Origin of the sequence: Treponema saccharophilum DSM 2985 (genome assembly GCF_000255555.1) — a bacterium.
GTDB classification, from domain to species: domain Bacteria; phylum Spirochaetota; class Spirochaetia; order Treponematales; family Treponemataceae; genus Treponema_D; species Treponema_D saccharophilum.
In genome coordinates this window covers 1-57,671 of sequence record NZ_AGRW01000037.1, presented here as the reverse complement: position 1 = coordinate 57,671, position 57,671 = coordinate 1, and the positions used below count along the sequence as shown (strand labels likewise).

The 57,671-nt window shown below is 55.4% G+C and carries 42 protein-coding genes, 3 tRNA genes and 3 pseudogenes (1 of these 48 running past the window's edge); 20 read left to right on the top strand and 28 right to left on the bottom strand.

What is annotated here, in order from left to right; all coding sequences use genetic code 11:
- From TRESADRAFT_RS14920 to TRESADRAFT_RS03490, 3 genes are all read left to right on the top strand, one after another.
- On the top strand, positions 1-323 hold the 3' end of the coding sequence (locus TRESADRAFT_RS14920) for a GGDEF domain-containing protein (RefSeq protein ID WP_002702930.1). It extends 2,341 nt beyond the left edge of the window; the window shows 323 of its 2,664 coding nt (coding positions 2,342-2,664); its start codon lies off the left edge, out of view; the stop codon is at positions 321-323.
- Positions 324-433: 110 nt separating this feature from the next.
- The gene (locus TRESADRAFT_RS03495) at positions 434-1,384 is read left to right on the top strand and encodes an undecaprenyl-diphosphate phosphatase (protein WP_002702923.1); all 951 of its coding nucleotides are present in this window, start codon (positions 434-436) and stop codon (positions 1,382-1,384) included.
- A gap of 87 nt (positions 1,385-1,471) precedes the next feature.
- Positions 1,472-1,553, top strand: a tRNA-Tyr gene (locus tag TRESADRAFT_RS03490).
- Between the two features lie 51 nt (positions 1,554-1,604).
- On the opposite strand, the gene TRESADRAFT_RS03485 is transcribed toward TRESADRAFT_RS03490, so the two are convergent.
- Together TRESADRAFT_RS03485 and TRESADRAFT_RS03480 are read right to left on the bottom strand one after the other, a co-directional pair.
- Entirely contained in the window at positions 1,605-3,680 is a 2,076-nt protein-coding gene (locus TRESADRAFT_RS03485) for a methyl-accepting chemotaxis protein (protein WP_002702921.1), read from the bottom strand.
- Positions 3,681-3,926: 246 nt separating this feature from the next.
- Positions 3,927-5,771, bottom strand: coding sequence for a M3 family oligoendopeptidase (locus TRESADRAFT_RS03480; protein WP_040842221.1), 1,845 nt, complete (start codon positions 5,769-5,771; stop codon positions 3,927-3,929).
- A 136-nt stretch (positions 5,772-5,907) separates the two neighbouring features.
- Here TRESADRAFT_RS03480 and TRESADRAFT_RS03475 point away from each other — a divergent pair, with 136 nt between their 5' ends.
- Together TRESADRAFT_RS03475 and TRESADRAFT_RS03470 are read left to right on the top strand one after the other, a co-directional pair.
- Positions 5,908-6,249 (top strand): ArsR/SmtB family transcription factor, encoded by a 342-nt coding sequence (locus TRESADRAFT_RS03475; RefSeq protein ID WP_002702918.1) that lies wholly within the window; start codon positions 5,908-5,910, stop codon positions 6,247-6,249.
- A gap of 13 nt (positions 6,250-6,262) precedes the next feature.
- Positions 6,263-8,311, top strand: a complete 2,049-nt coding sequence (locus tag TRESADRAFT_RS03470) for a heavy metal translocating P-type ATPase (protein ID WP_002702916.1) — start codon at positions 6,263-6,265, stop codon at positions 8,309-8,311.
- A 163-nt stretch (positions 8,312-8,474) separates the two neighbouring features.
- On the opposite strand, the gene TRESADRAFT_RS03465 is transcribed toward TRESADRAFT_RS03470, so the two are convergent.
- The 17 genes and pseudogenes from TRESADRAFT_RS03465 to TRESADRAFT_RS03390 form a co-directional block, all read right to left on the bottom strand.
- Positions 8,475-8,547 (bottom strand) — tRNA-Ala (locus TRESADRAFT_RS03465).
- A gap of 126 nt (positions 8,548-8,673) precedes the next feature.
- A complete protein-coding gene (recR, locus tag TRESADRAFT_RS03460; RefSeq protein WP_002702914.1) occupies positions 8,674-9,261 on the bottom strand; it encodes a recombination mediator RecR in 588 nt (195 codons plus the stop codon).
- 1 nt (position 9,262) lies between these two features.
- Positions 9,263-9,586 (bottom strand): annotated as a pseudogene (locus tag TRESADRAFT_RS03455) (YbaB/EbfC family nucleoid-associated protein); the annotation flags it as partial.
- Positions 9,587-9,684: 98 nt separating this feature from the next.
- Entirely contained in the window at positions 9,685-11,832 is a 2,148-nt protein-coding gene (gene dnaX / locus TRESADRAFT_RS15585; protein ID WP_002702911.1) for a DNA polymerase III subunit gamma/tau, read from the bottom strand.
- A gap of 60 nt (positions 11,833-11,892) precedes the next feature.
- Positions 11,893-13,812, bottom strand: a complete 1,920-nt coding sequence (locus TRESADRAFT_RS03445; protein ID WP_002702910.1) for an ABC-F family ATP-binding cassette domain-containing protein — start codon at positions 13,810-13,812, stop codon at positions 11,893-11,895.
- Positions 13,809-14,201, bottom strand: a complete 393-nt coding sequence (locus TRESADRAFT_RS03440) for a metal-dependent transcriptional regulator (protein ID WP_002702909.1) — start codon at positions 14,199-14,201, stop codon at positions 13,809-13,811. The genes TRESADRAFT_RS03445 and TRESADRAFT_RS03440 overlap by 4 nt, the downstream gene beginning before the upstream one ends.
- A 328-nt stretch (positions 14,202-14,529) precedes the next feature.
- Positions 14,530-14,697, bottom strand: a pseudogene (locus TRESADRAFT_RS16790) (YcxB family protein); the annotation flags it as partial.
- A 135-nt stretch (positions 14,698-14,832) separates the two neighbouring features.
- Positions 14,833-16,509, bottom strand: a complete 1,677-nt coding sequence (locus TRESADRAFT_RS03435; protein WP_002702908.1) for a Na/Pi cotransporter family protein — start codon at positions 16,507-16,509, stop codon at positions 14,833-14,835.
- A 145-nt stretch (positions 16,510-16,654) separates the two neighbouring features.
- The gene (locus TRESADRAFT_RS03430) at positions 16,655-18,028 is read right to left on the bottom strand and encodes a sodium-dependent transporter (RefSeq protein ID WP_002702905.1); all 1,374 of its coding nucleotides are present in this window, start codon (positions 18,026-18,028) and stop codon (positions 16,655-16,657) included.
- Positions 18,029-18,157: 129 nt separating this feature from the next.
- Positions 18,158-19,195 (bottom strand): PASTA domain-containing protein, encoded by a 1,038-nt coding sequence (locus TRESADRAFT_RS03425; RefSeq protein ID WP_002702903.1) that lies wholly within the window; start codon positions 19,193-19,195, stop codon positions 18,158-18,160.
- 110 nt (positions 19,196-19,305) lie between these two features.
- Positions 19,306-20,313: a methionyl-tRNA formyltransferase gene (gene fmt, locus TRESADRAFT_RS03420; protein ID WP_002702896.1), complete on the bottom strand. Its 1,008-nt coding sequence runs from the start codon at positions 20,311-20,313 to the stop codon at positions 19,306-19,308.
- Entirely contained in the window at positions 20,310-20,891 is a 582-nt protein-coding gene (def, locus tag TRESADRAFT_RS03415; protein WP_002702894.1) for a peptide deformylase, read from the bottom strand. Before def ends, fmt begins: the two co-directional genes overlap by 4 nt.
- A gap of 217 nt (positions 20,892-21,108) precedes the next feature.
- The gene (locus TRESADRAFT_RS03410; protein ID WP_002702891.1) at positions 21,109-21,579 is read right to left on the bottom strand and encodes a hypothetical protein; all 471 of its coding nucleotides are present in this window, start codon (positions 21,577-21,579) and stop codon (positions 21,109-21,111) included.
- A gap of 212 nt (positions 21,580-21,791) precedes the next feature.
- Positions 21,792-23,159, bottom strand: coding sequence for a histidinol dehydrogenase (hisD, locus tag TRESADRAFT_RS03405; protein ID WP_002702889.1), 1,368 nt, complete (start codon positions 23,157-23,159; stop codon positions 21,792-21,794).
- Between the two features lie 67 nt (positions 23,160-23,226).
- Complete coding sequence (locus TRESADRAFT_RS03400; protein ID WP_002702887.1) at positions 23,227-24,666, bottom strand: sensor histidine kinase; 1,440 nt, start codon at positions 24,664-24,666, stop codon at positions 23,227-23,229.
- A 6-nt stretch (positions 24,667-24,672) separates the two neighbouring features.
- Positions 24,673-25,335, bottom strand: coding sequence for a response regulator transcription factor (locus tag TRESADRAFT_RS03395; protein ID WP_002702885.1), 663 nt, complete (start codon positions 25,333-25,335; stop codon positions 24,673-24,675).
- 112 nt (positions 25,336-25,447) lie between these two features.
- Positions 25,448-25,864: a hypothetical protein gene (locus tag TRESADRAFT_RS03390; protein ID WP_002702883.1), complete on the bottom strand. Its 417-nt coding sequence runs from the start codon at positions 25,862-25,864 to the stop codon at positions 25,448-25,450.
- A gap of 269 nt (positions 25,865-26,133) precedes the next feature.
- Here TRESADRAFT_RS03390 and TRESADRAFT_RS03385 point away from each other — a divergent pair, with 269 nt between their 5' ends.
- A complete protein-coding gene (locus tag TRESADRAFT_RS03385; protein WP_002702881.1) occupies positions 26,134-26,667 on the top strand; it encodes a hypothetical protein in 534 nt (177 codons plus the stop codon).
- An 84-nt stretch (positions 26,668-26,751) separates the two neighbouring features.
- Here TRESADRAFT_RS03385 and hisIE read toward each other — a convergent pair whose 3' ends face one another.
- The 5 genes from hisIE to TRESADRAFT_RS03360 form a co-directional block, all read right to left on the bottom strand.
- A complete protein-coding gene (gene hisIE / locus TRESADRAFT_RS03380) occupies positions 26,752-28,050 on the bottom strand; it encodes a bifunctional phosphoribosyl-AMP cyclohydrolase/phosphoribosyl-ATP diphosphatase HisIE (protein ID WP_002702879.1) in 1,299 nt (432 codons plus the stop codon).
- Positions 28,051-28,644: 594 nt separating this feature from the next.
- Positions 28,645-30,393: an ammonium transporter gene (locus tag TRESADRAFT_RS16675; protein WP_002702877.1), complete on the bottom strand. Its 1,749-nt coding sequence runs from the start codon at positions 30,391-30,393 to the stop codon at positions 28,645-28,647.
- Positions 30,394-30,669: 276 nt separating this feature from the next.
- Positions 30,670-32,760, bottom strand: coding sequence for a glutamine synthetase III family protein (locus TRESADRAFT_RS03370; protein WP_002702875.1), 2,091 nt, complete (start codon positions 32,758-32,760; stop codon positions 30,670-30,672).
- A 154-nt stretch (positions 32,761-32,914) separates the two neighbouring features.
- The gene (locus TRESADRAFT_RS14915; protein WP_002702874.1) at positions 32,915-34,282 is read right to left on the bottom strand and encodes a GGDEF domain-containing protein; all 1,368 of its coding nucleotides are present in this window, start codon (positions 34,280-34,282) and stop codon (positions 32,915-32,917) included.
- Between the two features lie 43 nt (positions 34,283-34,325).
- Positions 34,326-35,231: a 1-acyl-sn-glycerol-3-phosphate acyltransferase gene (locus TRESADRAFT_RS03360; RefSeq protein WP_002702872.1), complete on the bottom strand. Its 906-nt coding sequence runs from the start codon at positions 35,229-35,231 to the stop codon at positions 34,326-34,328.
- 770 nt (positions 35,232-36,001) lie between these two features.
- Between TRESADRAFT_RS03360 and TRESADRAFT_RS03350 the strand changes: the two genes are divergently transcribed.
- The 8 genes from TRESADRAFT_RS03350 (at position 36,002) to TRESADRAFT_RS03315 (ending at position 43,693) form a co-directional block, all read left to right on the top strand.
- Positions 36,002-36,310, top strand: coding sequence for a hypothetical protein (locus TRESADRAFT_RS03350; RefSeq protein WP_002702869.1), 309 nt, complete (start codon positions 36,002-36,004; stop codon positions 36,308-36,310).
- Between the two features lie 119 nt (positions 36,311-36,429).
- Positions 36,430-36,741, top strand: a complete 312-nt coding sequence (gene trxA, locus TRESADRAFT_RS03345; RefSeq protein ID WP_002702867.1) for a thioredoxin — start codon at positions 36,430-36,432, stop codon at positions 36,739-36,741.
- A 255-nt stretch (positions 36,742-36,996) separates the two neighbouring features.
- Positions 36,997-37,488: a hypothetical protein gene (locus TRESADRAFT_RS03340; RefSeq protein ID WP_002702865.1), complete on the top strand. Its 492-nt coding sequence runs from the start codon at positions 36,997-36,999 to the stop codon at positions 37,486-37,488.
- A 407-nt stretch (positions 37,489-37,895) separates the two neighbouring features.
- Complete coding sequence (locus tag TRESADRAFT_RS16410) at positions 37,896-38,537, top strand: hypothetical protein (RefSeq protein ID WP_002702864.1); 642 nt, start codon at positions 37,896-37,898, stop codon at positions 38,535-38,537.
- A 156-nt stretch (positions 38,538-38,693) separates the two neighbouring features.
- Positions 38,694-41,822 carry a right-handed parallel beta-helix repeat-containing protein gene (locus TRESADRAFT_RS03330; protein ID WP_002702862.1) on the top strand — a complete coding sequence of 1,043 codons (3,129 nt, stop codon included), beginning with the start codon at positions 38,694-38,696 and terminating at the stop codon, positions 41,820-41,822.
- Between the two features lie 95 nt (positions 41,823-41,917).
- Complete coding sequence (locus TRESADRAFT_RS03325; RefSeq protein WP_002702860.1) at positions 41,918-42,595, top strand: tRNA-uridine aminocarboxypropyltransferase; 678 nt, start codon at positions 41,918-41,920, stop codon at positions 42,593-42,595.
- A 21-nt stretch (positions 42,596-42,616) separates the two neighbouring features.
- The gene (locus TRESADRAFT_RS03320; RefSeq protein ID WP_002702859.1) at positions 42,617-43,150 is read left to right on the top strand and encodes an NUDIX hydrolase; all 534 of its coding nucleotides are present in this window, start codon (positions 42,617-42,619) and stop codon (positions 43,148-43,150) included.
- Positions 43,151-43,693, top strand: coding sequence for a hypothetical protein (locus TRESADRAFT_RS03315; protein WP_002702857.1), 543 nt, complete (start codon positions 43,151-43,153; stop codon positions 43,691-43,693).
- 407 nt (positions 43,694-44,100) lie between these two features.
- Here TRESADRAFT_RS03315 and TRESADRAFT_RS03310 read toward each other — a convergent pair.
- A tRNA-Cys gene (locus TRESADRAFT_RS03310) sits at positions 44,101-44,172 on the bottom strand.
- A 147-nt stretch (positions 44,173-44,319) separates the two neighbouring features.
- Here TRESADRAFT_RS03310 and TRESADRAFT_RS03305 point away from each other — a divergent pair.
- Positions 44,320-45,963 (top strand): glycoside hydrolase family 3 protein, encoded by a 1,644-nt coding sequence (locus TRESADRAFT_RS03305; protein WP_141607089.1) that lies wholly within the window; start codon positions 44,320-44,322, stop codon positions 45,961-45,963.
- Positions 45,964-46,247: 284 nt separating this feature from the next.
- Complete coding sequence (locus TRESADRAFT_RS03300; protein WP_002702853.1) at positions 46,248-48,548, top strand: Ig-like domain-containing protein; 2,301 nt, start codon at positions 46,248-46,250, stop codon at positions 48,546-48,548.
- A gap of 1,311 nt (positions 48,549-49,859) precedes the next feature.
- Here the strand turns inward: TRESADRAFT_RS03300 and TRESADRAFT_RS03295 are convergent.
- Positions 49,860-50,735 (bottom strand): GNAT family N-acetyltransferase, encoded by an 876-nt coding sequence (locus TRESADRAFT_RS03295; protein WP_002702851.1) that lies wholly within the window; start codon positions 50,733-50,735, stop codon positions 49,860-49,862.
- A gap of 107 nt (positions 50,736-50,842) precedes the next feature.
- Complete coding sequence (locus tag TRESADRAFT_RS03290; protein WP_002702849.1) at positions 50,843-52,204, bottom strand: PFL family protein; 1,362 nt, start codon at positions 52,202-52,204, stop codon at positions 50,843-50,845.
- Between the two features lie 264 nt (positions 52,205-52,468).
- Here TRESADRAFT_RS03290 and TRESADRAFT_RS03285 point away from each other — a divergent pair, with 264 nt between their 5' ends.
- Entirely contained in the window at positions 52,469-52,666 is a 198-nt protein-coding gene (locus TRESADRAFT_RS03285; protein WP_002702847.1) for a hypothetical protein, read from the top strand.
- A gap of 112 nt (positions 52,667-52,778) precedes the next feature.
- On the opposite strand, the gene TRESADRAFT_RS03280 is transcribed toward TRESADRAFT_RS03285, so the two are convergent.
- Positions 52,779-54,365, bottom strand: coding sequence for an ATP-binding cassette domain-containing protein (locus TRESADRAFT_RS03280; protein ID WP_002702845.1), 1,587 nt, complete (start codon positions 54,363-54,365; stop codon positions 52,779-52,781).
- Positions 54,366-54,570: 205 nt separating this feature from the next.
- Between TRESADRAFT_RS03280 and TRESADRAFT_RS03275 the strand changes: the two genes are divergently transcribed.
- From TRESADRAFT_RS03275 to TRESADRAFT_RS14910, 3 genes and pseudogenes are all read left to right on the top strand, one after another.
- On the top strand, positions 54,571-55,797 hold the full coding sequence (locus TRESADRAFT_RS03275; protein WP_002702843.1) for a dienelactone hydrolase family protein: 1,227 nt from the start codon (positions 54,571-54,573) through the stop codon (positions 55,795-55,797).
- Between the two features lie 290 nt (positions 55,798-56,087).
- On the top strand, positions 56,088-57,008 hold the full coding sequence (locus TRESADRAFT_RS03270; protein WP_002702841.1) for a hypothetical protein: 921 nt from the start codon (positions 56,088-56,090) through the stop codon (positions 57,006-57,008).
- Between the two features lie 65 nt (positions 57,009-57,073).
- Positions 57,074-57,671: pseudogene (locus tag TRESADRAFT_RS14910) on the top strand (hypothetical protein); the annotation flags it as partial.

Here is a 57,671-nt window from a genome sequence, read left to right as displayed (position 1 = left end):
AATGCAATGCCGCGTTCGGATACAAATTCGGCGACGAGATACTTGAGGAAACGGCGCACAGGATAAAGGATTTCTTCAAAAAATCGATAACGGCGCGCGTCGGAAGCGACAAATTCATGATTCTGCTCGACGAGGAGGAATCCGACTCGAAGCCTATCAAAATGCTCACGGAGGAATTCAAGAAAAGAATCGGGCGGACGTTCTACAAAAACGGCGAGACCGTCAAAATAACGGTAACGGTCGCCGCCCGGTACGTCCCCGACGAGAAAAAAAGCATCGAGGCGATTCTTTCAGACCTCAATCTCAGCACGTTCGCCCGCTGACCCGAAACCGATGGGGGTTTTGGATTTTTTTGCGTTTTATACTAAAATCATCCGGACTAAAAGCACCGCCCTACGACGAGGGGACGGTGGAAAATCATCAGGAGGAACCTTTGACAGTTCTACAGGGTTTTTTGCTCGGAATTCTGCAGGGAATAGCGGAATTTCTCCCCATCTCATCAAGCGGGCACCTAAAAGTCGCGCAGCACCTTCTCGGGCTTGAGGACGTGCCGCTGTTCTTCGACGTTCTGCTGCACATCGCGACGCTCGGAGCAGTTGTCATCTATTTCAGGAAGGTGATAGCGAAACTGTTCGCAATCCTGTTCAGGTGGATTTTCAGGAAATCGGAAAAGCAGGCCTACAACGTCTGCAACGTCGCCCCCGCGAAAGACACCGACGCGAGAATCGCCGCGCTCGCCCCCACGGAAGAAATCGGGCGCAACACCATAATCATGGTCATCATAACGACGCTCGTCACGGGCGTTCTCGGAATCGCAAGCAAGAAGCTGCTTCCGGAACTTCCGCTCAAAGCAGTTGCCGCGGGATTCGTCGTCACCGCGCTGCTCCTCATCGCCTCGAAGCTGTTCTCGCGCAAGCACGTCGCGCTTTTCGAGCCGGAAACGGAAATAAAGGACGATTTCTACGCCGTACAGGACACGGCGATGACGCCGATACAGGCAATCATCATCGGCGTCGCGCAGGGAATCGGAACGCTGCCGGGAATTTCGCGGAGCGGCTCGACGATTGCGGGCGCGCTTCTGTGCAAAGTCGACAGAAGGACGGCGGGCGACTACTCGTTCCTCGTGTCCATCCCGGCGATTTTGGGAGCGTTCGCGCTCACGCTCAAGGATGTCATGTCGGACGCGGCGGCGGCGGGGCTTTCCGCGATGCAGTATTTTTCGGAGACGGTCGGAATCGCGCCGGCGGCGGCAGGCTTTGTGACGGCGCTCGTTTTCGGGTACGCGGCGCTCGCAATCCTCATGAAGATTATACAGAAAGGAAAAATCGAATGGTTCGCCGCGTACCTTATCCCGCTCGGCATTCTCGGGCTGATTTTCTTCTGAGCAGAATCGGATGACAAGATTCTGACATTTTTACCGATAGGGCTAGGCACGGAACGTTTTTTACTGTATAGTTTAGCCCTCATTTACGGGGAGTTCGCATAGCGGCAATTGCGGCGGACTGTAAATCCGCTCCCTTTCGGGTTCGGGGGTCCGAGTCCCTCACTCCCCAAAAAACGGAAACTGAAAAGTTTCCGTTTTTTTTTGCCCTGAACAGTTTGCCCTACGCCCTGAACTGGTCAACCTGCTCGCCGATTTTCGAGATTGAGAATTTTATGTGCGCGGAGACGCTGCTCAGCGCGGAGCCCGTCTCGCGGATTTTCTGCGCGTTTGCCGACATTTCCTCCATGCTGCTGCACATTTCGAGGGCAGCTTTCTGAAGAAGCCCCATTTCGCCGAAAATCGTCCTGTTTCCCTGCGCCATCTCCGACGAAGACGTCCTCACCTCCTCCGCGCTGTCGTTCATCGCGTGGAGCGCGCCCGTAATCTGCCGGGAACCTTCGTTCTGCTCCTCCATCGCCGACTGAATCTGCGTGACGAGGGCGTCCGTCTCCTCGAGTTTTTTCGACACGGACTCGAACGAGATGTTCGACTCGGAGGACGCGGCGACAGCATCGCTTATCGATTTCCTGATGTTCGCAAGCTGCATTCCTATCGTCTTCGACTGCGCCGACGACGTTTCCGAAAGTTTTCTGATTTCCTCCGCGACGACGGCAAAACCGCTGCCCGCCTTTCCCGCGTGCGCAGCCTCAATCGAGGCGTTCATCGCAAGAAGATTCGTCTGGCTCGCGAGAAGCGAAATCGTCTTGTTCGCCTCATGGAGCATCTTCGACTGGATTTCGATTTCCGTGATTTTGTCGTTCACCGCCTTCTGCTTCGATATTCCGACATGGGAATCGGCGCGGAGAGAGCTGAACGAGGCGGTCATCTTTTCCACCGACTCGTTCACGGACGAGATGCTTCCAATCATCTGCTCGACAGCCGCCGACGCCTGCGAGACGCTTGACGACTCGCTTTCAACGATGCCCTCGAACGAATCGAACGTCCGCGCAATCTGGTTCACCGCAGCGTATACCTGAAGGACGGATTCCTTCTGGTTGTCGATTTTCTCGTGCATTCCCTTTATGCTCTGCAGAATCGCGCCAATCGAATTCGCCGTGTCGCTCGTCGCGCTCGACAAATCCTCGCCCGCGCGCGCCAGCTCGTTCTTCGACGATTTCACGTCGCCGATTATTCCCTGCATTTTCTCCATGAACCTGTTGAAACCGTTTCCAAGATTCGAGATTTCGTCGTTTCCGGAAACGGTGAGCCGCTTCGTCAGGTCGGCGTTCCCGGCGGCGATTCTGTCCACGGCACCCACGACGGATTTTATCGGGGTCACGATTTTCGAGGAAAGGAAAAATGCCGCGAAAAGCGAGATGCCGAGGCTCGCCACGCCCATCAGCACGACAAAAAGGATTTCCCGCTCGAAATGCAGGTATATCTCGCCCGAATTTCCGACGGTCGCCAGAATCCATCCCGATTTCTCGTCGATTACCTGCGCGGCGATGTATTTTCCCCCGACGCGCGGCTCAAAAAACACGTCGCTGCCGATTTTTCCCTTGAATTTCGCGAACGCCGGATACTCGTCGAAAAAATTCGCCGTCTGGATTTTTCCCATATAGTCGTTCGTCAGATACAGCCCGTTCCTGTCGAGGATGAACGATTTTCCGCTTTCCGAAAGCTTCAGGCTGCCGATCGCGTCGCTCAGCGTCTTGAGCGAGATGTCAAGCCCGCACACGCCGGTGAACGCCCCCGAATCGTCGTACGTCGCAAGAACGACAGACGCCACGAGCGATTTTGTCGGGACGTCCAGATACGGCTCCGTGACGACAATACCGCTGGCTTTCTGCGCGTCCGTGAACCAGGAACGCTGGTACTGGTCGTAGTCGCCTGAAGGAACCCACCCGCCGGAATAGTAAAAAAGCCCGCCCTCATTCACTTTCCGAGCCTCGCAGAAATAGGCGGCGGAAATCGTCGTGTCGTTCTTTATAAGCTCCGCAAAATCGTCCTGCGCGGTTTTCAGGTCGAGAACATCCTGCTTGCAATAAAGCGCGAGCGTCTTCACCACAGCCTGCGGCTTCTCGAAAAGGGCGGTCACGGAATCGTGCTCGATATTCATGTTCAGGGCGGCCTCTTTCCGTATGTTGCGCTCAAGCCCCCTTATCTCGTTGAAAAGAAACGGCGCGGAAACGATTGACACCGAAAAAAGAACAATCGCCGCATACCCGAACCACAGTTTCAGCTTAATGCTTTTCATAAAACTCCCCCGCTTTTGTTTTTTAAATGAAAACAAAAAAGGCGCAATTCCCTTTTCAGGAATTACGCCTTCGTATGCGCAGATTTATAGCACATCCGGCAGTTTTGTGAAATCACTTTTCGCGTATGAACGGCATTGTTTCCGAAAAAAATTCGCGGGCCTGCGTTTTTCCGCGCAAGAAACGTCAATTTTTTGTCATGGCGGAAAAAACGCGGGGCACGGCGCATCTTTCCGCGCCCCGAATCATCACCGCGCGAGTTTTTTCAGCTCGACGATTTCCTTGACGTACATGTCGATTCCGCTCCGCCAGAATTCCTTTGACTCGATGTCGAACCCCGCCTCGCGGCACAGTTCCTCGCAGCTCATGGAACCCGTGCGCGAAAGAAGCTCCGCGTACCGTCCGGCGAAGGATTTTCCCTCCTTCTTGTAGAGCGCGTACAGCCCCGCGCCAAAAAGCTGCCCGAACGCATACGGGAAGTTGTAGAAATCGAGCCCCGTCGAATAATAGTGCGACTTCACCGCCCACATGTATTCGTGGCGCTCGTCGCGGCACAGCCCGTCGCCGTACGATTTTTCCTGGGCGTCGCGCATAAGACGGCAGAAATCGGCTGAATTCAACTCGCTCTTCGACCTTTCCTCAAAAACGCTGCGCTCGAAATAGAAGCGGCTCAGGATGTCGACGAGAACCTGGCTCGCATCCTGAAGATCCAGGTCGAGAATCTGCATTCTGTCGGCGCCGGAGCAGCGGGCAATCATGTCCTGCTTTACGATTGTCTCCGCGAACGTCGAGGCAGTCTCCGCGAGCGTCATCGGATACGAGAAGAACGCGCACGGTTTTCCCTTCATGCAAGAAAAATGGTACGCGTGCCCCAATTCATGCGCGAGCGTTATCACGTCGGAGAACGCGCCCGTGAAGTTCGTCATGATGCGGCTCTCGTGGTTGACGGCGAAATCCTCGTCGTACGCGCCGCCGACCTTCCCTTCCCTGCACTCCGCGTCAATCCACCCGGAATCGAACGCCTTTTTCGCGAAAGCCCCCATCTCCTCCGAGAACGAGCTGTAGCGCTCGATGATGTAGTCGCGCGCCTCGGCGAACGTCCATTTCCGCGAAAGCACTGAATCGTTTTTTTCCGACGCAGTCATCGGCGCGAACAAATCGTAGAACGCGATTCCGCCGTCGCTTTCCGTGCCGGCTTTCTCGCTTGCCGTCATCCCGTTCTTCCTGAGGAACGAAGCCTTCGCGCGGAAATAATCGCGCCACGACGGAAGGGAATCCTCTATCGCGCCGACAAGGGCTTCGAGCGTCTTCCTTCCCATGCGGCTCGAAAAAAGCGCGCGGTCGAGCGCGTCGCCCCACTTCCTGCGCTTGTTCAGCGCGACGGTCTCGCCCTTGAGGTTGTTCAGGCACGCGGCGAACGCAATCTCGTTGCGCTTGAGAAGGGAAATCTCCTTTTCGTATGAACTGCGGCGCACGTTCTTGTCGGCAGAATAGGCATCGTTTCGGATTTCGTTGAACGTCTTCCCGTTCCCGTCAGAAAGGTTCGAGATAATCTGCTCGTGCAGGCGGTCCCACGCATTCCCGCCCGTCCGCTGCATGTCGGAGGCGAGGTTCTCCTCCGCCGCCGTCATTTTGTGCCTCGCATCGGCAATTTCCTCGCCGAGGATGAATTCGTACTGGGCGAATTCGGGGAAGCGCTCGAAAAATTGCGGAAGGCGCGCTTCGTTCATGACGAGGATGCTCTGGAAATCGAGCCCGATTTTCTCAAGGCGCAGCCCCAATTCGTCAATGCGCGATATGTTGTTCAGGAAATCGGTGTTCGTCGTGTCCACCGAATACACAATGTACGCGAATGCGTTCAGCGACGAGGAAAGGCGCAGCGTCGCGTCCTCCGCCTCGAGGAATCCTTTCAGCCACATCGGAAAATCGAAGTTTGCGGGCGCATTCTTCATCAGCTTTTTCGCGGAAGTGACGAGGTTCTCCAGATTGTCCATTCCGGAGACGTATTCCGCGATGACTTTGTCGTATCCGGCAGATTGTACCGGCGGAAAGATGGAATCGAGATTCCATCGGGGAATCATATTATTGCTCATGGCGCGAATTATACCACAACAGCCCGGCATCGTAACCGAATTCGCAGGGCGCCCTCTGGACAAACGAGGCGGCGCGGATTAATATATGAACAATTGAACATATGAACATTCATTCATATAAAAACAGGAGGCGCACATGGCGGAAGAAGAAAAGAAAACGGCGGGAATCCCCGAGGAGAACACGGTTTTCGACCTTTCCGATTTGTTCAAAGTGTTCGGGGATTCGACCCGGCTGAAGATATTGTTCTCGCTGCAGGAGCGTCCGCTCTACGTCGGAGAGATGGCTTCCCTTCTGGGTATGTCGGCATCCGCTGTAAGCCACCAGCTTCAGGTTCTGCGGGTGAACAGGCTCGTCCGGACGCAGAAGGAAGGGAAATCGATACTCTACGCGCTCGACGACCACCACATCGCGGAAATCCTCAGGACGGGGCTTGAGCACGTCACGGAAATGCGCGAGCAGAAAGAGACGCGGGAATAAGAGGAGGCAGATTATGAAGGAAACCGAGAAAAAAGAAACGGAAGAAGGATGCTGCGCGTGCTGTCACGTTCATGATGAGCGACACCACGCCCATCACGAGCACCACTACGATTCGCTCAGCTGCGGATGCTGCCACGACGACGATGATGATGGCGACGAGGAGGACAAAGGGAAAACTGTGCGGAAGATGGTCGTCTCCGCGCTCCTTCTCGTGGCGGGAATCGTAATCGCGCACGCGGACATTCCCGGCGCGGCAGGCGCGCAGCCGTTCGCCAGAACAATCCCGCTCGCGATGTTCCTCGTCTCGTATCTCATCATCGGAAAGGACATCATCCGCAGCGCAATCTCGAACATACGGCGCGGGAACATTTTCGGGGAGCAGTTTCTCATGACAATCGCGTCTGTCGGCGCGGTGCTCATCGGGGAGCCTGCCGAGGGCGTCGCAATCCTGCTCCTCTACACGGTCGGGGAATTCTTCCAGGATTACGCCGTCGACAAATCGCGCGCGTCGATTTCGTCGCTGATGGACATCCGCCCGGAAACAGCGCGCGCAATCAGGAACGGGACGGAGCAAACCGTAAGCCCCGAGACAATCGCGGTCGGGGAGACAATCGAGGTGCGCCCCGGCGAGCGGATTGCCCTCGACGGCAGAATCATCTCCGGCGAGTCGTTCGCGGACACGTCCGCGCTGACAGGCGAGAGCGTCCCGCGGAGAATCGCGGCGGGGGACGAAGTTCTCGCGGGATTCATCAACACGGAGGGCGTCATCAGAATCGAGACGACGAAGGAATTTTCCAAAAGCGCCGTCTCAAGAATCCTCCATCTGACGAAGGAAGCGAGCGAGGTGAAGGCGAAATCGGAGAAATTCATCACGCGGTTCGCGAAAGTCTACACGCCGGCCGTCTGCATTGCCGCGCTCGCGGTCGCGCTGATTCCTCCGGCGCTTCTGAAACTCGCGGGCAATGACGTTTCCTTCCGGATTTGGTTCTACCGCGCGCTGATGTTCCTCGTCGTCTCCTGCCCGTGCGCGCTGGCAATTTCGATTCCGCTGTCGTTCTATTCTGGAATCGGCGCGGCATCGAAGAACGGAATCCTCGTAAAAGGCTCGAATTTCATCGAATCGCTCGCAAAGGCGCGCACGTTCGTTTTCGACAAGACGGGAACTCTCACGAAAGGCGTCTTCAAAGTCTCAAAAGTCGTCTGCAGCGGCGGTTTTTCGCCCGAGGAACTGGTCGCGCTCGCGAACAGCGCGGAATCGAAGTCGAACCACCCGATAGCGCGCTCGATTGCTGAGCACACGGCGGAGAATCTTCCGGAAAAAGAAATCCCCGGGGCAGATGATATAACGGAAATCGCGGGGCTCGGCGTCGTCGCCCATATCGGCGGGCAAAAAGTCGCCGTCGGGAACGCACGCCTGATGGAAAAGGAATGCGCGCGCGGGTTCAAAAAAGAAAACGCGGACGATTCCTGCGGAACGGTCGTCCACGTGGCTGTCGGCGGAACATACGCGGGCGCGATTCACATTTCCGACGAGCTGAAGGAAAACGCGGCGCAGGCGATTTCGGGCATACGGAAAAGCGGCGCGCGGAAAATCGCGATGCTGACGGGCGACTCGGAAAACGCGGCACGGAAAATCGCGGGCGCGCTCGGGCTTGACGATTTCCACGCAGCCCTCCTTCCCGAGCAGAAGGTCGCGCACCTCGAGTCGTACATCGCGGAAAACGCGGGCGCCGTCGCGTTCGTCGGCGACGGGGTGAACGACTCGCCCGTACTCGCGCGCGCCGACATCGGAATCGCGATGGGCGCAATAGGAAGCGACGCATCAATCGAGGCGGCCGACATCGTCATCATGGACGACAACATTGCCCGCATCCCGACAGGAATCAGAATCGCGAAAAAAACGGTGTCGATTGTCTGGCAGAACATCGTTTTCTCGCTCGCCATAAAAACCGCCATCATGGTTTTGAGCGCGCTCGGCATCACGAACATGTGGTTCGCGGTTTTCGGCGACGTCGGCGTCTGCTTTCTCGCGGTTCTCAACGCCATGCGCGCCCTAAAGTAGAAAAAATCCGGCACGAAAATGCGCCCCAGCCCCGTCATTCCGAACAAAGCCGGAATGACGGTTTTCGCTGAAAAAAACGGGACCGCGTTCATCAAGAATGGGCAGCATACAGAACGATTTTGCGGGCATAAAAAAAATCCCGAAACTTTTGTTCCGGGATTTGTGGAGACGATCGGACTCGAACCGACCACCCTTTGATTGCGAACCAAATGCTCTACCAGATGAGCTACGCCCCCATAAGTGATTAAAGATATTATCGATATCGAAAAAAAATGTCAACTGCAAAAACGAAAAAAAATCGTAAAAAAATCTTCATTCTTCATTTCATGGCGGACGAAAATGCCAGCCATGAAATGATTCCGTCAAATTTTCGTGCGTCCCCGGAAGCACCGCGCAAGCGTGAGCCTGTCCACGTACTCGAGGTTTCCCCCGACAGGAAGTCCGCTCGCAAGTCTCGTCACGCTCACCCCCATCGCGGAAACGACGCGCTGGATGTAGAGCGCCGTCGTGTCGCCTTCGACCGTCGGGTTTGTCGCGACGATGACCTCCTTTACGGTGCCGTCGCGGAGGCGCGAAATGAGCGAGGAAATCCGGAGGTTGTCGGGTCCGACTCCCTCAAGCGGGGCAATCACGCCGCCAAGAACGTGGAAAAGCCCCTTGTATTCCCCGGACGAATCGATGACGGCGACATCGTTCGGCTGCTCGACGACGCAAATGGTCGTTCTGTCGCGCATCATGTCCGAGCATATCGGGCAGGGGTCTTTTTCCGTCCACGAGCCGCAGACCGAGCACTCGCGGATTTTGTCCTGCAAACCGGAAATCTGCGACGCGAAACGCCTGTTCCAGTCGCGGTCGGCCTTGAGGATGTAGTTCACCAGCCTGACAGCCGATTTTTTTCCGATTCCGGGAAGACGCGAGAACGATTCGGCAAGTTCGTCTATTGCGTTCATCTCACAGCCCCGGAATGTTTAGCCCGTCGAGGTTCATTCCTCCAAGAAGCGGGCCTGCCTTTTCCTTTATCACTTCCTGAATTTTCTCCATCGCGTTGTGGTGCGCCGCGACAATCAAATCCTGAAGCATCGGAACGTCGCCCTGCGCAATCGGATCGATTTTTATCGAGACCATGGAAAACTGCCCGTTCAGCGTAACCTGGACGATGTTTCCCCCCGCCGAGCCTGTCGCCGTAACGCCCGCAAGCTCGTCCTTGATTTTCTTCATGTTCTCCTCAACATTCTTGAGGTTCTTTACAAGTTCGAATGGATTGACCATTTTTTTCCTCCAAAACTGAAATCCGGAATACCGGCATCAAAAACAGGCATGACCGGAATCGCATTCCGAACAGGCCTGTTGTTCGCATACGTTTTCCGCCGCCGTCAGTCGTCATCAGGCATGATATCTTCGGGCGCGAATTCCTCCTCGAACCCGGAATCCGCCTCCTCGCCGCGCGCGCTTTCCGCATTCTGAGCAGGCTCGCTTGCTGCGGGAACCTGCTCGCCCGCGGAATCAGTAACGCCGACGACGCTGCCCCGGAACGTCTCGCAGAGAAGCTTCACGGCAGGCGGCGCGTTCTCGGAAAGGTCGACTACCTCCACTTTCCGGAGGACAGCCTCAAAATCGACGGGCGCGCTGAATATTTTCCCGAACGCATCGAGGATTTTGTTCCTCGACGAAGCGAAACTCACCCTGTCGAATTCCGAGCCGACCTCGAACGTCACTTTTCCCGGCGACTTCTTCCACGCGCGCGTGTTCATGAAAAGCGCGGCAAGAATCTCGTCGCGCACGGAAAGCGCATCGATGACGAATTTCTGAATTCTGTCCTCGGGAATCTTCTCAAAATCCTCCCCGCGCCCAATCTCGACCGCCGCCGCCGCGCTCCCCCATTCTCCCTGAACAGGATTCGTCGACTGCGCGAAATTCTGGCTCGCGGGCGGAACCGGATTTGTCGGCTGCGCGGAATTCTGGCTCGCGGGCGGAACAGAATTCGTCGGCTGCGCGAAATTCTGGCTCGCGGGCGGAACAGAATTCGTCGACTGCGCGAAATTCTGGCTCGCAGGCGGGAACTGATTTGTCGGCTGCGCGGAATTCTGGCTCGCAGGCGGAATTGGATTCGGCGCGGGCTGGTCGGGATTTTCGGGAGATGGATTCGGCGCGGAAGCGGCGTTTTCCGTGACGGAAGTCGCGTTCCGGTACTCGGGAAGGTTTTTCAGCGCGTCGAGGACGGGAAGCGGCTTCGACGGCTTGAGCGGCTGCGGCGGAACTGCCTGCGTGCGCGGGGTCGGATTCTGCTGCCACGCCGTCGGGTTCATCAAAAAAGCGAGGTTCGCGCCGTTCTGCGCGCCTTGTACCGGGCGGGAAGACTGCTGCATGGCAGCCTGCGAGCCGAGAAGGATGTTCCTCGCCTGGTCGATTGCGACTTTCACCTCGACGGGCGAGACGTATTCGGAAAGCCACGACAGACGCGAAACGGCAAGCTCAAGCTCATAGCGCGGGCTGAGCGAGAAGCGGATGTCCTTGTACAGCTGAAGGAAAATCGATATGGCGCGCTCAATCTGTATCGGATTCCATGAATTTAGGACGGTCATCGAAAACCGCTCGTGCGACTGCCCCAAAAGGGATTCCTTCGTTATCCCGTTCTTTATGAGGAGAATCGAGCGCAGATAATCGGTCGAATTTGCGATGAACTGCTCGATTGAGATTCCGTTCTGCAGGAATTCGTCGAGCTTGAGGAGCGCCTCGCGTGAGCGTCCTGACGCGCAGTCCTCGAATATGACGTTAAGGGAATCGACTCCGACTAGCCCGAGCTTGTCGCGGATTTTCTCGAACGTGATGTGGTCGCCCGAAAAAGCCGCGACCTGGTCGAAAAGCGTGTACGCGTCGCGGACGGAGCCTGTCGATTCGCGCGCAACCCAATAAAGCGCCTCCTCGTCGGCCTTAATCCCGATTTCGGCGGCGGCATCGGCGAGGAGTTTTTCCACGGTGTCTATCGGCACGAGCCTGAAATTGAACTGCTGGCATCTCGATTTTATCGTCGCGGGAACTTTCTGAAGCTCCGTCGTCGCGAAAATGAAAACGGCGTATTCCGGCGGCTCCTCAATCGTCTTCAAAAGCGCGTTGAACGCCGACGTCGAAAGCATGTGCACTTCGTCGATGATGTATATTTTGTAGCGGGACGACTGCGGGGGAAAGAGAACTTCCTCCTTTATCTGGCGGACATCGTTGACGCTCGTGTTCGACGCGCCGTCTATCTCGATGACGTCCGGGGAAATGCCTTTCGAAATCTCGATGCAGTGCGAGCATTTCCCGCAGGGCGTCGCGGACGGTCCGTTTCCGCAGTTCAGCGCCTTTGCGAGGATGCGCGCAGTTGACGTTTTTCCGCACCCGCGCGGGCCGGAAAAAAGATACGCGTGCGCGATTTTCTTGGATTCAATCGTATTTTTCAGGGTTTCCGCAACGAATTCCTGCCCGGCAAGCGCGTCAAACGCCTGCGGACGGCGGCGGGTCGCTGTCACTTCGTAAGCCATGCGCCCATTCTAGCGGAAAACCCGATTCAATGAAATCGCCCGGCGGAAAGCGGGACGCAATCAGCCGAGCTCGGCAAGCTCCTCCCAGCGCGCGTAGGCTTCGTCAAGGCGGGCGGCGATTGCGGAATACTCGTCGCCGGCTTTTTTCGACACGGCGTAATCCGCGCTAGACATGAGCGGCTCAAGCTCCGCCTTTCGCGATTCGAGCGATTCGATTTCCGATTCGAGCGATTCGAATTCCTTCTGCTCCTTGAACGAGCGCTTTTTCTTCTGCTGAGGCGCGCTTGTGCCCGAAGAAACGGATTCGGAATTCTTCCGCTCCGCCTTTTTTTCTGCCGTCTCGGCGGATTTCCGCTCGTCGAGGTAATCAAGGTATTCCGAGCATTTTCCCACGAACCCCGAGACACTTCCGTCGTCCTCCAGGATGAAAAGCGTGTCCGCGACTTTATCCATAAAATAGCGGTCGTGGCTGACGACGAGAAGGCATCCCTTGTAGCCGAGCAGGAATTCCTCGAGGATGTTCATCGTGAAAATGTCGAAGTCGTTCGTCGGCTCGTCGAGAATCAGGAAATTCGGGTTCGAAATCAGCAGGCGCACGAGAAAGACGCGTTTGCGCTCCCCGCCCGAAAGAGTCGAAAGCATCGAATGCTGGATTTTTCCCTCGAAGCCGAACCTGTTCAGAAAAAGGGACGCGCTCAGCGTCTTCCCGTCGTTCATCCGCACGATGTCGGCCGCCTCCTCGATGTACTCAAGGACGGTCAGCGACAAATCCTTGAAAACCGGATTCTGCTGGTAGTAGCCGAAAACCGTGTTCTCCCCGACGACGACGGTTCCCTCGTCCGCCTTGACCGCGCCCGTGATTATGTTGAGGAGCGTCGATTTTCCGCTTCCGTTGCCGCCGAAGATGCCGATTTTCTCGCCCTTGCTGAACGTGTACGAAAAATCGCGCAGGACGGGCGCACGATTTTCGCCGGAAGACGGAATCGGGAACGATTTGGGGAAATCCTTCCCGATTCCGTGAAGCTCGAGGATTTTTCCGCCGAGCCTTCTTCCCGCGACCTCGAACTGGAAGCCCTTGTCCTTGGCGAATTTCTCGCGGTTTATGAGCTGCTCGTCGCGCTGGATTCTCGCCTTCGCCTTCGTTCCGCGCGCGCACGGGCCACGCATGAGCCAGTCCCGCTCAAATCTGAGGACGCTCTCAATCCGGCGCTCGGTATTCTCCTCAATCTGCGCCTCGATTTCCTTTTTCTCAAGGTATTTCGAATAATTTCCCTCGTACAGCTTGAGCGACATCCGGGAAAGCTCGTAGATGCTCGAACAGACCGCGTCGAGGAAATAGCGGTCGTGCGTGACCATCAGGACGGTGCGCTTCGTCGAGGCGAGGTACTCCTGAAGCCAGCGGATTGTCGTTATGTCGAGATGGTTCGTCGGCTCGTCAAGGAGAAGCAGCTTCGTGTCCTCCACGAGAACCTGCGCGAGCGCGACTTTCTTTATCATCCCGCCGGAAAGCGCGCTCATTTTCCGCCCGAGGTCGTTCAGACCGAGCGTGGAGAGAATCGAGCGGACGTGCGACTCGTAGTTCCACAAATCGCCCTCATCCATCTTCCTCGAAATTTCCTCGAACCGCGCCTGCTCCGCCGCCGAAAATCCTTCCGCCATTTTACCGCACAGCGACTCGTATTCCGTTATCGTGCGGAGTTTCGGGCTGTCGGATTTGAAAATGTGGTCGCGAATCGAATCGTTCCCGTCAAAAACGGGATTCTGCGGAAGGAAGCTCACCCCCGCGTCGCGGCTTACGACGACCTGACCGTCATCGGCAGGAAGGACGCCCGCGATTACCGAAAGCAGCGTCGATTTTCCCGAACCGTTCCGCCCGATTATCGCGGCTTTGTCGCCCTCGTCCATCCCGAACGTCACGCCGGAAAAAAGCGGAGCCTCGCGCCCCATGCGTGAGATTCCGTTTATCGAAAGGATGTTCATTTCTCCGCGCTCCCGTCAGCGCTTCCGCCGTTCTCTTCCATCCATTTCGATATTCCCGCGACGATGTCCGGGTCGATGTCGTGCTCGACGCGGCATGCATTCTCCTCCGCCTGGTCCTCGGGGACGCCCGTAATTTTCTGGAGGAACGCGGTCAGAAGCTTGTGCCTTCCGTAAATGTCCTCCGCGACTTTCTGCCCCTGCTCAGTCAGCTTTATCATATTTCCCATCGAAAATTCGATATAACCGTCCTTTTCAAGAAGCCCCATCGCGCGGCTGACGCTGGGGCGCGACACCGCAAGCTTGTGGGCAACATCAACGGAACGGACGAACCCGTTCTCCAGCTGAAGGCGCAAAATCGCCTCGAGATAATCCTCACCTGATTCGTACATTTTTGTTTCCTTTTTTTCCATTTCAGATTCAGACGCACCGCTCATACGAACGCCTTTTTTCGCTTCACGCAAACGCATTAACCAAACGACTGTTTTTCATTCGGTTTCAGCTCGGGTTATTTTACCATAAATCGAACCTCGGATTTTGCTGTTTTTGCCAAAAAAATTGTCTCTGTTCGGAAATTGTCTTAATAAGACAACTTGTACAAAACGGCTTCTATTCCACTTTTGTATATCTTCTTTGGTTGGGCCAAAAATCACACGAAACCTCTGTTTACTTTCAAAATGAAAATCGCATCTTTTAAATTTTGATAAATTCAGGCATATCCTATTTTTTATCAGGGGAATATTTCTCTTTTATGAAAGATTCGATTTCGAGTTCTTCTTCTTTTGAAGTGAAAAAATGGCGGGGAATTAAAATGGCTTTTCTATAAGATACGTAAATCGCAATTATTTTATTGTTGACAATGATTTTTCTAAAATCCTCCAACGTATACTTATACGAACCTCTGCATGATGCATACTAATCATGCGGACAAAACGTCGTTTTTGCCATCAAGAACCGGATTCCGGCAGGAATTCGGAATGGCGACGGAAGCCGTATTCCTGCCGAAAATCCAGGCCGGGCACATTATTTTCCCTTGCCGAGCTCGTCCGCCATGTCGAAGCAGCGGTCGCCGAGTTTCTCAATCTGGCGGACGATGTCGAGGTAGAGAAGCTCCGCCTTGACGTCGGCACCGCTTTCGAGGCGTTTGCGCGCGATTTTCTTGAGCGATTTCCGCTCGCCGTCGATTTCCTGCTCAAGCTCGGAGGCGAATTCGAACTGCTCGCGGGAAAGGCGCTGAATCTTCGAGACGTTCTTGTAGATGAACTGGAGGAACTGCCGTGAAAGCTCGAAATACGGAAGAAGCTTCTCCAAATCCTCGCTGCGGAACGGCATCTCCTTCTCCACGGCTTTCTTTATCTGACCGGCAATCGAAAGGCATCCGTCCGCCATGCTCTCGAATTCCTCGGAAATGAGGAGCATGTGCGAGACGTTCTGCTTCGACTCGTCGCTTATGTTCAGGCTTGAGCAGCGGATGAGGTAATGCGTCAGCTGCAGATGCATCTGGTCGGTGAAATCCTCGAGCCGCTCGATTTTCGCGTATCCGTTCTCCACGAACGCGGAATCCATCTTGCTGATTCCAATCTGGAGCTCGTCGAAAATCTCCACGACGACGTCGGCAAAATCGGCGATTTCCTTCTGCGCCTGGATTACGCACGTTTCCGGCATGTCCTGCGCCGTCTTCTCGTTGAACTCGAATTTGTAGACGCGCTCGCCGTCCTTCTCCTTGTCCTTGATAATTCTCCGCGTGATGGTCGCAATCTGGCGCGGGAACGGGATGAATATAATCGTCGCGATAACCTTGAACGCCGTGTTGAGGAGGGCGATGTGGTACGAGATGTTCTTCGCCGTTATGTCGCCGGGAATTATCGATTCGATGAGGAACAGGAACGGGCGGAAGAAAACGAGCGCGAGAATGCTCGCCGAGCAGTTGAACATCACGTGGATGAGCGCCGTCCGTCTCGCGTCGTCGGTGCCGCCGATTGACGCCATTATCGAATCGATTGTCGAGCCCATCGTCGAGCCGATGACGAGCGCCGCGCCGATATGCCAGAACGAAGGCTCTGCCGCGGCGATAGTGATTACGATTGCCGTCATCGCGGACGACGAATGGATAAGCGCGGTAAAAAGGACGCCGACGATTACGGCAAGCACGATGCTGAACGTCCCGAACCCTTCAAGGTCGCGAACCGCGTCGATAAGTGCGGGAATCGTCTCGCCCGTTGACGGGTCTTTGAACGTGGACGAAAGCCAGCCCAAGCCGATAAAAAGCATCCCGAATCCCATGACCGCGATTCCGAGGCTTTCCTTCCGGAGCTTCTTCGCGAGCGTGAGGATGTATCCAAGCCCGAAAATCGGAATCGCGAACGTCTTGAGGTCGAAATCGAACCCGACGAGCGCGACAATCCACGCGGTAACGGTCGTTCCTATGTTCGCGCCAAAAATGACGCCGACCGTCTGCTCAAGCGTCACAAGCCCCGCGTTCACGAAGCCGACGAGCATGACGGTCGTCGCGCCCGACGACTGTATTATCATCGTAAGGATACAGCCCGTGAGAAGCCCCGTGAACCTGCTTCCCGTCATGAAGTTCAGCGCGCTTTTGAGCCTTTGGCCCGCGCTTTTCTGTATTCCGTCGCTCATGAGCTTCATTCCGTAAAGGAGGAAGCAAAGGCTTCCGGCGAAACTAACTATTTTCAGAACCATAATGCGACAGTATAGAGAAAATCGGGCGTTTGTTCGCCCCTTTGCGAAAAAAAACGCGCCGCAAAAACGGCGCGCATCCACCATCCGGCATCATGCCGGAAAACGGTTAAACATGCTCGGAAAATTCAGATTCCGAACTAGTCTGCTATTTGACGAAAAATTTCTGGATATATCCGACAGCCCAGATGAACAGGACAACGGCCGGAAGGATGTAGCTTATGTAAACGCGAATTCCCGCGGGGAATTTCAGGCCGCTGCCCGTGTTCGCCTCCGCGATGAAATTCTTGAATCCCCAGCCGTAGCGCGACGTGCAGAAGACGAGGTAGACGAGAGAGCCGAGCGGAAGGAGATTGTTCGACACGATGAAATCCTCGACATCCTGGATTCCTCCGATGCCGGGAATCTGGACGCCGCCCCACACATTGAACCCGAGCGCGCACGGAATCGAGAGCACCGTCACGAGCGCGAAATTCACGAGGACGGACTTCTTCCGGCTCCATCCGTGCATGTCGATTGCGAACGCGATTATGTTCTCGAAAACGGCGATGACCGTCGAAATCGCCGCGAACGACATGAAGACGAAGAACAGCGTTCCCCAAACGCGTCCGAACGGCATCGCGTTGAAGACGTTCGGGAGCGTCGCGAAGATAAGCCCCGGTCCCTGCCCCGGATTCACGTTGAACGCGAAGCACGACGGGAAGATGATGAAGCCCGCCATGAGCGCGACGAACGTATCAAGCCCGATGATGCTCGCCGCCTCGCCCGCCAGCGCCTTTTCCTTTCCGATGTAGCTTCCGAAAATCGCGAGCGCGCCGATTCCGAGAGAGAGCGTGAAGAACGACTGCCCCATCGCCGCGAAGACGACCTCGCCGATTCCGTTTTCCGCCATCTTCGAAAAATCAGGCTTGAGATAGAACGCGAGCCCATTCGCCGCACCGGGAAGCGTGACCGCGCGGACTGCGAGCACGACCATAAGGCAGAGCAGGCTCGTCATTATGACGGTCGAAACCTTCTCGACGCCGTTCTTGAGCCCGCGCATGCAGACCGCAAAACCGAGCGCAATCGCGACGAGCATCCAGACAACCTGCTCGCCCGGATTCGCCAGCGACGCCCCGAAAACAGCCGCGACTTCATCAGGAGAAAGCTCCGAAAAAATCCCGCGCGCGCTTTTCACCGTATACGAAAGCATCCATCCGGCAACCGTCGTGTAGAACATCATCAGAAGATAATTCCCCGCCGCGGCAAAATAACCGTACAGATGGAATTTCGAGCCGGGCTTCTCGAGCGCATGAAAGGAACGGACGGCGCTTTTCCCGCTCGCCCGCCCGACCGCGAATTCCGCGACCATTATCGGAAGCCCCAAAAGCACGAGGAACACGAGATAGAACAGCACGAACGCCGCCCCGCCGTATTTCCCCGTGATGAACGGAAACCGCCACACGTTCCCCAGCCCGATTGCGCATCCCGCGCTCGTCATGATGAACCCGATTCTTGATTTGAAATTTTCCCTGTTTTCCATAATGCGCAATTCTAGCAAGAAAACCAATGCGCTTACCACCCTTTTTTCGTTCTGAAGGCGGATTGCGGGAAATCGGGGAAAACAAAAAACGCCCCCATTGGCGGGGACGTTTTTGACGATGCGGGAAGGTCAGTCGACGAATTCGCGGGCAACCTGCTTTTCGGCGACGTAAAGGGTAAGCTCGGTTTCGTGCTCGACGACATACGGAACGGTGACTTTTCCGCCGGTGTGCTCGAACGAAACGAGTGTCGTCCGTTTTCCGTCCTTGGCGGCGACGAGCGACATGGAAACGGCGTACGGATAGCGGGAAATGTTAGCGGTGAAAATTCCCTGCACGTCCTTGTCCTGCTCGGACGGGAGCGCGACCTCGACTTCCATATGCGTGTAGTTCTTTACGTACTGGGAATCGAACGACTGCTGCTTCGTGACGGTTCCCGCGCGCTCGCCTTCAAGCGCTATATGGGGAACGAAATCGAAGACGATTTTCGACGACGCCATCATAGTAAGCATTTTCCCGAGCGAAAGCCCGACAACATTCGGAACTTTCGTCGTCTCGAACTCGGAGCCGCGGCTGACAATCAGCTTCACTTTGACCGGAGATGTAATCGGCGTTCCTTCTGGCGGGTCCTGCGCGATAATCGTTCCTGCCGGCGATTTGTCGGACTTGTAGCTCGGCTCGGAAAGGACGATGAGCGGATGGACGGAGCCGGCGAACATCGTCTGCAGCGCGATTTTCACGTCGTCGAGCATCTCTCCGACGTAATTCCCGACGTGGTCGACGATGACGCCCTTGCTGACAGTCAGGTTTATCCTGCGCCCCGCCTTCACGATTGCGCCCGCGTCCGGATTCTGCGTGAGGATTTTTCCCGCATCGTCAGGGTCGTCCGTATAGCGGAACTGGACTTTCTGATACAACTCCTTGTCCTGAAGCTCAAGAAGCGCCTGCCCCAGCTCCTTTCCGACGACATCGGGAACCATAACCTGCTCCTCGCCCTTCACCGTGGCGAAGAAAACGATGGCGCAGACGCCGCACATCAGCGCGATCGCGGCAACAACGGTCAGAAGAAGATTGAGGGCGCTCGCCTGAAGCTTTTCCAGATGCGTCTGCCAGAATCCCTTCCTGACCTCCTCTTTTTCCTTGGGCTGGATATTATTTATCTCATCCATAATTTCTTACCTTCCCCTACGATTTTTTGCCGCCGCCGGAAAAAGGGCGAAGGCAATCCCAAACGTATTCAGTGCTGCCCGAACGGACAGTCCGGGACAAAAGCGACATCTCAGCCGAGAACGGAGCCGACGAAATTCCGCGCGCCGTTCATGAACGACTTGTAATCCATCGCCTTTTTCTTTTCCCACTGAAGCTCCGACGCCACGAGAACGGAGCCGTCGCCGCACGCAATCTCGATTCCGACATTCTTCCTGTACGGCAGGACGGTTCCGGGAATGACGACATCGCGTATATCGGCCGTCGTCATCTCGGAAACGCGCGCGCGGAGGACGAGCAGCTTGACGCCGCCGCATTCCGTGAAGCACGACGGCCACGGCGTGAACGCGCGGATTCTGCGCTCGATTTCCTGCGCGGACATCTTCCAGTCGATAAGGCCGTCCTCCTTTTTTAGGAACGGCGTGTAGCTCGACTCGCCCGACTGCGCCTTCGCCTCCGGAAGGGAGAATTCATCCCCGGACGACGAGGCGCGGAGGATTTCTGAAAGAAGCGACGAGCCGGTATCGGTGACGCGGCTTTTCTTCCCGTACTCCTCGCCCGAGCCGTCCATCAGGGAAAGCGTCGTCTCCGTCCCGTCGAGCGGAATATCCGCGAACGAGAGAATGTCGCCCTCGTCGATTCCCTGCGCTATTTTCTGGACGCTCACGCCGAGGGAACTGTCCCCGCCGAGAATCGCGGCCGGAACGGGCGTGCATCCGCGGTATTTCGGAAGCGCGGACGGATGGAGATTGATGCCGCCAAGAGGAAACAGCGCGAGAAATTTCGGCCCGAAAATCCGCCCGTAATCGAAGGAGACGAGCACATCGGCTTTCAGCGCCGCAGCAGCCTCGCGCGCGTCTGCCATCAGATGGTCGAACGCGAGCACGGGAATGCCGAACCCTTCCGCCGCAAGGGCGACATCGGTCGGGACGAGCTCGCTTTTCCGCCCTTTCGCGCTCGGCGGATTCGTCAGCACGCCGACGATTTCCCAATTCGCGCCCGCCGATTCCCTCACGAGGTTCGACAGAACCATCGCAGAGGCAAGCGGGCTTCCAGCGTAAAGAACCCGGAGTTTTCTCATTTGCCCTTCTTCGCTTCCTTCGCGGCGATTTTTGCCGCAATCGAGGCGGCTTTCCGTTCCTTCGCGGCGGCTTTGGCGGCCGCCTTCTCCAGCCTTTTCTGCATTTTCGCCGTAACGTCCGACGCGAACGACGGGTCGCCGCGGTCGATGTACACGATTCCGTCGAGATGGTCGTTCTCGTGCTGGATTATCCGCGCGAGAAGCCCCTCCGCCTCAAGTGTGAACGGCTTTCCCTTCTCGTCCAGCGCCTGAACGGTGACCTTCGCGGGCCTTCTTATATTCTCGTTGAACCCCGGAAGAGAAAGGCATCCCTCCTCGTAATCGCACATCTCCGCGCTCGTCGAGACAATCTGCGGATTGATGAAAACGCGCTTCACGTCGTCGTCGGACATCACCACGAAAAACCGTTTCGATATTCCGACCTGCGGGGCAGCAAGCCCGACTCCGTTTGCCTCAATCATCGTCTCGAACATATCTTCAAAAAGCGCGCGCATCGTGTCGTCAATCTCGGACGGCTCGACAGCCGCGCACTTTTTCCTCAAAACTTCTTCACCCAACTTGTAAATCTTCATCGTCATGATTCGGAAAATGTAGCATAAATCGAAAAATGATTGAATGGCGCTTGCGCTTGCAGACCTGCGCGCGTTCTAAGTTCGGCTGTATCGGAGCAAGCGTGCGACGGTGCGCGGAGCGCACCTTCCGTACCCGGCTGGGCGGGGGCATGAAACGAAAAGGGCTTTCCGGATTTGCGGAAAGCCCTGCATCAAGCGCGATTATGCTCGCGAAAATGTCTGGTTATTTTCTTTTCAAGGTCACTTCGAGATTCTCAAATTCATCGGACAAGTCCAGAGTGAATTCTCCGTTCGCTATTGTCACTTCGTCCGTCGTTTTTGTCGCGACGTCAACGAGTTTTTCCTGCTCGTCGTCGTATTCCTTCGTCGCGGTACATCTTACCGTGCCGTCTTTTGTGGCGTCTCCGGTATATGTTCCGATTTCTATGGTGCCGTCGATTGTTGCCGTTGCGGCTGACTCGCCGGTTGCCACGGCGGTTGCGTTCATGTCGATTTTATACTCTTTGTTGTTGTAGAAGCTTGCGCGGACGGTGCAGGTGCAGATAACGCCGTCAGAATCCTGCGCGGAACCTGTTCCGACGTACTCCGCGACGCATTTAAGCGACTCTTCCTCGTCATCGGCGCAGGAAGCGAGACCGAAAGACAATGCCGCGAACGCAAACGCACCAAAAAGAATTTTTTTAACTGATTTCATTCGAAATCCTCCTTGAAAGTAGGTTATGGGTGTTAATATATACTCTACAAAAAAAAAGTAAACAAAATAATTCTGCTTTCACAATGAGGATGATGGTTCAGGGAAAAAAATGTGCACCTCCCAAAAATGCCTTCATCATTCGGGGGTGCACGCCATCAGACCTGTTCTGAAACTGAGTTTTCCGAACAGGTTCATTTTATGAAAAAGCGCTTTTATTTTCCGAGCCTGATTCTTGCGGCGCGGGCGTGTGCCGCCAAGCCCTCTGCGTCGCCGAGGATGCCGGAGAATTCCGCGCTCGCTCTTGCGCCGTCGCTTCCGGAAATCGCGCGGAGCGTCGTGACGGTTTTGAGGAACATCCGCACGGAAAGTCCGCCCGTAAAACGCGCGCTGCCGCTTGTGGGAAGCGTGTGGTTCAGTCCGGCAGCGTAATCGCCGAACACCTCCGCGCTTTCGTGACCGAGAAAAAGCGAGCCGTAGTTCCTGCAGAGGGACGCGATTCTGTCGCGCGCCTCGCCTTCGTCCATCGCAAGCTCAAGGTGCTCGGGCGCTTTTCTGTTCGCCGCCTCCGCCGCCTGCTCAAGCGTCTCGCAGATTATAATCTTTCCGCAATTCGCGACGCTTTGTTCGGCGGTTCCGCGCGTCTCAAGCGTCGAAAGCTGTTTTTCGATTTCGCGGGCTGTTTTTTCGGCAATCTCGCGGCTCGTCGTCGCCATCACAGGCTGAGCCACGACGTCGTGCTCCGCCTGCGCAAGTAAATCGGCGGCAAGCCACTCGGGATTTGCGGAATCGTCCGCGATGATGAAAACTTCGGTAGGTCCGGCAACCATGTCGATGCCGACCGTCCCGTAGACGAGCTTCTTCGCCTCGGCAACGAATTTGTTTCCCGGCCCGACGATGACATCGACGCGCGGAACAGATTCCGTCCCGAACGCCATCGCGCCAACAGCCTGGCTTCCGCCACACGCGAACGCCTTCGTCACCCCGCAAATGTACGCAGCCGCCATTATGTTCCCGTCGGCATACGGTTTTCCTCCGACAAACGGATTTCCCGGAACGCCCCTGCCCGTTTTCTCCGCCTCCGCCCTGTCATCGGGATGAACGCGCGGAGGCGTGCAGAGGATTATCTCGCCGACGCCGGCAGCTTCAGCGGGCGTCGCCGTCATCACGACCGTAGAGACGAGGGGAAAGCGGCCAGCGGGAACGTACAGTCCCGCACGGGAAACGGCAATCGTTTTCTGCCCGGTAAAAACGCCCGGCTCAAGCTCGACCTCGAAATCGTCGAAGCTCTCGCGCTGTCTTTTTGCGAACCTGAGCGCAAGGTCGTGGCTGTATGAAATCGCGTCGTAAAGCTTCGGGTTTTCCTTCCGGAGCCTGTCCGCCTCAAACGCGAGCTCCGAGCGCGGAATCTCGAACGAGCGGGGGCTCGACACGTCGAATTTCGCGCCGTACTCGCGCAGCGCCGCGTCCCCGCGCTTCTGAACGTCAACGAGCACGTCCTTGACGATATCTATCGAGCCGCCGAAATCCCTTCCCGAGAAAAACGAATCGGGCACGTCCTTGTAGTTCACAATTTCTATCATCTCTTCATCCTTTCGTTCCCGCGATGCGGGCGCGACAGACAAAAAGTACCACAAATCGGCACAACTTTCAGCGGGAATCGCCGCCCGAAAAAGGAATCTCGATGCGGATTCTCGCGCCACGGGGGGCGACGTTCTCCGCGGATATGCTCCCGCCGAGCGCCCCGATTATGACGCGCGCGATGCTCAAGCCAAGCCCGCTTCCCCCGTCAGCCCTGTTGTGCGCCTTGTCGCCCCGGAAAAAACGCTCGAACACGTGCGGAAGGACATCGCCGGAAAATCCGGGGCCGTCATCGTCGGCAAAAACGACGACGGAAGAACAGCAGCGCTCGGCTTTCAGCGAAACGGCGCATTCTTCGCCGGCATAGCGGACTGAATTCGACACGACGACGGTAAGAACCTGATGGAGCAGCTCGAAGTCGCTTCTCACGGCGCACTCCTCCCCCGCGGAAATGTCGAACGACACGAGCGGCGCGATATGGGCGAATTCGTCGCGGATTCTCGAAAAAAGCGGGAGGAATTCGACGCGCTCCGATTTCGGCGTTATCCGTCCGTTCTCGATTCTCGAAATCTGCAGCAGGTTCGCTATTATCGATTCCATCGACTTCGCCTCCTTCCGTATGGAAAGAAGCGATTTCTCAAGCTGCCCCGCATCGTCCTTGCCCCACCGCAGAAGCAGGTTCGCCTGCCCGAGGACGACGGCGACGGGCGTCTTCAGCTCGTGGGAGACATCGCTCGTGAACTGCCGCTCGCGCTCGAAATCCGCGTTGAGCCGGGAAAAAAGGCTGTTGAACGCGGACGCAAGCTCGTCGATTTCGTCGCCCGTCCCGGAAAGGGAGAGCTGCGTGTCAAGGCTGGAGCTGGATATCTTCGATGCCGCGCGCGTAATCCGCACGACGGGCTTCATCGTGTTCTTCGTTATGAGAAGCGAAATCAGGAACGAGAAAATGAGGATGGGCGACGTCACAAGAAGCGCAGCGCGGAAAATCGCCGACGCGAACCGCTCCGCATCTTCTCGCTCTATGTCGCGGGACGTCTGGATGACAAGCGTTTTCCCGTCTATCTCGACCTTCTTCGAAAAATACCTGATGCTCAGATTCCCGTCGATAAAGAAATTGCGCTGAAAATGGTGCCGAATCTTCCCGTTCGTTTCCTCAAGGACAGGAAGGAGCGGGTCGTTCGTGCTCAAGACGAGCCCGTCCGCAGTGCTGACGACGAACGAAATGTAATAGGGAATAACATTCTTCGGCGGCGGCGGAAATTCCTCGCGCGGATTCGGGCTTTCCGTCCGGCGCCGAGCGCGCGGCAAATCGATTTCGCCCATCGCCCGCCTGACAATCATCCGCTCAATAGTACCGGCAGCATCGACAAGCTCGGAATTCTGCCGCGCGATGCTGAACGACTGCACGACGCCGACAAACGCGACGGAAAGGACGAGGATTGCGACGGAAAGGACGAGGAAAAACCTGAACGCGAGCCGTACGGCGACAGTGCTGAAGAACCGCCCCATACGCGACTATTCCTCCTGAAATTTGTATCCAAGGCCGCGGACGGTGACGATGTAGCCGCTTCCGATTTTTGAGCGGAGGTAGCCGACATAGACGTCGACCGTGTTCATGTCGATGTAATGGTTCTTTCCCCAAATCGCGTCGATTATCTCGTCTCGGCTCATCACTTTGCCCGGGTTCTCCATAAAATTCTTGAGCATGAAGAATTCCGTCTTCGACAAGCTGAGCGACTCGCCGCCTACGGTCACGCCCATCGAATTCATGTTCATCTCGATGTCGCGTATCCGTATGACAGCCGGCTTCAGGGGCGCATCCATCCTGCGGAAAATCGCGTTCATCCTCGCCAGAAGCTCCTCAATCTCGAACGGCTTGGCGATGTAGTCGTCCGCCCCGGAATTCAGCCCGTTTATTTTGTCGATTGTCTCGCCGCGCGCCGTCTCAAGAATAATCGGAACGGAAGATTTCGCGCGGATTTTCCGGAGAACCTCAAGTCCGTTGATTTCCGGAAGCATGACGTCGAGCAGAATCATGTCGGGCGATTCCTTCTCGAACAGCTCGATTCCCTCGCGCCCCGTCCGCGCGACGACCGTCTCGAACCCGTCGTGCCGCAGCTCCGCCTCAACGAAATCGGAGATTCCTCCGTCATCCTCAACAATCAGTATTTTTCGCATAATTGCCTCCTGCAAGAAAATCGCCCAGATTCGGAACTGGTTACCTTAAAATGCGATGTTCAATTTTGAACTCGTCTACCCGAGCGACAACGAAATCATCGAACAGATCCAGTCATTTTGCGCACGCCATGACGACAGGGAAAACAGGATTTCCGCCCCAGAACGGATATATTTCCCCGAGCTCCACCGTGCCGATGCCGCCGCAGGGAATAACGACGCGGACCGTCATTCCGTTTCTGCTGAACGATACGTCGGCATTCCGCGGAACGGACGCGCCGTCCATCCTCATCGACTCCACCGCGACGCTCGAAGGCTCCACGGGACGGCTGAACACGACGTGAACGACCGTCTCCCCGCCTTTTTCCTCGCATGACGAGCGCACCACGGAAAAACCGCCGCGGTCAGGAATCCGCCTTCCGCCGACAGCCCCGCACGAAAGCGGAGGACGCGCCTGAGCCTCCCCGCTGGAAGACAGCCCAAAAATGGAAACCGCAAAAAAAGCGGCAGCGACAAGAACAATCCGCCTCATGTACATCCCCCAGTTACGGAAAACCGGTTCCCGCGACTTTTTTATTCTAGCGGAAAAGAAACGTTTTATCCCCTGAATTCACGGGGCATTGAGAAAACGCTTATCGATGTCTCAATGCTCTTTTATAAAAGCGCACATCCCGCACGCTATTATGTAATCCGTCCGGAATCGGAATCCGGGAGTTCAGAACATATCCCGTTACCGATTTCCGGCACTGTCTGTTCTTAATCATATAAGCGGACGGGGTGATTCCCGTTCAAGGAGAAAAAATGACAAAGACGACAAAGACGGTCGCGGCCTTCACCATGGCAGCGCTTCTTTCCGGAGTGGCATTCGCGCAGGAAAAAAAATCCGACGACAAGGGAAAGGCTTATTTTCCCGCACCGGACTTCCGCGAAAGGAAAATGCCGCACATGATGAACGGAATGTGGGCAGCAAACACGGACAGCTCGCTCATCATCGGAAAAATCAAATCCATCGACAACGACAGTGGAAAGATAAAAGTGACGAACGCCGACGGAAAGGACATCGACATCCTCGCCACGCCGTTCACGCGGATAGTTCTTGAGCCGACGAAGGAAGAGCGCGACAAGATGCGCGAGGAGATGCGCGAGCTCCGCATGAACGCGAAATCCGACAAAACCGACTCCGAAGCTGAATTCGCGAAAGCCCGCAAAATGGAGCCGCCCGCGACGAAGACGGTCGCAGACCTCAAAAAGGGAACGTGGATTGTCGTTTCCTCGTTCAACACCGACACAAAAGCGCGCGTCGCGCAGATGATATTCGCAAAAACGGCTGAATAATCTCCCCCCCCAAAAAAAACGGAAACGCCCCGCCTGACAAAATCCGGCGGGGCGTTTCCGTTGAAGGCGCATCGGAATGCGCTGCTATTTTTCCTTGTGGCGGCGGTCAAGCTCGTCGTAAACGTTCTTCCAGCTGACGCCTTCCTTGTACATGAGAACGCTGACAAAATAAAGAAGGTCGGCAGCCTCCCAGACAACTTCCTCCTTCGATTCGGCGTCGTCGGTAAGCTCCTCCGCCTCCTCCATCACCTTCTCGCGGACTCGCTTGTCGTCGAGCGTGGCGGTGTAGCTGCCCGGGCGCGGGTTGGCGAACCGCTCGGATATGACGTCGTACAGGCGCTCCATCGACGATTTTGCGTCGGGGGCGGCGGAGAAGCACGTCCAGCTTCCGGTGTGGCACGTCGGCCCGTTGGGAATGACGGTCGCAAGAACGGTATCGCGGTCGCAGTCTGCGCGAAGGCGGACGATTTCGAGGAAATTCCCGCTTGTCTCGCCCTTCGTCCAGAGTTTGTTCCTCGTGCGGCTGAAGAACGTGAGCTTTCCGGTGTCGAACGATTTCTCCATCGCCTCGCGGTTCGCGTATCCCATCATAAGAACCTCGCCGGCAGTCGACTGCGCTATCACGGGAACCATGCCGCCGACCTTCTCCCAGTCGAGGCAGCCGATGAACGAATCGCGGAGGGATACGGCGCCCGTATAAAGCGCCATCCCGAGCTGGACGTCGCAGCCCATTTTCTCAAGCTCCACAATCTGCTCGAGCGAATTCACTCCGCCGGCAACAACGACGCGGCATTTTACGGCATCGCGGAGCGCGCGGCACGACTCCATGTCGGTTCCCTGCATGCAGCCTTCTTTCTCGACGCAGGTGAAAAGAAGCTCCGAGCAATATTTCTCGGCGGCCTTTGCGCCCTCGACGAGCGGAATGTCAACAGTCTCCGTCCATCCTTTGACAGCAATTTTTCCGTGAATCGCATCGACGCTTATGATGATGCGCTGCTTTCCGATTGCGGCGACAAGCTCGTCGAGGAACGCGGTGTTGAGCAGCCCGTTCTCGCCGGGATTCTCGTTCCACGCCGCGCTTCCGACAATCACTTTTTCCGCGCCGAGGGAAATGAGCTCGCGCGCCTTCTTCACGTCGCGGATTCCGCCGCCGACGCGGACGTTCCCCTTGCGGAGGAGGGATTTCAGAAGCGGCGTGTTCGCGGTGTTTCCCTTCGCGTCCGTGTTCCTGAGCGCCTGATCCAAGTCGATTGCGGCGACTTCCCCGTATTTATCGAATTCGGAAATGAGAGAATCAGCATCGTCGCGCTGAAGCACCAAATCCTTTCCGTTCTTGAGCTGGACAACGTGTCCGCCCTTCATGTCAATTGAAGCGATAACCATAATGAAGCGAATTATACAGAAAAACGAATCTTTTTGGGATTGGATTGCCCTTTTAGCCGAAAAATCCCGAACGCAAAAAAAGCCCGCAGCACCGGGGTTACGGTAGTGCTGCGGGCACACGGCGCACGCGTTGTTTTTCGCGTGTTTACCATTTACTTATCGGAGCGTGCGCACGCAACTCCCGCTAAGCGGGAGTGCGCCTTGATGAGCGCACGGGGCAAAGCGTGGTTTTCCTCGCGTTTGCCGTTTGATTGGAGCGTGCGCACGCAGTTCCCGCTAAGCGGGAGTGCGCCTTGATGGGACGCACGGGGCAAAGCGGGGTTTTCCTCGCGTTTGCCGTTTTCTTATTGGAGCGTGCGCACGCAGCTACCGCTAAGCGGGAGTGCGCCTTGATGAGCGCACGGGGCAAAGCGTTTTTTCCTCGCGTTTGCCGTTTGATTGGAGCGTGCGCACGCAACTCCCGCTAAGCGGGAGTGCGCCTTGATGAGCGCACGGGGCAAAGCGTTTTTTCCTCGCGTTTGCCGTTTGATTGGAGCGTGCGGGAACGAGATATGTCCCGCGCGTTTATCGGCTGCGGCTTTTTGCTTCGGGAACTTAGTCCTGGAGCGCATCGAAGCCGGACTCGCCTGTTCTGACTTTCACGACATTCTCTACACCGCTTACGAAAATCTTTCCGTCGCCGATGTGGCCTGTGCAGAGCGCGCTCCTTGCAGCCTCGACGACTTTCTCGACGGGAACAGCCGACACGACGACATCGACACGGACTTTCGGGACAAGTGTGACGTCGACGGGAATTCCACGGTAGAATTCGCTCGCGCCTTTCTGGACGCCGCATCCCATGACCTCGCTGACTGTCATTCCCGTCACGCCGATGGAGTTGAGCGCCTTCTTGAGCGTGTCGAACTTGCTCCGCCGCGTGATTATGACAACCTTCCGCATCGGAATCGTCTCGCCGACGGTGCTTTCCTTCGCGACGGGCTGGACGATGTGGAGGTCGACGTGGTTCTCCCGCGCCTCCTCAATCTCGTCCTCGCTGTATGAAATCGCGAAGCCCGCATAGCTTGAGTCGAGACCGTGCTCAAGCTTGTCGAGTCCGACAATCTCCTCCTCCGCGGAAACGCGAAGCCCCACGGTTTTCTTGAGGATGAGGAACACAATCGTAATCGTAACGACCGTCCAGATTGCCGTGATTCCCATTCCGCCGAGCTGCTTTCCGAGCTGGGAAAGACCGCCGCCGTAAAAAAGCCCCTCGCTAATTCCGGCAACGGAGAATCCCGGGGCGCTTTTCGTCGCGAAAAGACCAACGGCGATTGTTCCCCAAATTCCGTTCATCATGTGGACGCCGACCGCGCCGACTGGGTCATCGATGTGGAGAACGTTGTCGAGAAGGCGGATGCCGAATATGACGAGGACCCCCGCCACAAGACCGATTATCGCGGCTCCCGCGCAATCAGTCACATCACACGGAGCGGTAATCGCGACGAGACCTGCAAGCGCCGCGTTCAGGCACATAGAAACATCGGGTTTTCCGTAGCGCACCCACGTGAAAATCATCGCGACGACAGTTGCGACAGCGGGAGCGACCGTCGTCGTGAGGAAGACCGAGCCGAGAGTCGCCAAATCAGTCGCCGCGGCACCGTTGAATCCGTACCAGCCGAACCAGAGGATGAAGCATCCGAGCGCGCCCATCGCGATGTTCGAGCCGGGGAACGCGCGCACGCTGACGACGCGCCCTGTTTCATCGCGGCTGAATTTTCCGAGGCGCGGGCCGAGCATCCACGCGCCGACGAGGGCGCAGATTCCGCCGACCATGTGTATGCAGTTCGAACCTGCGTAATCGTGGAATCCCCACTGCGCGAGGAATCCGCCTCCCCACACCCAGTGCGCCTCAATCGGGTAGATGATTCCCGAGATAATCGCCGAATAAAGGCAGTATGTCGAGAATTTCGTCCGTTCCGCCATCGCGCCCGAAACGATTGTCGCAGTCGTGGCGCAGAAAACGAGGTTGAAGACGAAGTTCGAGTAATCGAAGCTCGCGTATCCGGAGAAAACGCCGAATCCAGGCTTTCCTAAAAACGACCAGATTCCGCGGGAAACCTCTCCCGTCGCGGGGTCGGTATAGCTGAGCATGAAAGAAGAACCGATGAGGAACCACATCACCGTTCCGATGCAGAAGTCCATAAGGTTCTTCATTATGATGTTGCCTGTATTTTTCGCGCGGGTGAATCCAGCCTCCACCATCGCGAATCCCGCCTGCATCCAGAACACGAGCGCGGCGCCAATCAGGAACCACGCTCCCCAAATCTCCCCGTGAAGAGAAGAGACGATTTCCGAAACGTCCATAAAAACCTCCGCATCTATCGCCCGCAGCAAAAAACGCAAACGGACAAAAAAAAGCGCGCACCGACTTCCGCAACCAGGAAGACGATGCACGCCGTTGTGCAAAAAAAATATGCAATGGCAGCGACCGGAACACGATGTTTCCGGGCACGCCGTTTTTCGGATTTTCCGGAAAGCCGATTCCCAAAAAATCCTAAAGAAACAAATGCTCCGCCGCAAAAAAGCGAATGCCGTTCCAGCGGCGGAAGGTCAAAATCCGCGAGAAGGAACAGATTCCGCTCAGACGCGGAACACGAGGTCCTCGTAGCAGGGGAACGGCTTGAACTCATCCCCGAGCAGCGGCTCGATTTCGTCGGCAAGCGCGCGTGTCTCCGCCATGACCGGAATCACGCTGTCAACGTATGCGCGCGCGACTGCCATGACGTCGCCGCACGCCTTTGCGGCAAGATGCTTCGAGCAGAGTTCCTCGGCTTTTGCCGCGAGCGAATCGACAAGCCCGTCGAGTTTGGTGAGGAGCGCAATCTCCGCCTGAGCCTTCGCGCCGGGAACGACCGCCTTCAAGTCGGCGACCGTCTTGGAAACCGCGGAAATGTATTTGTAGCACGCTGGAAGAATGTCCTTCGACACCATTTCGAGCATGACCTGAACTTCGATGTTCAGAACCTGGGCGTATTTCTCGAGTTTCGTCTCGTAATGCGCTTCCATCTCCTCCTTCGTGTAGACGCCCATCTCCGTGTAGAGGCGGACGTTCTTCTCGTCGAGGTAATGGGCGACGGCATCGGGCGTCGTCTTCAGCTCAAGCAGCCCGCGACGGTGCGCCTCTGCCTTCCATGCGTCGTCGTATCCGTTTCCGTTGAAAACGATTCTCCAGTGAGCCTTGACCTCGCGCGAGATGAGCGCGTTGAGCGCGCTCTCAAAATCGGAAGCCTTCTCAAGCTCGTCCGCGAATTCCTTGAGGGAATATGCGACGATTGAGTTGAGCGCCGTGTTCGGGCCGGCAATCGAAAGCGCGGAGCCGCACGAGCGGAACTCGAATTTGTTTCCGGTGAACGCGAACGGGGACGTTCTGTTCCTGTCCGTCGAATCTTTCGGAATCGGCGGGAGTACGTCGACACCGATTGCCATCTTCTCAAGCTTGTTCGAATCGTAGGGCTTGTCGGCGTAAATCGCGTCGAGAACCTTGTAAAGCTCGTCGCCGAGGTAGACGCTGATTATCGCGGGCGGAGCCTCGTTCGCCCCGAGGCGGTGGTCGTTTCCTGCCGACGCGACGGAAATGCGGAGCAAATCCTGGTTCTCATCGACAGCCTTGAGTATCGCCGTGAGGAAAAGGAGGAACTGCGCGTTCGATTCGGGAGTCTTTCCAGGCTCAAGGAGGTTCTCGCCGTCGTTCGTCGAAATCGACCAGTTGTTGTGCTTTCCGGAACCGTTCATTCCCGCGAACGGCTTCTCATGAAGAAGGCATTCAAGACCGTGCCGTTTGGCGACTTTCTTCATGACTTCCATCGTAAGCTGGTTCTGGTCTACGGCGAGGTTCGTCGTGGAGAAAATAGGCGCCATCTCGTGCTGCGCGGGCGCGACCTCGTTGTGCTCGGTCTTGCTCGGAATGCCGTATTTCCAAAGCGTCTCGTTCAAATCTTCCATATATTTGACGATTCTCGGATTGAGAGCCGCAAAATACTGGTCGTCCATTTCCTGGCCCTTCGACGGTTTCGCGCCGAAAAGCGTGCGTCCCGTCATGCGCAAATCCTTGCGCTGCGCCCACAAATCGTGGTCGACGATGAAATATTCCTGCTCGGAACCGACCGTCGTGGAAACGTGCGTCACGTTCGTCTTTCCGAAAAGCCGGAGCACGCGCAGGGCCTGCTCGTTGATTGCCTCCATAGAGCGGAGAAGCGGCGTCTTCTTGTCGAGCGCCTCGCCCGTGTACGAGCAGAACGCCGTCGGAATGCAGAGCGTGTGTTCCTTGATGAACGGATATGAGGTCGGATCCCAGACAGTGTATCCGCGCGCCTCAAACGTCGCACGGTGGCCGCCCGACGGGAAAGACGAAGCGTCCGGCTCGCCCTTGACGAGTTCCTTTCCGCTGAACGTCATTATCACAGTTCCGTCTTCCTGGGGATTTATGAACGAATCGTGCTTCTCAGCTGTTACGCCAGTGAGCGGCTGGAACCAGTGCGCAAAATGCGTCGCGCCATTCTCTATTGCCCATTCCTTCATCGCATGCGCCACGACGTTCGCGACATCGAGCTGCAACGGAGCGCCGTCGTCGAGCGTCTTCTTCAGAGCCTTGAAAGTCTCCTTCGGCAGCCGGTCTTTCATAGCCTTCTGGTTGAAGACTTTGCTTCCGAACAATTCAGGAACATTCGTCATGTTCAGTACCCCCAAAAAAATCTTTCTGAAACAAAAAAAGGCGATGTACGAACCCTTCTCTTTCTGAAAAGGATTTGTACATCGCCTTTGATGTATGCGGAGAATCTACCGCTTTTCAAAAAAACATTCAAGCGCTTTTTCCCCGGGATTTTTATCAGAGGATTTCATCGGAAAACATAACCCCGCACCTTCCCGCCGATTTCATCTTGTACAGCGCGATGTCCGCATTGCTGAACAGCCTTCCGCCCGCTCCGTTTTTGGAGAACGCGGCGCCGACGCTGACGGAAAACGGCACGGGGCAATCCGCGCTCGCGACGAGAAGCTCGGCGTTTATATCGTCGATTTTCTCGCGCACAGCCTTTATCGCGGAACCGATTCCGTCCGGCGAATCGGGAATTTCCGTCAGGAGAACGGCAAATTCGTCGCCGCCGTAGCGCACCGGATAATCGCCGTCCCTAAAATAGCGCGTCATCATATCGGCAAGCCGCTTAAGCGCGGCATCGCCCATCTCGTGCCCGTGCATGTCGTTTATCTTCTTGAACTTGTCCACATCGAGGAGAAGAAGCCCCACAATCTCGCCGGAACCGCAGTGCTCCTTCACGAGCGACTCGAACGCGCCCCTGTTCAGTATGCCAGTCAAAGAATCGTGCTCCGCCTCGAATTTCAGCTTTGCCTTCGCGGCGTTGTTCGAGAGGAACATCCTGTTGTAGACGGCGGCAAGATAGCGGAATTCGACGGCGCCCGCCAGCTCGATTTCCGTCTGCTCCCTGATGCATTTCATGAAGACCATTATCGGGCGGAGGATGAGCTTTTCGATAAGGATGAACGCGGACAGGACGAGCGCAAGCATTATCGCGACGAACACGCCCTGCTTCAGAAGCGAGTCGCGGAAATCGCGCCAGCTCGCATCGTGCAGGCGCTTGTACCTGTCCAAAATCCGCATCATCGCCATCTCGAGGCGGCTCATAATCCGTTCCTTCTCGTTCGCGTAATGCTCGTCAAAAACAAGTTTGTAGGCAAGAGCGAGCTTCTCTTTTTCAGGAAGGGAAACCTCCTCTGCGGGAATGACGAACGCCGCGACCTCGGCAGGATATTCCGACTCAGGGATTCCCGCGGAAATAGCCGCGAGCTTCATCGCGTGGACTTCGTATATTATCAGGTCGTTCGAATTCCCCAGCGCGGCGGCAAGCAGGCCGACGGAATCCTCAAGCTCGGAGCCGACGCATTCCATTATGTCGCCGAGGGAGTTCTCCCTGTTCTTCCGCTCATTCACCTCGTCGAAATACCCTTTCATGAACCGGATATTCTTCGTCACGACGAACTGCCGCGCGGAATCGGTCAGAAAATCGGACGCCTTCCCGATTCTGCGCACGTCATCCTGCAGCCGGACGTAATTCTCCACATCCTGGCTCATCTTGAGGAAGCTGCGCGCGACGAAAAACAGCCAGACAACCGTGCATGAGGTCATGCACAGCGCACCGATGAGCAATCCTATGCTGAGCGAACGAATTTTTACCTTCATTCCGTATCCCTGCTGTTTCCCGCGCACAAAAAAATCAGCTTTGTCAGACAGATTTCTTCAGCCGCTCAATCTCCTCGTGCTGGACATCGAACCTGCGCATAACCTCGTCGATGACAGCCTGCTTCGGATCGGGATGGTCTGCCGGAAGCGTTTCGAGGAAATCCTTCCTGAACGATTTGCAGTCGAGGACAGGGGAAGCCGTTATTATCTGCACCGCGGGGTCAACGATATCGGCGAGCATGTCGTTCGGATGCTCCATGTCGATGGAAAGGCAGCTTCCGTTTATCGTCACGAGAATCATAACGTCGAACATCCTGAGATACGAGTCGATTTCCTTCAGGCCGCGCTTCGTCTCGGGATGACCGGGCCGGTAGCGCGTTCCGCTCGGGAACACGAGGATAACCTCGCCCTTGCGCTTGCATTCGTCCATCGCCCGCATCGCCGCAAGGTTTATAGAGCGCGCCTTCTTTTCCTCGGCAATCCGCTCCTCCTCGCTCTGCGCGTTCTCCTCGTTCTTCGTGAGCGAGCGCGTCGGATAGATGACGACGCGCGTGAACCCTTCCGCGAACGCGCGCACCATGGGGTCGTCCTCGTTGAGCTTCATTCCCGCGATCGCGACGATTCTGTCCGCAAGGTCGCGCCCCTCTTCCCCGAGGTCGTGCTGAAGCAGATAGATGAGCGCGGGAAGGTCGGTGTTCGAGTAATGCTCCATCAAAATCAGCGCCTTTTTTCCCGCCTTCACCGCATCGAGAAACGCGCGGAAATTCTCCTTTCCTTCAAGGCGGCTTCCCTCCGCCATATTCTCCCCGACGAGCACGTCCATCAACGCCTTCGTCTTGGGGTTCGCCTTCTGGTAGACGTTCGTAGCGTCGATTTTTGCCGCAGCCACCGAAAATTCGCCGAGCTGCTTGAACCAGTCGCCGTATTTCTCCCGGATTGAAACGCCCATTTATCATCTCCTTCTCTGATTGTCCCCGCATCTTTGCGGAAAAAATATCCTCGTATTGTAATTTTCCCTCGTTGTTTTTTCAATGCGTTTGCTTTGGCTTTCAGCGTTCTCAGTTCGGCTTGACGGGAGCAAACGTTCGCCGGTCGCATTGCGCAACTCCCCCCGAACTCACCACGGAGGTACGCGCACCAGCGCGTGCCGGCGCACGCTTGCTCCGACGATGCCGATTTTGGAACGAAAGACGGGCTGCAAACACCCAAAAGGTTCGTGTTGCGAAAATCCAATCAGCACTCCCCAGAACTCACCACGGAGGTACGCGCACCCGCGCGTGCCGGCGCACGCGTGCTCCGACGATGCCGAATTTGGAATGAAAGACGGGACTGCAAACACCCAAAAGGTTCGTGTTGCGAAAAATCAAATCAGCGCTCCCCAGAACTCACCACGGAGGTACGCGCACCAGCGCGTGCCGGCGCACGCTTGCTCCGACGATGCCGAATTCGGAACGAAAGACAGGGTTGCAAACACCCAAAAGGTTCGTGTTGCGAAAAATCTAATCAGCATGCCCCAGAACTCACCACGGAGGTACGCGCACCCGCGCGTGCCGGCGCACGCTTGCTCCGACGATGCCGATTTTAGAACGCAAGGCGGCTTGCAAGCGCGCATTTTTTTCGCTTTATCAAAGATTCCGTTGTATAATAGGCGAGTTCGGTCACGGATGAAGTGATGACGAACGCAACTGAAAGCAGACATCTTTATCAGGAGGAGTGCAAATGGTCATTTCAATCGGAACATATGTAACCTTGAGGACGGAAAAAATCGTCGCCCTCGTCGGATTCGGAAACGCGAGCGTGGAAATCGTCATGAATCCGGTATCAATCTGCTTTGATTTCGGGGACGAATCCGAACAGCAGAATTTCCTCGAGCTGCTCAAAGTCGCCATGACGGCGGAAGGCGAGCAGGCGAAAATCATCGCGGACGGACTGAAAAACATCCCGTACAAGAATTTCAGCAGCTACAGCAACAGAAGCTCCGACTCACGCCTCAGGGACATCGCCACCGACATCGCCACATCGAAATAGCGTTCCGGAACGCCTTCTGTGACTTCAATCACAGAAAAAAATCCGCATACCGTTCATAATGCGCGGAAAACGGGGGTTCCGCACGGAATCCCGGAACATCAAGCGAAAAGGAGCAGCATATGGAAATCACAATCACAAACGACAACTTCGAGAACGAGGTTCTGAAATCTGACAAGCCCGTCCTCGTGGACTTTTGGGCTCCGTGGTGCGGCCCGTGCAAAATGATGGGTCCCGTCGTCGCGGCAATCGCGGAGGAAAACGAGGGAAAAATCAAGGTCGGAAAATGCGACGTCGACGAGAACGGCGAGCTTGCGCAGCAGTTCGGCATAATGAACATCCCGTGCTTCATCCTCTTCAAGAACGGAAAGGAAGCCGCGCGCGCAATCGGCGGAAAGGCGAAGGAAGACCTTGCGGCGTTCGCGCTCCAGTAATCAACGGTTTCTTCTATAGAAAAGCGATGTCCTTCAACGGACATCGCTTTTTTTGTCCGCCCAGAAAAAACGCATCAAGATGTTTTTCAGGGCGCTGGGAAAATTAAGCCTCATTACGGGAAAGCCTTATTTTTCGCATGGCGCGTGAACTGAATAATCAAAAATAAACAATGTTTTTTACTTTTCATATGTTGTATATTCTTCAAAAAGAAAAAGGAATCCGCATTTTTGACGCGGATTTTGGGAGGAATCATAATGAAAAGAATTATCGCGGCATTTTCGCTCGCAATTCTTTCTTTCGCAGCATTCGCAGGCGGAACGCTCAAGGCTGACGACTGCGCGGCGGGCGACATAGCGGCAGGAAAAAAAGTAGTCGTGAAAGGCTTCACGCTGACGGCACCGGACAAAGGTCTCAAAGTAGAAGATAAATCGGCGTCGCCGATAAAGAACGGAGACGTGTCTTACGCGAAAAGAATCAAGATGAACGGCGCTGACGGTTTCGTCGAATTCAGCGCGAAGGCCGGTGAGAAAATCTCCGTCGTGGCGACAAGCACTTCGAAGGACAAAGCCCGCGAAATCATCATAACGGACAACAAGAACAAGAAGCTTTCGCGCATGGAGGCGCCCGCATGGAACATGGAGACGCCGCTGTTCACTGAGGGGACGTTCGACGTTCCGGAAGACGGGATTTACCGCGTGAAGGGTTTCGGCGGCGGCGTATACATCTTCGAGCTTTCCGTAAACTAATGCTGCCCGCGGATTTCGGATTCGGAGCAGTTTTTATGGGGAAAGCCTGAATGGCGCACCTGACCCGGGAATGGAGGGAACGCGGAGAACAAAGCGCCCCGCGTTTTCCCGGGTTTTCTTTTGTCCCTGTCCGTAAAAACGGTCGATTTATTTTTTGCCATGCCGAGCAGCTTTCGCAAAAAATCAGGCATTCACCGGAAATCCGGACAGCGCGTTCTTTTTATGCGTCCCAACGTTTTTTTCCGGCGATTGCGGAACGTTTTCCGTTCCCGGCATGAAAAAAGAGCGGAATGACATAAAATGATAAATATTTTATATTGAGACGCCCTGAAACGGCTTTCCGCACGGAATATCCGCGCTTCAGGACGGAGATATCACAAAAACACATCAAAACAAGAGGTTTTCAGATGAAAAGAGTCACTCTTTCAATCGCGGCCGTTTCTTTGGCAGCTTTCACAATGACAGGCGTCCTTTCCTGCAACAAGAAGGACAACGCACCGGCGCAGGCAGCGTCACAGCCGGCCGCTGAGGCTCCGAAGCCCGCAGCGCAGGAGGCTCCCGCAGCAGAGGCCAGCAACAACGCCCTCATCGACAGGGTCATCGACGGAATCTTCCTCAACGCGAACGACCTTGAGCAGGGCGTAATCAGCACGACAGTCCTCGACGAGGCTTCCGGCTTCACGCTCAACGCGACGGAGGAGAAAGTCATGGAAGTGAAGAAGTGCGACGCGCGCACCGTCGGCTCGGACCTCTTCACGCAGGCGATTTCGACGAAAGGCTCCGGAAAAGTCGACTACAGGAACATCTCGTTCCCCGCGAAGGCAGGCGACTCCATCATCGTCTACGTGACAAGCTCGTCAAAGACCGACTCGCGCCCGCTCCACGTCGTCAACGTGGCGTCTGGCGAGGAAATCGGAACGGTGGACATGATGCCCGACAACGGAAAGGACGTCACCGTCGAGGAAGTCAAGGTCGCCGAGGACGGAACATACTGCGTTTACGCGACGAGCGGAACCGGCTACATCTACCAGATAAAAGTCGGAAAGTAAAATTCCCGCGGGCGGGGAACGACGCTAAATAACTGTATTTGCGCGTTATTTATCATTGTTCCCCCACCACAGTTCAACTAGAATCCGAAGACGTGGAGCCGGAACGGTTCCGCGTCTTTTTTTTAACGACACACGTTTAAAAACGAGGGAGCAGCAATGAGAAAATCATTCATTACGCTGGGAATGTCGGTCGCGATGGCGTTTTTTGCCGCGCACGGCATTTCAGCGCAGAACAGGAAATCATGGGCGGATGTCCCCGCTCCTGTCATCACCGGCGTCACGCAGACGGGGCCGAACGAGCTTACCGTCAATTTCAGCGCGGTAACGGGAAACGACGGAGCGGATTCAGGAAACGTATTGATGAAATCGGACACGGGCGCGTCGGGAAAAGTCGCGTTCGGAAGGACGAGGAAAGCCGAGAAGACGGCTCCGTTCGAGATGAAGAAATCGGGCAGATACACGTTCGCGGTCAGCATGGAGCGCAAGGGCGAGCAGGCAAAAACAGGCGAGCCGTTCGCGTTCGACTACAAGCTGCCGCTCGGTACGCCGGTTGTCTCACTCCTCAACGTGGGAAATTCGACTGTCCGCGTCTCGTGGGATTCCGTTCCCGAGGCTGACGGCTACGTCGTCTCGTATTCGATAGGCGGAAAGAAGACGTCGCTCGAAAAGACAGAGAAGACGGAGGCGGACGTCCGGCTCAGCGCGGGAGACGTCGCGCACTTCACCGTCGCGGCGACGCGCGGAAGCGAATCGAGCGAGTCGAAGGCGCAGAAGAAGACGGTGCGCGCCGACGCCGAAAGAATCTGGACGTTCACGGAATTCGGGACATCGACGAAAAACACGCGCAACACGATGGAGATGCTCGATTCCGACGACCTGCGTTTCAGGCTGAATTCCTGCATCGTCGGAAAGGACGGCTCGATTGTCGAGAAGGGCGGAAAATTCGAGTCGTTCTTCGACGGGCTTTCGTTCTACTACACGGAAATCGACCCGTTCAAGGAGAACTGGGAGCTTACCGCGACAGTCACGGTCGATTACCAGAACCCGATGCCGGACGGACAGGAAGGATTCGGGCTTATCGCGATGGACAAGCTCGGAACCGACGGGGAGCCGATGGTCGTGGCGTACACGAATTCGGCGGGAATCATCTCAAAGAAATTCACGACGCACGTAAACGGCGCGAAAAAGGAAATAAAGAACGGTCTCGGCGCGCGCTTCGTCACGGGACTGACGGACGAGGTAATCCAGCTCGGCGACGCGGGAATCTCCAAGCTCGGCAAATCCGAGCAGATGGCGTTCAGCTACGACCAGGCGAGCGACGCAATCAAGACGGGCGACGTCTACCGCATCACGCTCAAGAAAGACAACACGGGCTACCACGCCATCTACAAGCGCGAGATTGCATCCGAGGACACGGTCGAGGAGTACATCATGTACGACCCCGACAACTCGAAGCTCACGCAGCTCGACAAGGAGAAAGTGTACGTCGGTTTTGCGGTGGCGCGCGGCGTCAACGCGACGTTCAGCGACATCTCGTTCAGCGTCACCGACCCCAAAAAGGACCCGCCCGCTGTCGAGGAGCCGCCGGTGCTCGTCCCGCTCAAGACGCTCATCGACTGCCCGACGGCGTGGTACGACGCGAACTATCCGTTCGTGTTCAACGCAAACGCGAAGGGAACGATAACGATAACGACGACGAAAGGCGCCGTCCTCGTGAAGGACGCTCCCGTCGAGGCGGAAAAAGACTACAAGACGACGCTCAAGCTTCCGAGCGCGAAGGGAATCAACGACCTCCTCGTCACGTTCGACCCGGAGGACGGATGGCAGCCCGAGCCGAAGCACGTCATCGCGCAGTACAACCGCGAGCTGAAAATCTACGAGAAGGACTACAAATCCGTAACGTACGGGCACTCGATAATCACGAACACATTCGCGGGCAAAACGCTCTTCGTCTCGGCTGAGGGAAGCGCGTTCGGCGACGGAAGCCGCGAAAAACCGCTCGACATCCGCTCGGCAATCAACTACTGCAAGCCGGGACAGGAAATCGTCCTCCTCGGCGACAGGATTTTCATGAGCGAGCCGATTCAGATTGAGCGCGGGAACGACGGAACGCAATCGAAAAGGAAAGTCCTCCGCGCCGACGACGGAAAGCGCACAATCCTCGACTTCCAGGGCGCGAAGATGACGGTCTCCGCGATAAACCTCTACGGAAGCTGGTGGGACATAAAGAACATCGACATCACGCACACGCCCGACGACGTGAAGGGTCTCCAGATTGCCGGCCACCACAACCGCATCCTCATGGTCGACGCATACGAGAACGGCGACACGGGAATCCAGATTTCCGGGCGCTCAAGCGAGAAATTCGACAAATGGCCGAGCTACAACCTCATCTACGGCTGCGAGTCGTTCGGAAACGCGGACCCGGCGCAGAACAACGCGGACGGATTCGCGGCTAAGCTAACCGTCGGCGAGGGCAACGTGTTCAGGAACTGCGTCTCGCACCACAACGTCGATGACGGCTGGGATTTGTACGCGAAAGTCGAGTCGGGACCAATCGGCGCGACGCTCCTCGACAACTGCATCACCTACGCGAACGGAACGAAGCTCGACGGAAGCGGACAGGGCGACGGAAACGGATTCAAGATGGGCGGCGACGGAATCAACGTCCCGCACGTCCTCCGGAACTCGATTTCGTGGGGCAACGGCGTGAACGGAATCACGTGCAACTCGAACCCGGGGCTCCAGCTTGAGAACGTCACGTCATACGGAAACGGAAAGTACAACATCGCGCTTTACGGAAAGGGAAAGGCGCAGGCGTACCCGAGAACGTTCCGCACGAAGGGAATCATCTCGCTCGACGGAGGAGATTCCGACGACATCGCGGAAGTCAAGGAATTCAACCCCGAGCAGATTTCCGACAGCACCTACTTCAACGGGACGAACGCATCGAAATCGTCCATCACGTCGGCTGTCTTCGAAAGCGTGGACGTCGCGAAGTACAAGGCGGGATTCAACGCGGACAAGTCATTCAACAGGATTCCGAGAAGCGCCGACGGCGTGTTCGACCTCGGAAGCCTCTTCAGGAAGACCGCAAGCGCACCGAAAGACGCGGGCGCCGACTACAACTCGACGAAGTTCAGCACCAACAGCTATGAGGGCGTCTCGGGCAACGCTGGCGCATCGTCAGCAGGGCTTCCCGCGAAGCCGATGATTCTCGTCGCGCTCGTCATGCTCGTCTGCGTGGCGGCAATCGCAATCGCGAACAAGTGCAGGAGAAAGTAGAAAAAACGTCGTAAAACGGCAAAGCGGCCGTCCGGAAAGGGCAGCCGCTTTTTTTATGCGCGGACACGAATCGACGGGTGTGCTACAATCGGCGCATGAGAGAAATATGCTTCAAATGCCTGAGGCCGAAGGACACGTGCTTCTGCCGTTTTCTTGCTCCGTTCGACCCGGGCGTCAAATTCGTCTTCCTGATGCACCCGAAGGAAGCGAAGCGGCAGCGCACGGGAACGGGGCGAATCGCGCACGCGGGACTGATTGACTCGGAGATAATCGTCGGCATCGACTTCACGAAAAACGCGCGGCTCAACGAGCTGTTGGGCGACCCGCGCTATTATCCGGTGCTGCTCTACCCCGGCGACGACGCATGGACCGCAAAAACGGAAGGGTTCAAGGACGAAATCGGAAACAGGAAACTGCTCGCGATAATAATCGACTCGACGTGGTTCTGCTCGAAGAAGATGCTGCGGTTCAGCCCGAACATCACGTCGCTCCCGAAGCTTTCGTTTTCCGGCGGCTACGAATCGATTTTCACGTTCAAGCGGGAGCCGAAGCCGGAATACATCTCGACGATTGAGTCGTGCTACTACCTCATCAAGGAGCTCCAGTCCGCCGGCATCGTCCCGCAAACGGACTGCGAATGCCTGATGACGGCGTTCAAGGAAATGATAAAATTCCAGATTCAGAAGGAAAACGACAGAATCGAGGGCAAGATTCCGAACACGCACGCGACCGACTTCAAGTACACGCGCCTGAAGGAAATGCCGAAATTCTAGTTTTGTTTTACGGAGGAATATATGCAAAACGATTTTTCGTTCTGCCCGAACTGCGGCGGCAAAAAAATCGAGAACGTGAAGATGCGGAAATGGCGATGCCCCGACTGCGGGTTCACCCTGTACAACAACGTCGCGGCGGCTGTCGGGCTTATCATCAGGCTCCCCGACGGGCGCGTTCTTTTTGAGAAGCGGGCGAAGGAGCCGCGCAAAGGGTTCCTCGCGCTGCCCGGCGGATTCGTCGACCCAGACGAGAGCGCGGAGGAAGCGTGCGTGCGGGAATGCCGCGAGGAAATCGGCGTGGAGCCGGAAAAAATCCGCTACGTGGCGAGCTTCCCGAATTCATACGAGTACAAGGGAATCCTCTACAAAACATGCGATTTGTTTTTCGAGGCGGAAATCCCCGAAGGCGCGGAGCTGAAGGCGCAGGAGGGAGAGGTTCTCGCGTTCGAGCCGATGCGCGCGGGAAGCGAGGACGAGATTGAGCGGATTCCGCTCGCGTTCGAGTCGGCGAGGCTCGCGCTGATGGAAAACATCGGAAAAGGAAGGAAACAATAAATGATAGTAATCGAAAACGTTGTCACGGCGGCAATCGTCGCATCCGCACTGCTCGCGCTTGCAGCCATTATCGCGACCATCCCGCTCCGGACGAGGCGGATTCTCTCAAAAAGCGGGAAGATGATACTGCCGCTCGAGAACGGCGTTCCGGTGAAGGTCATCGGCATGTTCATTCTGAGCGCGCTCATTATCGCAATCATCCCGATGAGGAATTTCGCGCCGTACATACAGGTCGTCATCGCGCTCGCAGCGCTGCTGGCGGCGTGGATGGCGGCGAAGGAAGCCTCGGGGCTGGGAAAGGCGGGCATATACGAGGACGCGATAATATGGGGGACGGAATTCATCCCGATGGACGACATCCTTTCGATTCCGACGCTCGCATACGAGAACGACCCCGAAACGGTCGGCGTGGACATGACGGCGATAGAGATAATCAGGAAAAGCTCCGCCGCGACCGTCACGCTCACGCTCGGCACGGAGGAGAAACGCGCGGAAACGCTCTCCGCTATCCTGCGCCGCCGCCCCGACCTCAAGACGGAATAGCGCGGTTCCGCCGCCCGCCGAAAAACGGCATCTTTCGCGAGGCACAGAACACCCCAATGTGCTTCACCTTTCGAAGCACCAACAATTTTTGAGTTCGACTTCGATAATCTTTCCACGGATTCCGTATTTGTTTTTCAAATGCCCTGTCTGAAAAACGGTTGATGCCGGGTTTTCAGGCATTTCGTGGTTCAGCATCGAAATATGGCAGCAGAGCGCAGCCGAATGCGCTCATAAAAAGCGAAAACGGTCATTTCGGCAAGCCCGATGACCGTTTTTTTTATTTCAGCACACATATCGCTCCATCTTCATTCAGCGCATAGAGATTCCGAATCAAATCCGGAATGACAATCCCGATTTTTGCAAAAAGCAAAAAAAAAGCGGGCGAATGGAACATTCGCTCGCTTTGCAGGCGTCTAGCAGAATCGAACTGCTGCATAATGGTTTTGCAGACCACTTCCTTACCACTTGGATAAGACGCCGTAGATGAGCGGAACTATATACGATTTCTGTTTTCTTGTCTAGTGATTTTCGATATACTTTCGAAAAAATTTCAAAGACACAATACCGGACAGAAAATCGTGAAAATTGCAAAGAAACTATGCTCCGCGCTCGCAGCGCTCGCACTCATGACGCCCCTTTTCCCCGAAATCCCGGACGACGCCGATTTCTGGAGCGATTACCCCAACGCGGAGCTTGCCGACTTCCTCGTCTCGAAGATGGACGACGGGGAGCTTCTGTCGCAGATTCTGATGTTCGGCTGGGCGGGAGAAGAGCCGAGCGACCTCCTGAACAGATGGATTTCCGAGCGGGGACTTGGAAGCGTGAAGGTGTTCGGCTGGAACACGGACGACACGGACAAAGTCGCCGAATCGATATCGGAAGTCCAGGAACGCTCGCAGAAACGGAAGCTCAAGATTCCGCTGTTCGTCGCGACCGACCAGGAAGGCGGCTGGATTCGGCACGTCAAGGGCGACACGACGGAGACGCCGGGAAACATGGCAATCGGGGCGTCGGCGCTTCCGATGGACTCGTATTATTCGGCGTACTACATATCGCGCGAGATAAACGCGCTCGGCATAAACATGAATTTCGCGCCCACCGTCGATTTGTACACGAACATAAATTCGTCGGTCATCGGCTCGCGCTCGTTCGGGGAGAACCCCGACTTCGTGGGAAAGCTCGGCTCGGAATTCGTGCGCGGCTCGCTCGATGCGGGCGTTATTCCGACGGCGAAGCATTTTCCCGGTCACGGAGACACGTCTCTCGACTCGCACGGCAAGCTTCCCGAGATAAGCGCGGACTACGAGACGCTCAAAAAACGCGAGCTGATTCCGTTCAAATACCTCATCGACAAGAAAATCCCCGCGATAATGAGCGGGCACCTGAGCTTCCCGAACATAATCGGAAACGGCGAGCCGGCATCGCTCTCGCACAAATTCCTCACGGAAATCCTTCGCGGCGACTTGAAGTACGACGGGCTGATAATCACGGACGACATGATGATGAACGGCGCGACGATGTATGCGGGAAGCGTCTCCGCGGCATTCACGGCGGCAATCCGCGCGGGAAACGACATCATCCTCTCTTCCACGACGGCGGAGCTGAACGAGAATCTTTGGACGCGGAACATCGCCCTGATGAAAAGCGACGGCGAATTCCGCGGGTCGGTCAAAGACGCGGCGCGGCGCGTGCTCCGCGCAAAGCTCGAATACTTCAAGTCGCCCAACGCCGCCCCGCTCCACCCCGACCTCAAGACAGTCCACGAGCGCGTCCCCGACAAGGACGGGCAGAAATTCTTCCTGTCGCAGGCGTGCCGCTCAATCACCGCATACAAAACGGGCAACTTTCCTTACAAGAGGAAGGAAGGAGAGCGCGTCCTGCTTGCGGGCCAGACGCAGTTCGACAGTTTTTTCACGGAGGCGCGCAAACGGTACGGGCAGGACTGCTCCCAGTTCAAATTCGACTACGAGCTCGGGCCGATTCAGACCGACTGGATGGGGAACCAAATCGAAAAGCTCGCGCTCGGCTACGACACGATAATATTCTGCGTCGCCAACGAGAGAAGCTCCGAAATCGCGATGAGGCTCAAGAAGCTGCACGGAAAGAAAGTGATAATACTCTCGATTCTCACGCCCGTCCCCGTCCTCGGCTTCGACTGGGCGGACACGATTCTCTGCGGGTACAGCTGGTCGAAATACTCGTTCAAGGCGCTGTTCGGCGCGCTCAACGGCGAATTCACCCCGAGCGGAATCCTCCCACTCCCGCAATAGCCTCGAAATGCCCAGAAACGGCTTTCCGCGCTGTCAAAAACTATAAAATAGTATTGACAGCGCATTAAAAAATGCACAATTTTTATGATTTTGCAAAAAATAAAAAGTAAAAAAGAATCTTATTTATATAAAATCATACAAAAATATCTTTTTAGTCAAAAGATGCGCCGTCTTATCAATTTTAAGTACATGGTACAGTATCCTCGATTTTAGGAAAAACAAAATTTCACAAAAAACAGCTTTAGCACAATCAAAAAAAGTTCCTAAAAAAATGGAGGAAAATCATGAAAAAAGAGAAGGTATCGCTTAAAAAACGGCTTCTCGCCGCTTTCTGCGCGTTCGCCATCTGCGGCGGCGGATTCCTTGCATCGTGCTCGGACAGCAGCGACGACAACGATAGCACCGACGACAATCAGGAAAACAATCAGCCGGAAAGTTCAGTTGTCACATTGAAGTCTGGTTCGACAACCGTTTACTCTGGAACAGACATAAACGCTGCATGGGCTGCAATCGGTTCAAGCGGCGACTATGTGCTTACGCTGGAAAAAGGCACCTACAGCGTAACTGAGGGAACTCAGCTTTCTTACAACGGAGCTGCAAACATCAAGATTTCCGGCAACACTACAACCGAGTATGGTGCCGATGTCATCATCAGCGGAAATCCGAAAACTGCTTCTCAAAAATCTCGCGAACTTGTTTATCTTCCTGCTGGAAGCACGGGCAATTTGACTCTTGAAAATGTCCGCATTGTGAACGAATACGGAACAACTACAGGAGACGCACAGGCAGAAGTTCTTGCAACAGACGGAAGCGGAAATCTTGCCGCTTATAACTGTTCATTCATTTCTGGACAGGACACGCTCCGCACTGTCGCAAAAGCATGGTTCTACAAATGCTACATCGAAGGCGATGTTGACTTCTTGTGGATGGAAACAACGGGAACTGTTGCCTTGTATGAGGAATGCGTACTTCATGCAATCAGCTCAAGAACAACAAAAGCATACTTTGCTGCACCTCGTGCTGCTCTTACTTCAAAAGTAGGAAAGGGTCTGGTAGTTTACAACTCAAAACTTGAGGCAGACTCTGGACTTGAAAAACTCTATCTTGCCCGCAATCCTTGGGCATCAAGTGCTCTTTCAAGCTATTACAACAATGTTGCCTTTGTTGGAACTACAGGCGATGTTACGCTTACAGATTTGTGGGCAAGTGATTCTAACGGAACGACTGACAAACAGTACATCGGTTTCAAGGCTGATTCTAATTTCACCGCTTCTTCAACAACATACGGTGCTGTTCTTTCTGACAGCGTGAAAACTGCCGAGTACGCAGGCCGCCGCAACATCTTGAACCGTGTGTATAATGTTTCTTCTGCAAAATATCAGAAAGATTCTGAGACATCTTGGGATATTGATTCAGTTATCAGCGCAAACAACTGGACTGTAACAGAAGACACTTCTAAAGACCTTCTTGACGGTGAGACAGAGATTCAGTCAACAACTTATGATTTCTCTACAGAAAATAGCGGAGCTTATACAGACTCAACAGTAACTATCGATGGATTCAGCTATCATTCTTCTGGTACTGCAGCAGGAGTAGCGACAAAAACAATTACAATTCCGTTGACCGGAAAAGCTGTTGTTACTGTAAAAGGTTGTTTCGGCGGTTGGGGAACAATCAAGGCTGGTTCACAGGGTGAAGGTGTCTATAACATCAACTCTGGTTCAACATCTAAATATTTGGAATGTGGCTATGTGGTTTATGATGCTTCAGCAACTTCTGTTGTAATTACGGCTGCCACAACATCTTACATCAAATCAATCACTGTTGAGTATGATGATACTCTTTCATTCGTACCTGTAACAGGAATCGCAGTTGCTGCTGCTTCAAGTACATTCACAGTTGGTGTCGCAAACACGATGAAAGCAACAGTTACGCCTGATACGGCTTCAAACAGTGCTGTAAAATGGACTTCTTCTGATGAAACAGTTGGTACAATCGATGAGTTCTCAGGCGAAGTAAAATTCCTCCAGGCTGGAGATGTAACATTCACCGCAACTGCCCGAGATGGAAGCGGCAAGACTGGAACGATTGCTTGTTCACCGGAAGCTGCTACTTGGACAAGTGCTGAGTGGTATTACACAAAAGATGCCAGCTCATCTGCAACTGCTTCTGGAATTGGTGCTGATTCTTCGAATGTTGCTGGCGAGAATGTAAGTGTGTTCACATTCACTGCTTATTCAGGTATTGCTTTGGGCGGAACGGAAACAGTATCAACAATCTCTGGAGATAAAACAGTTTCTATGGGATTGAAAATGGACGGAAACGGAAAATTCACATTTGCAGTTACAAAAGCCGCAACCCTTAAATTGAAGCAGGCTTATATAAAGACTGATTCTAAAGACTACAATGGATATATAACTGTTACAAGTTCTGATGGAACAGCAACACTTGTTTCTGGTGCAACTTCAACAATTTCTGCGGATACTGATTATGAATGGACTTTGACGGCCGGAACTTACACTGTTGCAAGAAATACTGGCAACACAAGCCCAATCATTTACGCAAGAGTTGACATTTCAGAGTAAGATTGAGTTTATATCGCACCGCAGCGATTAACCTGCGGTATCATGCACACAGGGATTGCGTTAGCAATCCCGAATCCGTGTGACAGCAAACACAGCCCGCTCTTTGTCAGGCAACTGGCAGGGAGCGGGCTGTGTTGTTTAAGAGAAAATACCGATTTGAAAGGTCAATTGATTTTAGTATGCGATGTGCTATAATCAAAACAAAGAGAATCCACGGCACCGTGGCTCGCCTCCTCTGTGACTAGAAGCCTACCTGGAAGCTGCTACACTTGGGTAGGCTCATTTTTTTCACCAATTCAATGTTACTTGAAGAGGTTCAGTGCGGTAACAATCAAAGTCAAAATAGCAACGATCAACATCGCTTTTTCATACTTGCTCATGCTACGCAGTCCTCCCATTCAAAGAAATGAGAGGCAAGCTACCCTGTGCCGGGATTTCCCCCGATGAAGACAGTCTAGCGGAATTGCGGAGTGTTTTTCAATGCTGGGAGACGGCGGCGAGCGGGCCTCTGGAACTTTGACAAAAGGAAGATTTGTGGTAGATTAGAGAAAGAGGAAATCCACGGCACTGTGGCTTGCCTCTTTTAGGTTGAAAAGCCTATCCGAAGCTTGCTACACTTGACGGGTAGGCTTTATTTTTTCCAATTCAAATGATTATTTGAAGAGGTTCAGTGCTGTAACAATCAAAGTCAAAATAGCAACGATCAACATCGCTTTTTCATACTTGCTCATGCTACGCAGTCCTCCCATTCAAAGAAATGAGAGGCAAGCTACCCTGTGCCGGGATTTCCCCCGATGAAGACAGTCTAGCGGAATTGCGGAGTGTTTTTCAATGCTGGGAGACGGCGGTGCGCGGGCCTCTGGAACGCTGATGAAACTTTGACAAAAGGAAGATTTGTGGTAGATTAGAGAAAGAGGAAATCCACGGCACCGTGGCTCGCCTCTTTTAGAACGAAAAGCCTATCCGAAGCTAGCTACACTGGGGGTAGGCTTTATTTTTGCCCTACAAGAAAAACTTGAAGAGATTGAGCGCATCTATAATCAAGCCAATAATCGGGACAATCGCAAGCGATTGTCTACGAGTTTGCAAGCAAACTCGCAGTGGAGAAAGCAGTGCTGAGAGGCAAGCCACCCTGTGCCAGAGATTTCCCCGATGAAGACAGTCTAGCGGAATTGCGGAGTGTTTTTCAATGATGGAAGACGGCGGTGCGCGGTGCGGTGTTTCGACTTCGCTCAACAACCGTCACGGCATTTCCCCCGCGACGCGTTCTTGCGCTGCGGGGGATTTTTTTGCCACGCAGCCGCCATCGCTTCAATAATACGAAATCTTGAACGTGCCGAAATCGGAAAAGCCGCAGCGCTTGTAGAGGGTGCGGGCGGCGATGTTCTTTGGCTTGACGAAAAGGACGACGCGTTTTCCGGCGGCGCGCTTCTCGGCGACGATGCGTTTTATGAGGAATTCGGCGAAACCGTTTTTGCGGAACGACGGGACGGTGAAGACGCCGCCGAGCTGGACGCAGTTCAAACCGGTCGCATTTATCGCGCCTTTCGCGACAATTCTGTTGTCGAAAAAAGCCGCGTAGACGTTGTTCTCCGAAATCGCCTTCTTCATGATGAATTTGCTCGCCAGCGGGTTGAACCGCTGGTTGTCGAGGAGGACTTCCTCGCGCTCGTACGATTCCTGAAGGACCATCAGCGGGTCAAGGAGGTTAATCGAGCACGTCCCGGCGCACACGGAGCGCATTCTCCCGTCGCGGATTTTCAGGCCGGAACCGGCGGACTCAGTTCCAGGAATATGCTCCATCAAAAGGAACGACTGGCTGCTCGAAGGAAGCTTGCGCGTCGCTAGGTATATCGCCGAAAGGATGAGGTTCGTCCCGGACTCGTCGCCGATTACGCTGAAAAGCCCCGAAAGGTCGAACGTCGAGAAATAAATCCGCAAAAGCGCAAGGTATTCGTCATAGCGGCGGACGGAATCGGGAATGCAGTGCAGAATCTGCCCGCCCGACGAGTACGAAAACACGCCGAGAATCTCGCGGGAAGAGCCGAGGATACAGAAAATTCCAACCTCGCGGCGGCCAATCCTGTCGACAAGTGAGACGCAGTTCTTTTCATACGGCAAAAGGAATTTTACGACGGCATCGATGACGGCCGCTTTCGGATTCTTTCCCAATGACAGCACAAGCATTTCCTCTGATTATCGGCACGTCGCGCCGATTTCCCGTTGCACGCGCGCGCATAAAAAATCCCCCGCCAGACGCACCGTCGGCGGGGGAAATTCAGCATGAAGCGAAATCAGTTCCTGAACGAATGGATTGGCGCGGGAATGCGACCGCCGCGGTTGATGAAGTCGGCGCACCCGAAGCGGCTGACAGGAAGAACGGGGCAGCCGCCGAGAAGCCCGCCGAATTCGACCCAGTCGCCGGCTTTCTTTCCGGGCGCGGGGATGAGGCGGACGGCCGTCGTCTTGTTGTTGACCATGCCGATGGCGAATTCATCCGCCATGATTCCTGAAATCGTCGTCGCGGGAGTGTCGCCCGGAATAGCAATCATATCGAGACCGACAGAGCAGACGGTCGTCATCGCCTCAAGCTTCTCAAGGCAAATCGAGCCCTGCTTGACGGCGTTTATCATTCCCTCGTCCTCGCTCACGGGGATGAACGCGCCGGAAAGCCCGCCGACGTTCGTGCTCGCCATGACGCCGCCCTTCTTTACCATGTCGGTGAGCATCGCGAGCGCCGCCGTCGTTCCCGGAGCCCCTGCCCCGTCGAGACCGATTTCCTCAAGGATGCGCGCGACGCTGTCGCCGACTGCCGGAGTCGGCGCGAGGGAAAGGTCGAGGATTCCGAAATCGACGCCGAGACGTTTCGCCGCCTCCGTGCCGACAAGCTGACCGAGGCGCGTGATTTTGAACGCCATCTTCTTGATTCCCTCGGCGAGCTCGTTTATCGGCCTTCCTTTGTACTCGCGCGCGGCGGCAAGGATGACGCCCGGCCCCGAAACGCCAACGTTTATGACGGAATCAGCCTCTCCCGGCCCGTGGAACGCGCCCGCCATGAACGGGTTGTCCTCGGGCGCGTTGCAGAAGACGACGAGCTTCGCGCAGCCGTTCACCGGAAGGTTCTTGGAAACTTCGGCAGTGCGGGAAATCGTCTCGCCCATGAGCTTCACCGCGTCCATGTTGATTCCCGATTTCGTCGAGCCGACGTTCACGCTCGAGCAGACGAATTCAGTCGAAGCGAGCGCCTCCGGAATCGAGTCGATGAGGATGCGGTCGGCGGGCGTGATTCCCTTCTGCACGAGGGCAGAAAATCCGCCGATGAAGTTGACGCCAAGCTCCTTCGCGCATTTGTCCAGCGTCTTGCAATACGGAACGTAGGATTTTTCCCCGCTCGCCCCGGCGACAAGCGCAATCGGCGTCACGGAAATGCGCTTGTTGATAATCGGAACCCCCAGCTCCTTCTCGATTTCCTGCCCGACGCGGACGAGATTCCCTGCCTTGCGCATTATCTTGTCGTAGATTTTCCTGTTCGCGCTTTTGTAATCGGAATCGGCGCAGTCGAGGAGGGAAATTCCCATAGTCACGCACCTGACGTCAAGATTGTGGCGAAGGAACATGTTCACTGTTTCTTCTATTTCGTTCGGTGAAAAAAGCATACTCAGCCTCGGTGAATTGATTTTTGACGATTCTAGCAGAAATCGCAATCCAATTCATCCGCCCCGCCGCCCGCCACGACGCAACCGCGCACATGGACGTGCGCACAGCACTCGGCGCGAACTCGGAACGAGTTCACGCGACATCCAGACGACACGGATGTCGTCTGGATGTCGGAATGTTACATTTTTCTTGCTGTTTACTCGCCTTGACTGTCGGAATCTGTCAGTTTATTATTTTCAAAATCGCATCAAGGAGCTGTTTTTATGGCAAATGCAGTGGCAAATAACGGATTCAACCTGGACAAACTTCCTGTTTTCGTCCAGCTTTTGATAGGAATAATCGCGCTTCTTATAATCGCGGTAGTCGGATTCTCGCTTTTCTTCGCAGTGGACATTCTCCTGCTCGACTTCGACCCGATCGGAAAGGTCATCTCCGCAATCGCAAGCGCGGCACGGGGCTGATTCACTCGAACAAAAAAAACTGCGGCTGACCGCAGTTTTTTTTTGCCCGGGCAGGCTTTTCAGAATCGCCGCGTCCAACAGACAGAACGCGACGAATGTGGCGGCGACGAAGTTATCGGGCTGGGCTGATGATTTCGTACATCGGCTCGGAATCAGGCTTCAGCTCAAGGATGTGCTTCTCGCACGGAAGGACTTCCGACGCGTCGTGCGTCACATGGAGCAGCGTCGTCGTCCCCGTCTCCGCGACGGTCTCAAGCAGGTCGAGGATTTTCCGCCTGTTGTCTTCGTCAAGGCCGTGGCACGGCTCGTCGAGAATCAGTATCTTGGGGGATTTCACCGCGGCGCGGACAATAAGGATTGCGCGCTGCTCCCCGTAGCTCAAGTTCCCGAAGCTTTCCGAACCGCGCCCCTCGAACCCCGCAAGCTTGAGCCATCTGCGCGCCGCTTGAACCTCGACGTCGGTGCGCTGCTCGTACAGCCCGATTGAATCGCGGAAACCGGAAATGATGACGCCCTCCAGGTCTGTTCCCGCGACCATGCGGTATTCGACGTGGAGACGGTAGCTCACAATCCCCAGATTCTTCTTTATGTCCCAAATCGACTCCCCGCTTCCCCGTTTGTTCCCGAAAAGCCAGACGTCGTTGCAGAAAACCTGCTTGTTGTCGCCGGTGATAAGCTCAAGGAGCGTCGTCTTTCCGCTTCCGTTCGGCCCGCGGATAAGCCAGTGCTCGCCGGGAAGAACCGTCCACGAAAAATCGCGGAGAACGCGCTTTCCGTCCCAGCCGACATTGACGCCGCTCATCTTCACGAGCGTGGCGCGCCCGTCGATGACGGAATCGCCGGTGCGCTCGTTCTGGAGGCATTCAGTATCGGCGGAAATCGAATGCAGCTCGTCGAGGAATTCCTTCTTCTCCTTCTCGCGCTCCGCCGCCTTGCCCGACTCCCGCGCGCGCAGAAGCTCCTCGTAGTCCGATTTCGTTCCGCAGAAACTCACCTCGCCGCGGGAAAATTCGATTACGTTCGTTATCGTCTCGGGAATTTCGGAATAGCGCTCCATGGAAAGGATAATTCTTGTCTCCCCGCCTCGTTTTCCAGCGACGCTCTGGAAGAACCCGAGCAGAATCGAGCGGCTCTGCACGTCGAGACCCGCAAACGGGTCGCTCAGGATAAGAAGCTGTTTTTTCGAAAGAAGCGCGCGGCACAGAAGCGTCCGCCTGATTTCCCCCGTGGACATGAGGCGGAGCCCCCGGTCGAGGATTTTCTCGATTCCGCAAAGCCTGATTTCGGGAAGCGCCTCGAGTTTTTCGGCAATCGGAGGAAGCGGCAGGTGGCGGTGCTTCGCGTCCGGGCCGCCCATCACCTCCGCGATGAACCGCCGTCCCGTCCGTCCCTCGTCGATTTTGTCCATGTATTCAGTCTCGTCGAGCTCGCGCTCCTGCTCTATAAGGCGGGCAGCAACCTCAAGCGAGACCGTCTCGACGGAATTCTCGAATTTGTTCTCGAAGACGGAATCGGGCCCGTTCGGAACAATTCTCCGCAAGCCGGAAAGCGCCTCGACAAAAGCCGCCTTTCCGCCGCCGTTCGGCCCGATGACGAGCCACGACTCGCCTTCCTTCATTTCCCACGAAAGATTCTGTATAAGCACGCGCCTCGAATCCTCGACGCGGCAATCCTTTATTTTTATGTATTGCTCAAGCATGGGCACAATTATATTGAATAGTCCCGCGCTCGTTAATAAACCCCGCTCGCGAACAGCCCGAATCTTTGCCGCGAATGATTCCCATCATGGCATTTTTTGTGCGCATTCGTGATAAAATAAAGGGGCGGAAGGTCTGCAAAATCCATTTCCACGATTTTTCCGCACGATATTCAAAACAGAAAAATAAAAAAGCAAGGAGCAGCAGGTGAAAAAAATAGTTTCGATTGCGGCGGCGGGGATTCTCGCACTGGCGGTTGGCGCGGAGCAGTCAAAGGATTACGTAAAGACGGAAATCACGTCGAAGGACAGGGCGATGCCGACGTTCTACGAGTCGCTCAGGGAACGGATGCCGTTCTCCCTCGGCTGGAAGGACGGCGCGAACCCGAAAAAGTGGCGGAAGGCGGGACTTGCGAAGGCGCGCGAGATTATCATCCAGGAAAACGACACAACGCCGTTCGAAATGGCGGAGCTTGACGAGGAGCGGCGAGACGGGTACACGGCGAAGCGGATTGTCTTCAACATTTCACGGGACAGCCGCGTTCTCGCGTACCTTCTCGTTCCGGACGGAGCAAAGAACGCGCCGGCAGCGCTGATGCTCCACGCGCACGGCTCCGAATTCAGGATAGGAAAGGAGCAGATGGTCCGCCCGATAAACGCGACCGACATGGAGGAGCTTCCGGACGACGCGGACGAGGAGCAGAAAGCCGCCGCGAAGAAGCTCAACGTGGCGCTGAGCTGGGCGAGCAAATACTACGACGACGAGGACAACGAAGGATGTTTCCCCGGCGATGAGCTTGCAAAGCGCGGGTACGTCGTCCTTGCGATTGACGCGCTCGGATGGGGAGACCGCGGCGTCGACGGGTTCAAGACGGACAGCCAGCAGGCATTGGCGAGCAACCTGTTCAACCTCGGGACAAGCTTTGCCGGAATCATCGCGCAGGAGGATTGCCGCGCCGCGAAATTTCTCGCGTCGCTCCCGATGGTCGACAAGAAGCGAGTGGCGGCAGTCGGTTTCAGCATGGGCGCGTTCAGGGCGTGGCAGGTTGCCGCGATTTCCGACGACATAACGGCCGGAATCGCGAACTGCTGGATGGCGACGATGAAAGGGCTTATGGTAATCGGGAACAACCAGCTCAAAGGACAGAGCGCGTTCTCCATGCTCCATCCGTTCATCGCGCGCTACCTCGACTATCCCGACGTGGCGGGACTCGCCGCCCCAAAGCCGATGCTTTTCTTCAACGGGACGGAAGACCCGCTCTTCCCGGTCGAATCGGTGAAGGAATCGTACGCGAAAATGCACAAAATCTGGACGGCGAACAAGGCGGACGAAAAGCTCCACACGGAAATCATCGAGGGCGTCGGGCACGAATTCCGACCCGCGCAGAGAAAATCGGCGTTCGATTGGCTTGACAAGCAGTTCGGAAACAACTGATTCTTGCCGATAAATAAGAGAAACATGTTCCGGAACGCTCGCTTCCGGGCGTGTTTTTCCAGCAGCAGCATGCCCAATCAGGACCACTTATTGAATTTTGCCTAAAAAGCAGGCCCGCTCGGAAACTTCAGTTTCGGAACAGGCTGCCTTGAAATGCGACGTTCAAAACCGTGCTGTCCGTACATTTTTTGAACTCGTCAACCTGAACGGTAACGAAGTTATCGGACAGGTCTAGTTACAAGGTCCGGAAGGTGACGCAATGTTCCTGAAGGCCTATTTTGGAGGATTTTATGAAAAAAACGGCAATCGCGCTCTCCTTCGCATTGGTCGCGGTGAACGCTTACGCTTTCGACCCGGACGCAACGCTCAAGACAGTCGGGTCAATCGCGGAATACACGAAGACGGAATATTCGATTACGCAGAAATTCGGAGATTACTACCGCTCCCCAAAAGCGAAATTCGTCCATTCATACGCTTCCAACGGAAAGGAAGCAGAAACGTCCGAGCTTACCACGCGCGATTCGCTCGTCGACAAAATCGTCTACGGCTATGACGCGCAGGGGCACGTCGTCTCAAAAGTGTGCACGGACGCCGACGGAAAAGTGAGCTGGAAAGTCGTCTCCGCATATGACAAATCGGGGAACAAAATCGACGAGTCGGAATACAACGCCGGCGACATCCTCGTGAACCGCTCGATATGGAAGTTTGCGGGCAAGCAGTCGGAGGAAGCGCTCTACAACACGGACGGGGCGCTGCTCGGAAAGACGATAACGAAATTCGACGAAATGGGACGCAAGCTCGAGGTCTCAATCTACAACGCGGACGGATTCCTCGACGAGAAGCAGAACTACACGTACAACGACGCGGGAAAACTTTCCGAAGTCGTGCATTCGGCTCCGGACGGAAAACAGATTAAGAGAATCGTATACCGCTTCGACTCATCGTATTCGGTCACGGAGAAGCAGACGTACAACGCGGAAAACAAGCTTTCAGTGCGCGAGATATTCAAGTACGACTCGACGGGCAACGTCTCAAAAGCGACGACGTATTCAGTCGCGGAGAAATTCGGCGGAACGGTGAACGAACTTACGGGAATCTGCGAGTATTCGTACAAATACGGCGCAGGCTCGGCTTCCCTGACGACCGTTTCCGACACATCTTCCGCCGCGGACGCTGCTGTCGGGACGGATTCCGCAAGCGACGCAAAATAACGTGATGATGCGGGCTGCGACAGGAAGTCGTTCCCCGCATCAATCGACGAGGAAAGGATAATCGAATGAAACATATCGGAATTAAACTTGCAGACGGCTCTTTCTACCCGATTCTTGAGGAAGGCGAAAAGGCTAAGCGTATTCTCGATTTGACGACGGCGCAGGACAATCAGGATGAAGTCCACGTCGATTTGTACAGTTTCGAAATGAACGACGACGGAACGACGTCAGACGAAGAATACATGGACACGATAACCGTCCCGAACCTGAAACCGCACACGAAAGGCGAGCCGAACCTCCAGCTTTCAATCGGAATCGACGAGAACAACGAGCTTTCCGCGGAGATTCTCGACAGCGAGACAGGCTCCAAAAGCGAGAAGCAGGTCAACCTTGCGCAGCGGAAACCGGCGGAAAAATCGGAAATCGACGCCGCCGAGCTGACCGACCAGCTTACGAATTCCGAGATGACAATCAACAACCTCGGCATAGAGGAGCCGAAAATCGATGATTCCATAATCGAGGACCCGAGTTTCGAGGAAGTGAGTCTCGACGACATCGGAGAATCAAACGGCATTGTCGCGGACAACGAAGCGGGCGATGACCTCACTCTTCCCGAAAACGACGACTCGCTTTCAGACGACGACTTCAGCCTTCCCGAGATGG

Bases quoted from the DNA above. Each gene is read 5' to 3' on its own strand.
- TRESADRAFT_RS03485 (WP_002702921.1), bottom strand. From the start codon at position 3,680: ATGAAAAGCATTAAGCTGAAACTGTGGTTCGGGTATGCGGCGATTGTT.
- TRESADRAFT_RS03480 (WP_040842221.1), bottom strand. From the start codon at position 5,771: ATGAGCAATAATATGATTCCCCGATGGAATCTCGATTCCATCTTTCCG.
- TRESADRAFT_RS03475 (WP_002702918.1), top strand. From the start codon at position 5,908: ATGGCGGAAGAAGAAAAGAAAACGGCGGGAATCCCCGAGGAGAACACG.
- TRESADRAFT_RS03470 (WP_002702916.1), top strand. From the start codon at position 6,263: ATGAAGGAAACCGAGAAAAAAGAAACGGAAGAAGGATGCTGCGCGTGC.
- recR (WP_002702914.1), bottom strand. From the start codon at position 9,261: ATGAACGCAATAGACGAACTTGCCGAATCGTTCTCGCGTCTTCCCGGA.
- dnaX (WP_002702911.1), bottom strand. From the start codon at position 11,832: ATGGCTTACGAAGTGACAGCGACCCGCCGCCGTCCGCAGGCGTTTGAC.
- TRESADRAFT_RS03445 (WP_002702910.1), bottom strand. From the start codon at position 13,812: ATGAACATCCTTTCGATAAACGGAATCTCACGCATGGGGCGCGAGGCT.
- TRESADRAFT_RS03440 (WP_002702909.1), bottom strand. From the start codon at position 14,201: ATGTACGAATCAGGTGAGGATTATCTCGAGGCGATTTTGCGCCTTCAG.
- TRESADRAFT_RS03435 (WP_002702908.1), bottom strand. From the start codon at position 16,509: ATGGTTCTGAAAATAGTTAGTTTCGCCGGAAGCCTTTGCTTCCTCCTT.
- TRESADRAFT_RS03430 (WP_002702905.1), bottom strand. From the start codon at position 18,028: ATGGAAAACAGGGAAAATTTCAAATCAAGAATCGGGTTCATCATGACG.
- TRESADRAFT_RS03425 (WP_002702903.1), bottom strand. From the start codon at position 19,195: ATGGATGAGATAAATAATATCCAGCCCAAGGAAAAAGAGGAGGTCAGG.
- fmt (WP_002702896.1), bottom strand. From the start codon at position 20,313: ATGAGAAAACTCCGGGTTCTTTACGCTGGAAGCCCGCTTGCCTCTGCG.
- def (WP_002702894.1), bottom strand. From the start codon at position 20,891: ATGACGATGAAGATTTACAAGTTGGGTGAAGAAGTTTTGAGGAAAAAG.
- TRESADRAFT_RS03410 (WP_002702891.1), bottom strand. From the start codon at position 21,579: ATGAAATCAGTTAAAAAAATTCTTTTTGGTGCGTTTGCGTTCGCGGCA.
- hisD (WP_002702889.1), bottom strand. From the start codon at position 23,159: ATGATAGAAATTGTGAACTACAAGGACGTGCCCGATTCGTTTTTCTCG.
- TRESADRAFT_RS03400 (WP_002702887.1), bottom strand. From the start codon at position 24,666: ATGGGGCGGTTCTTCAGCACTGTCGCCGTACGGCTCGCGTTCAGGTTT.
- TRESADRAFT_RS03395 (WP_002702885.1), bottom strand. From the start codon at position 25,335: ATGCGAAAAATACTGATTGTTGAGGATGACGGAGGAATCTCCGATTTC.
- TRESADRAFT_RS03390 (WP_002702883.1), bottom strand. From the start codon at position 25,864: ATGAGGCGGATTGTTCTTGTCGCTGCCGCTTTTTTTGCGGTTTCCATT.
- TRESADRAFT_RS03385 (WP_002702881.1), top strand. From the start codon at position 26,134: ATGACAAAGACGACAAAGACGGTCGCGGCCTTCACCATGGCAGCGCTT.
- hisIE (WP_002702879.1), bottom strand. From the start codon at position 28,050: ATGGTTATCGCTTCAATTGACATGAAGGGCGGACACGTTGTCCAGCTC.
- TRESADRAFT_RS16675 (WP_002702877.1), bottom strand. From the start codon at position 30,393: ATGGACGTTTCGGAAATCGTCTCTTCTCTTCACGGGGAGATTTGGGGA.
- TRESADRAFT_RS03370 (WP_002702875.1), bottom strand. From the start codon at position 32,760: ATGACGAATGTTCCTGAATTGTTCGGAAGCAAAGTCTTCAACCAGAAG.
- TRESADRAFT_RS14915 (WP_002702874.1), bottom strand. From the start codon at position 34,282: ATGAAGGTAAAAATTCGTTCGCTCAGCATAGGATTGCTCATCGGTGCG.
- TRESADRAFT_RS03360 (WP_002702872.1), bottom strand. From the start codon at position 35,231: ATGGGCGTTTCAATCCGGGAGAAATACGGCGACTGGTTCAAGCAGCTC.
- TRESADRAFT_RS03350 (WP_002702869.1), top strand. From the start codon at position 36,002: ATGGTCATTTCAATCGGAACATATGTAACCTTGAGGACGGAAAAAATC.
- trxA (WP_002702867.1), top strand. From the start codon at position 36,430: ATGGAAATCACAATCACAAACGACAACTTCGAGAACGAGGTTCTGAAA.
- TRESADRAFT_RS03340 (WP_002702865.1), top strand. From the start codon at position 36,997: ATGAAAAGAATTATCGCGGCATTTTCGCTCGCAATTCTTTCTTTCGCA.
- TRESADRAFT_RS16410 (WP_002702864.1), top strand. From the start codon at position 37,896: ATGAAAAGAGTCACTCTTTCAATCGCGGCCGTTTCTTTGGCAGCTTTC.
- TRESADRAFT_RS03330 (WP_002702862.1), top strand. From the start codon at position 38,694: ATGAGAAAATCATTCATTACGCTGGGAATGTCGGTCGCGATGGCGTTT.
- TRESADRAFT_RS03325 (WP_002702860.1), top strand. From the start codon at position 41,918: ATGAGAGAAATATGCTTCAAATGCCTGAGGCCGAAGGACACGTGCTTC.
- TRESADRAFT_RS03320 (WP_002702859.1), top strand. From the start codon at position 42,617: ATGCAAAACGATTTTTCGTTCTGCCCGAACTGCGGCGGCAAAAAAATC.
- TRESADRAFT_RS03315 (WP_002702857.1), top strand. From the start codon at position 43,151: ATGATAGTAATCGAAAACGTTGTCACGGCGGCAATCGTCGCATCCGCA.
- TRESADRAFT_RS03305 (WP_141607089.1), top strand. From the start codon at position 44,320: ATGACGCCCCTTTTCCCCGAAATCCCGGACGACGCCGATTTCTGGAGC.
- TRESADRAFT_RS03300 (WP_002702853.1), top strand. From the start codon at position 46,248: ATGAAAAAAGAGAAGGTATCGCTTAAAAAACGGCTTCTCGCCGCTTTC.
- TRESADRAFT_RS03295 (WP_002702851.1), bottom strand. From the start codon at position 50,735: ATGCTTGTGCTGTCATTGGGAAAGAATCCGAAAGCGGCCGTCATCGAT.
- TRESADRAFT_RS03290 (WP_002702849.1), bottom strand. From the start codon at position 52,204: ATGCTTTTTTCACCGAACGAAATAGAAGAAACAGTGAACATGTTCCTT.
- TRESADRAFT_RS03285 (WP_002702847.1), top strand. From the start codon at position 52,469: ATGGCAAATGCAGTGGCAAATAACGGATTCAACCTGGACAAACTTCCT.
- TRESADRAFT_RS03280 (WP_002702845.1), bottom strand. From the start codon at position 54,365: ATGCTTGAGCAATACATAAAAATAAAGGATTGCCGCGTCGAGGATTCG.
- TRESADRAFT_RS03270 (WP_002702841.1), top strand. From the start codon at position 56,088: ATGAAAAAAACGGCAATCGCGCTCTCCTTCGCATTGGTCGCGGTGAAC.